A 57,671-nucleotide genomic window follows, 5' to 3' on the forward strand; every position below is an offset into this window, starting at 1 on the left:
GCAGTTAGTGTAGTTTTACCGTGGTCAACGTGGCCGATTGTACCAACGTTTACGTGCGGTTTTACGCGTTCAAACTTTTCTTTTGCCATCTTAAAAAATTCCTAATTAAGAAATTAAAGCCTGACTCACTATTGAGCCAGACGAGCTAAAATCATATAACAGCGCGAGCTGAAATTATTGTATCTGCAACCTGTTTAGAGGCTTCAGCATACTTCAAAAACTCCATAGAGTAAGAAGCACGGCCCTGTGTTGCAGATCGTAAAGCAGTTGCATAACCAAACATTTCAGAAAGAGGAACTTGGGCATTAACTTGCTTAAGTCCACCTATTGCATCTTCCATGCCTTCGATTATGCCGCGACGACGGTTAAGGTCGCCAACTACATCACCCATGTTTGAGTCAGGAGTGATTACTTCAACCTTCATCATTGGCTCTAAAAGTACAGGGTCAGCTTTAAGCGCCCCCGCTTTCATTGCCATTGAACCTGCAATCTTAAATGCCATTTCATTCGAGTCTACATCATGGAATGAACCATCATATAGAGTCGCTTTAACGCCAAGTAATGGGTAGCCAGCCAGTACACCCTGAGACATTTGCTCTTGGATACCTTTGTCTACCGCAGGGATAAATTCTTTAGGAACCGAACCACCTACTGTTTCGTTAACGAACTCATACGTCGGCGCTTCATCTTCCGAAATATCCATCGGTTCAAGTTTAACCCAGACGTGACCATACTGACCACGACCACCTGATTGACGTACAAACTTCCCTTCAACTTCAACAGTTGAACGGATAGCTTCTCGGTATGCAACCTGCGGCTTACCAACGTTACATTCAACACTGAATTCACGTTTCATACGGTCGACAATGATATCAAGGTGAAGTTCACCCATGCCAGAGATTATAGTCTGGCCTGATTCTTCGTCAGTTTGTACACGAAAAGACGGATCTTCTGCGGCTAGTTTACCTAGTGCTATACCCATCTTATCTTGGTCAGCGATTGTGCGAGGCTCAACCGCAACAGAGATAACTGGCTCTGGGAACTCCATACGCTCTAGCGTAATAATAGAGTTCGGATCACACAGTGTCTCACCTGTTGTTACGTCTTTGAGACCAATAGCTGCCGCAATATCGCCTGCGTGAACTTCTTTGATCTCTTCACGTGAGTTTGAATGCATCTGTACGATACGACCAAATCGCTCACGCTTACCTTTAACTGGGTTATAAACCGCGTCACCCTGTTTAACAGTACCAGAGTAAACACGGAAAAAGGTTAAAGTGCCAACAAACGGGTCTGTTGCAATTTTAAATGCAAGTGCAGCAAACGGCGCTTTATCATCAGCTGGACGTTCTTCCTCAGTTCCATTTTCTAGGATACCTTGGATTTGTTTCACTTGTGTTGGTGCAGGCATGTATTCAACAACGCCATCAAGCACAGCTTGAACGCCTTTGTTTTTAAATGCACTACCACACGTAATGGGAACAATTTCGTTCGCTAATGTGCGTTGACGTAAGGCAGATTTAATTTCTGCTTCACTTAACTCTTCACCTTCTAAGTACTTATCCATTAGTTCTTCAGAGGCTTCAGCTGCACTTTCAACTAAATGAGAGTGCCACTCTTGAGCGAGCTCTTGAAGTTCTGCCGGTATTGCCTCATAAGAGAAAGTCATACCCTGGTCCGCTTCGTTCCAGTTAATGGCTTTCATTTTTATAAGGTCAATAACACCTTTAAAGTCGTCTTCAGCGCCAATAGGCAACTGGATTGGAACAGGCGTTGCTCCAAGACGAGATTTCACCTGGTCAACAACCGTTAAGAAGTCAGCGCCAGTGCGATCCATTTTATTTACGAAGATCATTCTCGGAACTTCGTATTTGTTCGCTTGGCGCCAAACTGTCTCAGTTTGCGGCTGTACACCTGATGAAGCACAAAGAACAACTACCGCACCATCAAGTACACGTAAAGAACGCTCTACTTCGATAGTGAAATCTACGTGTCCTGGCGTATCAATAATATTGATTCGATGGTCGTCAAATTGCGCGTCCATCCCTTTCCAGAAACACGTTGTTGCAGCAGAAGTGATTGTGATACCACGCTCTTGTTCCTGCTCCATCCAATCCATAGTTGCGGCGCCATCATGTACTTCACCGATCTTATGAGAAAGACCCGTGTAGAACAGAACACGTTCTGTTGTGGTGGTTTTGCCTGCATCTACGTGAGCTACTATGCCGATATTACGGTAGCGCTCAAGTGGAGTTGTACGTGCCATATGATCCTCTTAAAGGTTAAGGACAGATTACCAACGGTAATGTGCGAATGCTTTATTCGCTTCAGCCATACGGTGAACGTCTTCACGTTTCTTAACCGCAGTACCTTTGTTGTCAGCAGCGTCAACGATTTCTTGAGCTAAACGTAAGCCCATAGATTTTTCGCCACGCTTACGTGCAGCGTCTACTAACCAACGCATACCTAATGCGTTGCGACGTACTGGACGTACTTCAACTGGAACTTGATAAGTTGAACCACCAACACGGCGAGATTTAACCTCAACCTGTGGACGGATGTTATCAAGTGCAGATTCAAAGATTTCTAGGTGCGACTTGCCTGATTTCTCAGCAGCCACGTCTAGCGCACCATAAACAATTTTTTCAGCAGTAGATTTCTTGCCGTCTAACATTACGATGTTAACGAATTTAGCAAGAAGTTCCGATCCGAACTTAGGATCTGGAAGAATTTTACGTTGACCTATTACGCGTCTTCTAGGCATTTTGTATCTCCGGTTTATTCAGGTTTGTCCTTTTGGAACAATCACCCAAAACAATAATTAATAATATTTAGTGCTTGGCCTTACTAACGGAAAACAATTAGCCTTTAGGGCGTTTTGCACCGTATTTAGAACGAGCTTGACGACGGTCGCTAACGCCTGCACAGTCAAGTGCACCACGTACAGTGTGAAAACGCACACCTGGTAAATCTTTAACACGACCACCACGGATTAGGATTACACTGTGCTCTTGAAGGTTATGACCTTCACCACCGATGTATGATGTTACTTCGAAACCGTTAGTTAAACGTACACGAGCTACTTTACGTAACGCTGAGTTTGGTTTCTTAGGTGTAGTTGTATATACGCGAGTACATACACCACGCTTTTGCGGACACGCTTTAAGCGCAGCTGAGTTACTTTTAGTAACCTTGCTACGACGTGGCTTACGCACTAGCTGGTTAATAGTTGCCATTTAAATAGCTCCTGAAATTAAAATTACTACTGAAAAAAATAAAAAAATCCGCCCTTTTTACAAGCTTGTAACATACATGCAAGTAAATGGGTGGCGGAATTTTAATGAGCAAAGTTTAACCTGTCAACCTAAACTCATCGTAAGACAGTAGATAACTGCCTTACGATTTATTAATCTGTTGATTAATAAGAGTTTATTGATTTCCAGATAAGTCTGCGTTCAGAGCATCTGTTAGTGCTTGAGTTGCCTCTTCTGCACTTACTGTTTGCTCTTCAACAACTTCACCCTGCTTGCGGCGAGCCATACGGTCTTGGTGATACGCAAAGCCAGTACCGGCTGGGATCAGACGACCCACAATTACGTTTTCTTTCAGACCACGAAGCTCATCGCTCTTACCATTCACGGCGGCATCTGTAAGAACACGTGTTGTTTCTTGGAAAGACGCTGCTGAGATGAAAGATTCTGTTGCAAGTGATGCTTTCGTAATACCCATTAGCTGTATTTCAAACTTCGCTGGGATCTTACCTTGTTTTTCAAGGTCACGATTAGCGATATTAACGCGAGCTACTTCAATTTGCTCACCCGCTAAGAACTCAGTATCACCGCCGTCAAGGATGGTACATTTACGTAGCATCTGACGAATAATTGTTTCAATGTGCTTATCATTGATCTTAACGCCCTGCAAACGGTAAACCTCTTGCACTTCGTTAACAATGTAGTTAGCAACATGAGTCACACCACGTAGGCGTAAGATGTCATGTGGTGATTCAGGACCATCGGCGATAACTTCACCTTTAGACACTTGCTCACCTTCAAACACGTTAAGTTGACGCCACTTAGGAATCATTTCTTCGTAATGATCGCCTTCAGCAGGTGTAATAACTAAACGTTTCTTACCTTTAGTCTCTTTACCGAAGCTAATTGTACCTGTGATTTCAGCTAAGATAGCTGGATCTTTTGGCTTACGTGCTTCAAATAAGTCGGCTACGCGTGGTAGACCACCCGTGATATCACGAGTTTTCGAACCTTCTTGCGGAATACGTGCAAGTACGTCACCTGGGTTTGCTGTAACGCCATCTGTCACTTCAATCGTAGTGAATGAAGGTAGACGTGTTTCCTGCAAGCCGCGCTCTTCACTTTCGATGATAAGCTTAGGCTCTTTCGCATTTACTTTAGCAAGGTCTTTAACAACTACACGGGTTAAGCCGGTTAGTTCATCAGTTTGTGCTTCCGTATTTGAGTCATCAACATCGCTGAACGAGATTTTTGACTTATGCTCAAGAACGATTGGGTGACTATGCGGGTCCCAAGTAGCAACGATGTCGTTACCTTGAACTTCTGCATTGTCTTGTACTGTTAGTACCGCACCGTAAGGTACTTTATAACGCTCTTTTTCACGACCGAAGCTATCAATGATAGTGATTTCAGTTGAACGTGAAGTAATTACAATCTTACCGTCGGTATTAAGTACATACTTAGCGTTATGTAGTTTTAACGTACCGTCAGTTTTAACTTGTACATTGTTTTCAGCTGATGCTCTTGATGCCGCACCACCGATGTGGAATGTACGCATCGTAAGCTGTGTACCCGGCTCACCGATTGATTGTGCCGCGATAACACCTACTGATTCACCTGCGTTGATGATATGACCACGTGCAAGGTCACGACCATAACACTTAGCACATACACCAAAGTCGTTATCACATGTGATAACAGAACGTACGCGAACTTCATCTACTGAGTGCTCTTCTAAAAGGTCACACAGTTTTTCATCAAGCATTACATTACGCTCTACTAATACAGTGTCTGTATTAGGAATAAGCACAGGCTCAGCAACAACACGACCTAGTACACGTTCACGAAGCGCTTCTACAACGTCACCACCTTCAATAAGCGGTTTCATTGTTAAGCCATCTTCTGTGCCACAGTCATCTTCGTTGATTACCAAATCTTGTGCAACGTCTACTAGACGACGCGTTAGGTAACCTGAGTTAGCTGTTTTAAGTGCTGTATCGGCAAGACCTTTACGCGCACCGTGCGTTGAGATGAAGTACTGTAGTACGTTTAGACCTTCACGGAAGTTAGCCGTGATTGGCGTCTCGATGATTGAACCATCTGGACGTGCCATTAGACCACGCATACCTGCTAGCTGACGGATCTGAGCGGCACTACCACGAGCACCTGAGTCGGCCATCATAAACACTGAGTTAAATGACGGTTGCTCTTCTTCTTCACCTTTAGCATTGATAACCGTGTCTTTTGACAAGTTGGCCATCATTTCACGTGATAAGTTTTCATTTACACGTGACCAGATATCGATAACTTTGTTGTACTTTTCACCAGCCGTTACAAGACCTGATTGGAATTGTTGGTTGATTTCAGTTACTTCAGCTTCAGCTGATTCAATGATTGATGCTTTAACTGGTGGGATAACTAAGTCATCGATACCAATTGAAACACCTGACTTCATTGCGTAGTGGAAACCGGTGTACATAACTTGGTCAGCAAACACAACAGTGTCTTTAAGACCTAGACGACGGTAACACTCGTTTAATAAGCCAGAAATCTGCTTTTTACCTAATGCTTGGTTGATTGACTCAAACGGCATACCTTTAGGTAAAATTAGAGACAGAATTGCACGACCAACAGTAGTGTCGATAAGCGTTACAGTGTCTTCAACAACACCTGCTTCGTTAGTGATTGACTGACTAATACGCACTTTAACGCGTGCGTGAAGTTCTGCGTTACCACTACGGTATGCTTTTTCTGCTTCTTTAGGATCTTTAAATACAATGCCTTCGCCTTTCGCATTAATGCGATCGCGCGTCATGTAGTAAAGACCTAATACAACATCCTGTGAAGGAACGATGATTGGCTCACCATTCGCTGGAGATAGAATGTTGTTAGTAGACATCATTAGTGCACGAGCTTCTAACTGAGCTTCAAGCGTTAACGGTACGTGTACCGCCATTTGGTCACCATCGAAGTCGGCGTTGTAAGCCGCACAAACTAATGGGTGTAAATGGATTGCTTTACCTTCAATTAGTACAGGTTCGAACGCTTGGATACCTAAACGGTGAAGTGTAGGTGCACGGTTAAGTAGTACTGGATGTTCACGAATTACTTCGTCTAGTACATCCCATACTTCCGCTACTTCGCGCTCTACCATTTTCTTAGCAGCTTTGATTGTCGTAGCCATGCCGCGACGCTCTAATTTGCCATAGATGAATGGTTTGAATAGCTCAAGTGCCATCTTCTTAGGAAGACCACATTGGTGAAGCTTAAGTGTAGGACCAACCGTGATTACAGAACGGCCAGAGTAATCTACACGCTTACCAAGTAAGTTCTGACGGAAACGACCTTGCTTACCCTTGATCATATCAGCAAGAGATTTAAGCGGACGCTTGTTAGAACCTGTAATTGCACGACCACGACGACCGTTATCAAGTAGCGCATCTACCGCTTCTTGTAACATACGTTTTTCGTTGCGTACGATAATATCTGGTGCAGCTAAATCTAATAGACGCTTAAGACGGTTATTACGGTTAATAACACGACGGTAAAGGTCATTTAGATCAGATGTCGCAAAACGACCACCGTCTAGTGGTACTAATGGACGTAAGTCAGGTGGCAATACTGGAAGTACTGTCATGATCATCCACTCAGGGTTATTACCTGATTGGTGGAACGATTCCATTAACTTAAGACGCTTAGTGATCTTTTTACGCTTAGTTTCAGAGTTAATTGTTGGTAACTCTTCACGCATTTCTGCAATTAGTTGGCCAAGATCAAGTTCACGAAGCAAGTCTAATACTGCTTCTGCACCCATCTTCGCTTCAAACTCATCACCGTGCTCTTCAAGCGCATCTAAGTATTCTTCTTCACCTAATAGTTGACCACGCTCAAGCGTTGTCATACCAGGCTCAGTTACTACGAATGATTCGAAGTAAAGAACACGTTCAATATCACGAAGTGTCATATCAAGCATTAAGCCAATACGAGACGGTAATGATTTTAAAAACCATATATGTGCTACTGGACTCGCAAGGTCGATATGACCCATACGATCACGACGCACTTTTGTAAGTGTAACTTCAACGCCACACTTCTCACAGATCACACCACGGTGTTTAAGGCGTTTATATTTACCACATAAACACTCATAATCTTTCACTGGGCCGAAAATACGGGCACAGAATAAGCCATCGCGCTCAGGCTTGAAAGTACGGTAGTTAATAGTCTCAGGTTTCTTTACTTCACCGTATGACCATGAACGAACCATGTCTGGTGAAGCAAGACCAATGCGAATTGCATCGAATTCTTCGGTCTTATTTTGTTGCTTCAGAAACTTAAGTAAGTCTTTCACCTTAGCTCTCCTGTCGGAGTTAATCTTGAGGGCGGATAACCTCGCCCCTACATTCTATTCAGCCGTAACAGATGCTGCAGGGTTAACTGCAGCATCTAATTGGCTTAATTTTCTTCCAACTCGATGTTGATACCCAGTGAGCGGATTTCTTTCAACAATACGTTGAACGATTCTGGCATACCTGGTTCCATCTTATGGTTACCATCAACGATGTTTTTATACATCTTAGTACGACCGTTCACGTCATCCGATTTCACTGTTAGCATTTCTTGTAGCGTGTAAGCAGCACCGTAAGCTTCAAGTGCCCATACTTCCATCTCACCAAAACGCTGGCCACCGAACTGTGCTTTACCACCCAGCGGCTGCTGAGTAACAAGGCTGTAAGAACCAGTTGAACGTGCGTGCATCTTATCGTCAACCAAGTGGTTAAGTTTAAGCATGTACATGTAACCTACAGTTACTTGACGTTCAAACTGATCGCCAGTACGGCCATCATAGAGTGTAACCTGACCACTTCTTGGGTATCCACCAAGCTCTAGCATGTCTTTGATTTCGTCTTCTTTAGCGCCATCAAATGCAGGAGTAGCGATTGGTAAACCACCTTTTAAGTTATCAGCTAAACGACGAATTTCATCATCAGAGAAGCTAGCAATATCTACTTCTTGACGAGATTCACCGATTTCGTAAGCTTGCTTGATGAATTCACGTAGCTCGTGTAACTCACGTTGTTCCTTCATCATTTCCTCTAAGCGCTCACCAATACCACGTGCAGCTAGACCCATATGTGTTTCAAGGATCTGACCGATGTTCATTCGTGATGGTACACCTAGTGGATTTAGTACGATATCTACCGTACGACCTTTATCATCGTATGGCATATCTTCTACTGGTACGATAGTCGAGATAACACCTTTGTTACCGTGACGACCCGCCATTTTATCACCCGGTTGGATACGACGTTTAACAGCTAGGTATACTTTAACAATCTTAAGTACGCCTGGTGCTAAGTCATCACCTTGAGTAATTTTACGACGTTTGTTTTCAAACTTCTTATCGTATTCAGCTTTAAGCTCATCGTACTGTGCAGCTAGTTGCTCAAGTTCAGCTTGCTTGTCTTCTTGTGCAAGACTTTGAGTAAGTAGCTTTTCAGCATTTAGTGACGCTAAGTTGTCTTCATCGAAGCCTGCTGAAGCTAGTAGCTTGCGAGCACGGTCTAAAACACCGGCTTCTAGAATACGGAACTCTTCGTTGAAGTCTTTCTTCGCTTCGCGAAGCTGCATGTCTTCAACTTCTAACGCACGCTTATCTTTTTCAACACCATCACGGGTGAAAACTTGTACGTCAATTACAGTACCAGTTACAGAGTTTGGTACACGTAAAGAGCTGTCTTTAACGTCAGACGCTTTTTCGCCGAAGATAGCACGTAGTAGCTTTTCTTCAGGTGTTAATTGCGTCTCGCCTTTCGGAGTCACTTTACCTACTAGGATATCGCCGCCTTTAACTTCAGCACCAATATAAACAACGCCTGATTCATCAAGCTTGCCTAGCGCAGACTCACCCACATTCGGGATATCTGCAGTGATCTCTTCAGGACCTAATTTAGTATCACGGGCAACACACTGTAATTCTTGAATATGGATAGTCGTTAGACGATCTTCTTCAACTACGCGCTCTGATAGTAAGATTGAATCCTCGAAGTTATAACCGTTCCATGGCATGAATGCCACGCGAAGGTTTTGACCAAGGGCTAAGTCACCTAAGTCAGTCGAAGGACCATCTGCTAACACGTCACCACGAGTAACCGGTTCACCAACCATGCACGTTGGTTTTTGGTTAATACATGTATTTTGGTTAGAACGTGTGTATTTAGTAAGGTTATAAATGTCGATGCCCGCTTCACCAGGAATACGCTCATCATCATTTACATTTACAACGATGCGGCTAGCATCGGCGTACATTACCTCACCACCACGTTTAGCAACAATCGTTACACCAGAGTCTTTCGCTAGTGTTAACTCAATACCAGTACCTACTAACGGCTTATCCGCTTTCAATGTTGGTACTGCTTGACGTTGCATGTTTGAACCCATCAATGCACGGTTAGCATCATCGTGTTCTAGGAACGGGATAAGTGCTGCCGCTACAGAGATCACCTGTTGTGGTGATACATCCATATATTGCTGATCCATGCGGCCCATAAAGGTTGATTCACCTTTGTGACGACACGGGATAAGTTCATCAACAAACTCATTGGTTTCGGTTAAGTTTGAGTTCGCCTGTGCGATAACAAACTGACCTTCTTCAATGGCTGATAAATAATCAACTTCATCAGTTACTACACCATCTACCACTTTACGGTAAGGTGTTTCTAAGAAACCGTAATCATTTGTACGTGCGTACGTAGATAACGAGTTAATTAGACCGATGTTTGGACCCTCAGGAGTCTCGATTGGACATACGCGACCGTAGTGAGTTACGTGAACGTCACGTACTTCAAAGCCAGCGCGCTCACGTGTTAGACCGCCCGGACCTAATGCAGAAATACGACGCTTGTGCGTTACTTCTGATAGCGGGTTATTTTGGTCCATAAACTGTGATAACTGAGACGAACCGAAGAACTCTTTAACCGCTGCCGAAATAGGCTTAGCGTTAATAAGGTCTTGTGGCATGATCGCGTCAAGGTCACCTAAGCTTAAACGCTCACGTACAGCACGTTCTACACGTACTAGACCAACACGGAATTGGTTCTCAGCCATTTCGCCAACACTACGGATACGACGGTTGCCTAAGTGGTCAATATCATCAACATCGCCTTGACCGTTACGAATAGCAATTAATACTTTCATAACAGCTACGATGTCTTCTTTGCTTAATGTGCCTGGACCTGTGTCTGTATCATAACCAACACGGCTATTGAACTTCATACGACCTACAGTAGATAAGTCATAACGTTCTTCTGAGAAGAATAGGTTCTCAAATAAGGCTTCAGCCGCGTCTTTCGTCGGTGGCTCGCCTGGGCGCATCATGCGGTAAATTTCTACTAATGCTTCTAAACGGTTGCTTGATGAGTCAATATTTAATGTATTTGACATGTAAGCGCCGCTGTCCACTTCATTGATGTATAACGTATCAATTTTAGTGTGACCTGCTTTAACCAATTCAGCCATCAACTCTAGTGATAGCTCGTCATTAGCGTTTGCAATAACTTCACCTGTTGATTCATCAACATAGTTTTTAGCTACAATACGGCCAATGATGTACTCATGTGGTACTTCTAATTGATTAATGCCTTTTTTCTCGATGCTCTTGATGTGGCGTGCCGTAATACGACGACCGCTTTCAACAAGTACTTCACCGTCTTCGCCTTTGATATCAAAAGCGGCAGTTTCACCACGTAAACGTGAAGGCACAAGTTCCATAAGAACTTTACCGTCAGTTACTTCAAACGCAGTGGTGTCGAAGAACATATCTAGGATTTCTTCGCTAGAGTACTCAAGTGCACGTAAAATAATAGACGCCGGTAATTTACGACGACGGTCTATACGTACATATAAGTTATCTTTTGCATCAAATTCGAAGTCTAACCATGAACCACGGTAAGGAATAACGCGTGCGTTATATAATACTTTACCCGATGAATGGGTTTTACCGCGGTCGTTATCAAAGAATACACCAGGGCTACGGTGTAGCTGAGAAACGATAACACGCTCTGTACCATTGATTACAAAAGTACCGGTATCAGTCATGAGCGGAATTTCGCCCATGTAAACTTCTTGCTCTTTAATGTCTTTAACTGTGCCTGGAGCTTCTTTGTCCATAACTACAAGACGCAGTTTCACGCGAAGTGGAGCAGAATAAGTCACACCGCGAATTTGACATTCTTTTACATCGAATACTGGCTCACCAATACGATAACTTACGTATTGAAGCTCAGAATTTCCCGAGTAGCTTTTAATAGGGAACACAGAACGGAAGGCTGCTTCCAAACCATGATCGCCATCAGCGTCTGGGACTAAGAATTTTTTAAACGATTCTAACTGTGTCGACAGTAAGAAAGGTATATCCAAAACTTGTGGACGTTTACCAAAATCCTTACGGATACGTTTCTTTTCAGAATAAGAGTAAGCCATGGGGTTCCTCAGCTTGCTGATCTTTGACCCGACCTGTTCTTGTAAGAACAGACTTAACTGGCATCTATGCCAAGATTTACAACATTTAATTGTTGTTCTAATTAACTCCGCCCCTGCAACACTAGCAAACTATAAAGCGTTGAAAGTAAAGAGAAAATCAGATTTTATTTGAGCTACAGGAATACATAACTCTATAGCGCAAAAAGGCCGGTGATTAAATAATCACCAGCCCTTGCCTGATTACTCAGGCAGCGAACCTAGCGTGAGCTAGATTACTTAACCTCAACTTCAGCACCAGCTTCAGTAAGGTCTTTTTGAAGTGCTTCAGCTTCTTCTTTAGATACACCTTCTTTGATAGGTGCAGGAGCAGCTTCAACAAGCGCTTTCGCTTCTTTAAGGCCTAGGCCAGTTGCGCTACGTACAGCTTTGATTGCCGCAACCTTGTTAGCGCCAGCGCCAGTAAGGATTACGTCAAATTCAGTTTTCTCTTCAGCAGCTTCAGCAGCAGGACCTGCTACCATAGCAGCTGCAGCAGTTACGCCGAATTTTTCTTCCATTGCTTCAACAAGAGCAACAACGTCCATTACTGACATTTCAGCAATCGCGTCAAGGATTTGGTCTTTAGTTACAGACATTACAAATTTCCTAATAATTAACGGACTCTAGGTCCAAATAAATTTTACACCGAAAGGGAGGTTAAACAGCTTAAAATTAAGCAGCTTGCTCTTCTTTCTGTACACGTACTGCTTCAATTGTTTTACACAATTTGCCAGCAGACGCTTCTTTCATAGCGCTCATTAAGCGTGCAACAGCTTCATCGTATGTAGGTAATGTAGCAAGCATTGCTGCATCTACAACATTTCCTTCAAAAGCGGCCGTTTTAACTTCGAATTTCTCATTCTTTTTCGCGAAATCTGAGAAGATACGCGCAGCAGCACCTGGATGCTCTGATGAGAAAGCGATTAAGCTTGGACCAACTAACGAATCAGATAGACATTCAAACTCAGTACCTTCAACAGCACGTTTTGCTAGAGTGTTACGAACAACTTTCATCCATACACCAGCTTCACGCGCTTCTTTACGAAGGGCTGTAATTGCGCCTACTGTTACACCACGAGAATCTGCAACAACTGCAGAAAGAGCACCATTGGCTGCTTCGTTGACTTCAGCAACAATTGCTTTTTTGCCTTGAAGATTTAAAGCCATGGGTGTTACTCCTGGTTTAATGGGTCGCCGACACTCGGCTTCCCTGTTTTACTCTTCCCTACCAAAAAACTGATAGAGATGCTTTTTACGGCGAGAGCCAGAAGAGATTAGGAAAATCTATCTGGGGATTCACACCGTCTACGTAGGTAATATTAAGGCCGAAGCCGCCTACGGTCTTGGACGGAAGCCCAATTTATCGCATCACTCAAGAGCTTAGCGAAATTATGGACTTCAACCCGAATTCTTTACTTGTTAAACAATAAATTATTCAACAAAATGGCGCAAAATTATAGTACAAATTTCACGCCATGTAAACACCTATTAAGCTACAGAAGTGCTTAACGTGTTTTGGTCAACAGCAACACCTGCGCCCATTGTTGTAGAGATGGTTACTTTCTTAACGTAAACACCTTTAGCTTGAGAAGGTTTAGCCTTCTTAAGCGCAACGATTAGAGCTTCAAGGTTTTGTTGGATTTGCTCAGCAGTGAAATCAACCTTACCGATAGTAGTATGGATGATACCATTTTTGTCATTACGGTAACGTACTTGACCTGCTTTCGCGTTTTTAACTGCTTCTGCAACGTTAGGCGTTACAGTACCAGTTTTAGGGTTAGGCATAAGACCACGTGGACCTAAGATTTGACCTAGTTGACCAACAACACGCATCGCGTCTGGTGATGCAACAACAACGTCAAAATCCATCTCGCCTTTCTTAACTAGCTCAGCAAGATCTTCCATGCCTACTAATTCAGCACCGGCTTCTTTTGCAGCTTCTGCATTAGCGCCTTGAGTGAATACAGCAACACGAACATCACGGCCAGTACCGTGAGGTAGTACAGTTGCACCACGAACGTTCTGGTCAGATTTACGAGCGTCAATACCAAGGTTAACAGCAACGTCAACACTTTCTACGAATTTAGCTGTTGCTAATTCTTTTAAAAGAGCAACTGCTTCATTGATTTCGTAATCTTTAGTTACTTCCACTTTTTCGCGGATAGTACGCATACGTTTAGTTAATTTAGCCATTTCTTAGTCCTCTACGTTCAAGCCCATCGCACGCGCAGAACCTGCGATAGTGCGAACCGCAGCGTCCATATCAGCCGCTGTAAGGTCAGCTCGTTTTGTCTCAACGATCTCTTCAAGTTGAGCACGAGTTACTGTGCCTACTTTTTCAGTGTTAGGACGGCCTGAGCCTGATTTGATACCAGCAGCTTTCTTAAGTAAGTAAGCAGCAGGTGGCGTTTTCATATCGAACGTAAATGAACGGTCACCGTAAACAGAGATCACTACAGGAACTGGAGCGCCTTTTTCGATAGACTCTGTACGCGCGTTAAACGCTTTACAGAATTCCATGATGTTTACACCGTGTTGACCTAGTGCAGGACCTACTGGAGGACTAGGATTAGCCATACCAGCGGCAACTTGTAGCTTGATTAAAGCTTCAACTTTTTTAGCCATTATAAATACCTCATTTGGTGGGTCTTAGCCTTGTGCGCGCGAGGACGCGTACTCTAACGGCTTCCCAGTTTAAAAATTGGTTTCGTACTTTTTGCGAGCAAAAATAAATTTTTGCCGTAATACAAAAAGGCCGCTGATTATAAGTTAATCAGCGGCCTTTTTCAAGCTTCGTGCCAAAATTTAAGTAAATAATGGCGAAGCTTTTTTAATCAATTACTTATCTTGTTCAACTTGACCAAATTCAAGTTCAACCGGTGTAGAACGACCAAAAATAAGTACCGACACTTTTACGCGGCTCTTTTCGTAGTCAACTTCTTCAACCACACCGCTAAAGTCAGCAAATGGACCATCAGTTACACGAACAACTTCACCTGGCTCAAATAATGTAGCTGGTTTAGGTGCTTCAGCGTTCTCTTGTAAGCGGTTAAGAATGCGTTCTGCTTCTTTAGAACTAATAGGCGCTGGACGGTCAGACGTACCACCAATAAAGCCCATTACACGTTCAGTGCTGTTCACTAAGTGCCAGCTTGCATCGTTCATATCCATTTGTACTAGTACGTAACCTGGGAAGAATTTACGCTCAGATTTACGCTTTTGACCGGCGCGCATCTCAACAACTTCTTCTGTTGGTACTAATATTTCACCAAAGCTCTCTTCAAGACCTTCAATTTTAATGTGCTCTGATAACGTTTGCGCTACACGCTTTTCGTAACCAGAGAATGCTTGTACAACGTACCAGCGTAATTTAATTTCTTTGTTCTCATCCGACATGGGATCAGATCTCCAATCCAGTTAAAAAGCCTACAGCGCGGAATAAAATGCCATCTAATCCCCAAAGGATAAGCGCCATAATCACTGTTGCAACCATTACGATTAATGTCGTGTGGGTAGTTTCTTGACGCGTTGGCCAAACAACTTTGCGTACTTCAATGCGTGCTTCTTTAGCAAATGCTAAAAAGTCACGGCCTTTAGCGGTTTGCGAGGCAATACCTAAACCTGCTGCTATAGCAACCACAACGCCAATTGCACGTAGTAATACAGACTGATCTGCAAACATGTGATTACCAACAACTGCGCCTGCAAGTAGCGCGATTGCTACTAACCACTTTACCGACTCCATCGCACTTGATGGTGTTTCTACATTCGTGCTCATAATATTATTACCTTAACTACAGACACAACAACCCTACACAACGGCAGGGTTAATCCATTAAAATCTAAACTTAAAAACAGACTTATTTAAACCGATTTTTAACCCCAGACTTACTCAACTTATGAGTAAAAATGGCAGGGGCGGAGAGATTCGAACTCCCAACCGTCGGTTTTGGAGACCGCTGTTCTACCAATTGGAACTACGCCCCTGCAAAGTGGATGCCTATTATACTTACGCAAATCATTAACACAAGCCTAAAAGATACCCACTTAGCAAAATCTCTTTAATGCACTAATAAATCCATCTTAACATTGATTAAAAAGCCGTTTATGATTGTACTAATTTTAGGGAAATACACCACGATAGGATATCCGTGAACACACTTCTAACAGTTATTAAATATCAAATTATTTGCACTCTTTTACTCTGCCATTGTGGTGTTTTTGCAAAACCTATCTATCTCGATACTTACACAAGCGAACAAGGGTTATCGCAAAACTCCATCACCTGCAGCACAACAGATAACGCGGGGTTTTATTGGTTTGCCACCCAAGGGGGATTAAACAAATTTGATGGCTACGAATTTAAGCATTATAAATTTGACCCATCCCAAAATAGTATTTCAGGCAACTGGATTACTGATTGTTTTAACTTTTCAAACAAGTACATATGGTTTTCTACAGCTGCAAATGGGTTAAATTTATTGGATACTGAAACAGGTAAATTCAAAGTATATAATCAGTTTTCTGCACCTCTCCTAAGCAACTCAGCTATTTTTTCAATCACCTCACAAGACAAAACAACACTTTGGATTGGTCATGATAAAGGCCAGCTTAGTCAATTAAACACAAAAACAAATAAAATAAAGCTATTTACCTATCCAAACTTACAGCAGGCAAATATCGAATTTAAAGACATAATGTTTGGTCAACAAAATACTCTTTGGTTGGCAAGTAATATAGGGCTTATTAAGTTCGATACTATAACTGAGAAGTTTACACTCATAGCCAACAGTCCTAAACAACTTTGGCGTTTGAAAAACGCCCCTGATAACCAAATATTATTAGGAAGTAAAATGGGCCTTGCCTCGTTTAACCCCACGACCGCTGAATTTCATCATATTGAACAATTAAAAGATCATTGGGTAACAGATATACTATTGGATGATGAATACACCTTATTAGTTAGCACTTATGGACAGGGCCTATTCAGCCAATCATTTACCTCTTTATCAAACAACAAATTTGAACAAGTATCCTACTCGCCATCAGAAAAACATGGTTTAGCCAATGACCATCTTTTATCACTTTATCAAGACCCAACAGGAATCATTTGGATAGGCACAGATGGTTATGGACTGCATCGGTATGACAAAAAACAATCCCAGTTTGGCCACCAAAAACATTTGCCCAATGACCCAACGTCTATATCACATGATTTCGTAAGGGCCATACTCAAAGACAGCCGCAATACTCTGTGGATAGGTACACGCGATGGGCTAAATAAACAGACACCAAAAGGCTTTAACCGTTATAAAGTTGATAACGCACAGGACAAAGGTTTTACTAATAGTAATATTTTCAGCCTTTATGAAGATAACAAGCAGCGTGTTTGGATAGGTACATATGGCGGGGGGTTGTTGCTGTATAATCCAATTGATGACAGTTTCTCTTCATTTACTGTGCAAAGCCATAAACTTAGCAGCAATCGCATATATGCCATTACTGAAGACGACAGTGGCAATTTATGGCTTGGCGGCAATAATGGTTTAACTCGATTTAACCCTGATACGCTTGAAGTAACGCATTTTAAGTACGATAAACAAACTAATAGCATTTCAAATAACACTATTTTTAGTATTACATATGACACTCACAATAATGTTGTATGGGTAGGAACGCGAGAAGGTTTAAATAAGCTCTCTATAAATGACGAAACATTTACACACTATAAAAGCCATTTAAATGAGCCTAATAGTATTACCCATAATATGGTTACTTCTTTATATTTAGAGGACAAAAACACTCTATGGGTAGGCACATTTAACGGGTTAAACAAATTAGACATAGCGACGAATAAGATAATAAAAATAACTCAATTTGACGGTTTAATTAATGAAAATATTTTTGCAATAAAACAAGATAATAGTGGCAACTTATGGCTAAGTAGCAATCAAGGCTTAACTCGCTACTCTGATGGGACGAAACAGATGCTGCATTTTTTACCCGCTAATGGGGTGCAGCATAATTCCTTTATTTTAGGAGCCGCTTTCAAAGCAGCCAATGGCGAACTTTTCTTTGGTGGCATTAATGGTTTTAATCAGTTTGATCCGTTATCACTTTCTCTCTCATCATCACCACCACAGCCTGTTATTACCGATTTACTTATTTATAACCAGCCAACATCATCCGCGCAATACAGTAAAAGTAAAGAGTTAACTCCTAAACTGATAAACTATACCAGTGAGCTTTTTCTAAAAGAAAAAGAAGATGTGGTTGGTTTTAAGTTTTCTGCACTGAAAAGTGCCGCAGCCCCCTCACAGTATCAGTATGCCTATAAATTAAAAGGGCTTAACAAACAATTCATATATGCAGACCAAAGCCAAAGGCAAGTGAATTACTCCTTACTTCCTGCAGGAAATTACAAATTAATTTTAAAAGCGAAAAGTCAATACGGTCACTGGAGCAACGATAAAACCGTGCTTAACATTACGGTGGTTCCGCCATGGTGGAAAAGCAAAGTAGCTTATGCAAGTTACATTTTAATTGTACTTGCATTAACTTGGTTAATTATCGCTTTAAAATATAGAGCAAAGGTAGCAGAACAAGAACGAAAAAAAGAGCAAGAGCTTAGCCATTTAAAAACACAATTATTAGATAACGTAAGTCACGAACTAAAAACCCCTTTAAGCTTAATAATGGCGCCTCTAGCAACTCTTAAAAAGCGTCATACTGATGACGATACCCAACAAAAACTGGCAATGATTCACCGCAACACTCAAAAGTTATTAAATCAAATAAATCAGCTTTTACAATTAAGTCAGCGCCCAAGCACAATGATCCAGCATGTTTCACCTTACCCATTAAAGCCACTTATTGTTCAAATAATTGAAGACTTTTCGCCTTTATTTGAGCAAAAGGCAATTGAATTTAAATATAAAGATTTAACCTCGCAAGAGTGCTATATAACCATGGAACATGAGCATGTAATTTCAATTATTACTAATCTTTTAAGTAATGCACAAAAGTACACGTTAAATAATGGGCACGTATCGTTAACACTTTCGCAAGAGAATAAGGAAGTTGTTATCTCTGTATCTGATACTGGCGTAGGTATAAAGCCACAAGATAAGGCGCGTATTTTTGAACGATTTACCCGTGTCAGTCCTATAAAACAACATGGCAATGGTATTGGCTTAGCGCTCGTAAAACAATTAACGCAGCAATATGGGGGTACAGTCGCTGTAACAAGCGAAATTGACCAAGGCAGTTGTTTTACGATTTCATTACCTACTGCGTGCCCTTCTGTAACGCGCTATATTCCTATGAAAGAGTCCATAAAGCCTTTAAATAAGCATAAGATCCTAATTATTGAAGATAATGAGGAAATGCGAAGTTTGCTTACCTCTATTTTCTTTGAGCGCTATAAGTGTATGAGCGCACATAATGGTGAAGACGGCCTAGTCTTATGCAAAAAAGAAATGCCTGATTTAATAATTAGTGATGTCATGATGCCTGTTATGGACGGCTATCAATTTATTTCAGCACTGCGCAACGATATAGCTATAAGCCATATTCCTACTCTATTACTTTCAGCAAAAGCCGATACAAACAGCAAGTTAAAAGGTTTAGATTTACTCGCAGATGACTATCTAAGCAAACCTTTTGAACCTGAACTTTTACTTAGTCGCGTTCAAGGGCTTTTAACAATCAGAGAAGTTCTTAACCAACACTTACAAAAGCAGCTACCGGCCTTATCAGCATCAGTTAAACTCGACCCACAAATGGTACAAAGTAAAGATTATGAGTTTACCGAACGAGTTAAAACAGTCGTAAAAGAAAATTACTATAACGAAGAGTTTAGTGTTGAAGACTTTGCCGATTCGCTATGTTTAAGCCCAAGGGCTTTACAATTAAAAATGAAAGCACTCTACAATTTAACCCCGAGTGATTACATTCGAAATACACGCCTAGAGCTCGCTCAATCACTATTGAGCGAAAGCGACCTTGCCATTGGATTGGTAGCACAAAAAGTGGGGTTTAGTTCACAAAGTTATTTTGCTAGGTGCTTTAAGGCAAAGTACCAAGTCTCACCTAAACAATTTCGCGATAAACATACAAAAGTTCGTGTGTGTGACTAAGATTTTCGTTTCAGTACTATTTTTAACTTATTGATTTAAATACATTAACATTAATATATAAACATTAAGGGAGTAACACATTCTCCCTTAAGCATATTAATTAAGGACAGTCATATGTTAAAAATGCCTAAAAAATTACTGCTAACTACGCTATTAACAGGCGCACTTTGCGCTTGTCAAAGTACATCAACAAATGTCACTTCAGGTCAAAATTCTCCCAACATAAACACAGTAGCTAAAGAGCAATATAATGGGCCCAAAGCACGAATAGCTGTTGCACGCTTTACCGATAAATCGAACGACTCAAGGTGGTGGAGAAAAGAAATTGGCGAAGGAATGGCTGATCAGCTTACAACGGCGCTTGTTACAACTAACCGTTTTATAGTATTGGAGCGCCAAGCTTTAGATGCCGTATTGTCTGAACAAGATCTAGCAACCTCAGGTAGAGTAAGCGCTACAACGGGTGCAGCATATGGTGAAATTGAAGGGGCTGAAATTGTTGTTGTTGCGGCCGTAACAGAGTTTGATGATGGTAGTTCCGGTGGCAGTGTTGGTTCAGGCGGCTTTATTGGTGATGTATTTAGCTCTGTATCAGCAGGGTTTTCAGGCACACATATGGCAATAGATTTACGCCTGATAGATACTCGCACATCACGTATTTTAGCAGCCACAAGTGTAGAGGGCGGCAGTACCGATTTCGATTTTACAGGCGCCGCAACAAACTTTGGTGGTTCATTGGTAGGTGGCAATATAAGCGGCTGGTCTGACACACCTAAAGAAAAAGCACTTCGTGAAGTTATCATCAAAGCAGTAGAGTTTCTGGAAACAAAAATTCCTGATACTTACTACCGTTACAACAGCAATAACACATTAGCATCGGGTTACACAGCCCCACCGCCACTAAAAGTAAGTAAAGTAAAAGCAGCAAGCAAACCTGTTGATGATATAAAGGTACCAAATCATAGAATGCCTCATTATGAAAAAATGGACTTAGCCATGTCACGCTTAAACTTAGTGTGTTTAGGCTATCTAAGAAACCAGCCCAACTACGAAGAATTTGAAACGCAAGACGTAGAATACGACCGTAAAACAGTCATTGCACTTCGAGAATATCAACAAGAGAATAAACTCGACGTAACAGGGCTTGCTGATGCCGCTACTAAAAAGTCTTTAGACGATTCTGAATGTATAGCTAAAAGCAATAAATCTGGTCTTGATAGCTTAGGTAGTATGTTTAAAGCCTTTTAGTAACAGCAACTTGGGTAGCTATAATTTAGCTACCCAAGTCCCTAGGCTTAATTAGCGCCTTTTACTAGCGGCACGCCATTGTTACCCACTGGAATATAAACGGTTGTATGGTTTGGCGACTCAGCCATTTTTACCTGAGCGTTTATAGCTTCATGTTGTAAATAATTTGCTGTGAGCGTTGCGTTAATAATTTTTTGGGCTTGGGCAATACCTTTTGCTTCTTCCACTCTTATTTCAGCATCTTTGCGGGCTATTTCTTTTTGTGTTTCTTTTTCTGCTAGTAGTTGCTGCGCAGCAAGTTTTTTCTCTACAGCGTTAGCCACAATAGCAGGGTAATTAATATCTCCCACTACTACATTTGCTAATTTAAAGGGCGTTGATGATAAATAAGTTTGTAAACGCAGGCTAACTTCTTGCGCTATTTTTTCGCGGTTGGTTTTCAGCTCATCACTGTCGTACTTTTGCACGATGTCACGCACATAGGTTCTAAATGTTTCACGCACAAAGCGTTTATACCAATTCTCTGCGCCGTACTCTTCTACAACCGTTTTAACTGAGCCACTTTGAATACCTATTACTGCATGAAAATCAAACTGAATATTTAAGTCATCATTGGCCAGTATTTGAAATGCCTCTGTATACGTATTTGGTCGCATATCAATATTTACAACCTCATTGCGAAGCAACGACACCCCATAATTTGCAGGGCCTTTCATGGTGCCTTGATAGCCCCCCTCACCGAATATACGCGGTTTTTCGTACACATACCCTTCTTCACCCGCTGGCGTGCTTGGGTTAGTACACGCCGTTAAGCCAAACCCAACAACCCCGGCCAAAATGGCACCTTTAGCAAGGTTATTAACCAGTGTTTGCATCCCTGAGTTTCTTGGTTTCATTCTATGTCCTTAGTTATTTTTCTAATACTTTATATACATTGCTTAATAAGCTTGAGGCACCAAACCTAAATGTAGCGGCTTGTAAATAATCCTCGCCCATTATTGAGCGTGTAAGTGCTAGGTATTCACTTGCATCACTTACAGTTTTAACACCGCCAGCGGCTTTAAAGCCCACTACTTTACCCGATTTTTTAATAGTATTAAGCATCACGTTTGTGGCTTCAAGCGTTGCATTTACAGCTACTTTACCTGTGCTGGTTTTTACAAAATCAGCCCCACCTTGAATCGCTAAGTTAGTTGCTTTAGCGATTAGCTCTTCAGTTTTTAGCTCGCCACTTTCTATAATTACTTTTAATTGCGCTTTTGTACCACAGACTTTTTTACTTTGAGTTACATACTCGAGCACTTTGCTGTGCTCACCCGCAATAAGCGCTTTGTAGGGGATCACTAAATCTATTTCATCGGCACCACGCTCAATAGCAATTAGCGTTTCGTTTATCACATCGCTCAGTGGCGCATCACCACTCGGAAAATTTGTAACCGTTGCTACTTTTACATGGTTAAGCTTGCGCGCAGCTAATGCTATTTTTGCATCATCTACAAAATCGCTGTAAATACATACCGCAGCCGGTGTGCCCAATTGTGGGTTTATACTATTTACAAGCTGCTGAATATCGTTTGAAGTATCAGCTGTATTAAGGCTGGTCAGGTCCATTAACGAAACCGCTAAGTGTGCGTCGTTGAGTTGCTCAGTCATCAGTAACCCCTTTAGGTAGGCGATAAATTAGGTTTAGTATCATAGTAACAAATTAACGTAATCTCGCTATAGCTCATAACCAAACACTATAAGCACAATATTGTGCGTGTAACTCGCCTTAATCCCCTATAGATTAAGCCTTAAACCTAAAACGACCACCCATTATAACTTTTGGTTATATAAACTTGGTTTTAATTATTTTTTACTTACTAATGCGCGCTATATTCTGCCATCTGCTCAATAGCGTTTTATTTTAGATTTAACTTAGAGGTGTTAACCACGTGCAGTATTTACCTATCTTTACCAAACTCGACAACAAACCCGTGCTGGTTGTTGGCGGTGGAGAGGTTGCATTACGCAAATGTCGCGCGTTTTTAAAAGCCCGCGCAAATGTAACCTTAGTGGCACCTTGGTTTTGTGATGAACTAAAAGAGCATGCACACAACAATGAAGTAACGCTTATTGATGCCTATTTTGATGAGTCGCACCTTGATGGCAAAATGCTGGTTATAGCAGCCACAGACTTAGACGAAGTAAACAATAATGTATTTGAGCTTGCAAATGCGCGCAACGTGTTTGTAAACGTGGTTGATGACCAGCCTAAATGTACGTTTATATTCCCATCAATAGTAGATCGCGACCCAATCACCATTGCTATATCAAGTGCAGGCACCGCACCAGTACTTGCACGGCGTTTACGTGAAAAGCTCGAAACGTTAATCCCACAACACATTGGCCCACTGGCTACTTTAGTTGGCAGCTTTAGAGATAAAGTAAAACAGCGCTTTAAACACTTTGCCGACCGCCGCCAGTTTTGGGAAGGCGTGTTTGATTCATCAGTCGTAAGCAAAGTACAAACCGGTAATACCGGTGCAGCACAAGCGCAGCTAGAGCAAATGCTTGATGCCAAAGCAGAGCCAGAGGGCGAAGTGTATGTAGTAGGTGCAGGCCCTGGCGACCCTGAGCTTTTAACCCTTAAAGCACTGCAATTAATGCAACAAGCTGACGTTGTTGTATACGACTACTTAGTGTCAGATGAAATTATGGAATTAGTACGCCGTGATGCCGATTTAGTCTGCGTAGGCAAACGTTTAGGCGATCACAGTGTAGCCCAAGAAGATACCAACCAAATGTTGGTTGATTTTGCCAAGCAAGGCAAAAAAGTGTGCCGCATTAAAGGCGGTGACCCCTTTATTTACGGCCGTGGCGGTGAAGAAGTACAAGTACTGGCTGCCAATAACGTGAATTATCAAATAGTGCCAGGTATTACAGCAGCTGCAGGTTGTAGTGCATATGCAGGTATTCCGCTTACGCATCGCGACCACGCACAAGCTATACAGTTTGTAACGGGGCACTGTAAAAAAGATGGCCAAGAGCTTAATTGGCAATCGCTTGCTAAAGCACATCAAACTTTAGCAATTTATATGGGCGTTATTAAATCGCCACATATACAAGCTCAGCTGTTAAAACATGGCCGCAGTGCAACTACACCCGTTGCCATAATAGAAAACGGCACGCGTAAAAACCAACGTGTTATTACAGGGCAATTGGGTGAGCTGGCAGATTTAATAGAGCGCAACAGTGTTGTATCGCCAGCCTTACTTATTATTGGCGAAGTAGCCGCTCTTCACTCGCAGCTTGCGTGGTTTAGCCAAAACGAGCAAACCAGTAGCTTTGCTCAGCCGCTAACTGGTGTATCAAATACATAATTATATTTACCTTAATCACTTTTAATCATTTTAGTAGGACGACTAACAATGGCTTTAACTCACCTTCAGCAACTTGAAGCTGAAAGTATCAAAATCATGCGCGAAGTCGCCGCTGAGTTTGAGAACCCAGTAATGCTTTACTCAATCGGTAAAGACTCGTCGGTACTTTTGCACTTAGCGCGTAAAGCATTTTACCCTGCAAAAATTCCGTTTCCGTTATTACACGTAGACACCAACTGGAAGTTTCGTGAAATGATTGAATTTCGCGATCGCCTTGCAAAAGAATACGGTTTTGACCTGCTGGTACACAAAAACCCAGAAGGCATGGCTATGAATATTAGCCCGTTTGAGCATGGCTCAGGTAAACATACCGACATAATGAAAACCCAAGGCTTAAAGCAAGCATTAGATAAATACGGCTTTGATGCTGCATTTGGTGGCGCACGCCGCGATGAAGAAAAATCTCGCGCTAAAGAGCGTGTTTACTCGTTCCGCGATAAACACCACCGTTGGGACCCTAAAAACCAGCGTCCTGAACTTTGGAATACCTACAACAGCCAAGTTAACCCAGGTGAGAGCATTCGTGTGTTCCCACTATCTAACTGGACTGAGCTTGATATTTGGCAATACATTTACCAAGAAAACATTGAAATGGTTCCGCTTTATTTAGCGAAAGAGCGCCCAGTAGTAGAGCGCGATGGCACCCTAATAATGGTTGACGATGAGCGCATGCCACTTAATGAGGGTGAAGTACCACAAATGAAGTCAGTACGTTTTCGTACTTTAGGCTGTTATCCACTTACCGGTGCAGTTGAATCTACAGCCAGCAACCTAACAGAAATTATTGAAGAAATGCTGCTATCTACGTCATCTGAACGTGAAGGCCGTGTAATCGATCACGACTCAGCAGGCTCAATGGAGAAGAAAAAACGTGAGGGGTATTTCTAATGTCTACCAATACTAACGACACCATTAACGAAGTAAAAGAAATTGGCATAGACGCCTACCTAGCACGCCAACAAGATAAAAGCTTATTACGCATGCTTACCTGTGGTAGCGTAGATGACGGTAAATCAACACTGATTGGCCGCCTTTTGCACGACAGCCACCAAATTTATGAAGATCAGCTAGCTGCCCTTCACAAAGATAACGAAAAAGTGGGTAACGCAGGCGAAGAGCTCGACTTAGCGCTACTTGTAGATGGCCTACAAGCTGAGCGTGAGCAAGGCATTACTATTGACGTAGCATATCGTTATTTTTCAACCGCTAAGCGTAAGTTTATTATTGCCGACACCCCAGGGCACGAGCAATACACACGCAACATGGTAACAGGCGCATCAACCAGCGATGTAGCCATTATTTTGGTTGATGCTCGCTACGGTGTGCAAGTACAAACTAAGCGTCATAGTTTTATTTGTGACTCGCTCGGTATTAAACAGTTTGTGGTAGCCATTAATAAAATGGATATCGTTGATTTTGACGAAACCGTTTATGAAAAAATTAAAGCCGACTACCTTAAATTTGCTGAGCAACTTAATGTAACAAACATTAAGTTTGTACCTATGTCGGCGCTTAAAGGCGACAACGTAGTAACACGCTCTACACATACGCCTTATTACACAGATAAGCCATTGCTTGAGCTTTTAGAAGACTCACCAGCGGCCGAAACCGATACCGGCTTTGAAGCACGCTTACCAGTGCAATATGTAGTGCGCCCTAACTTAAACTTCCGTGGTTTTCAGGGCACATTGGCATCAGGTAAGTTACACGTTGGCGATGCAATAAAAGTATTACCGTCGGGTAAAACATCAAGCATAAAAGAAATTGTGACCTTTAATGGCAACCTAGATCACGCAGAAGCCGGCCAAGCAATTACCGTTACCCTCAATAGCGAAATTGATATTAGCCGCGGCGATGTTATTGTGCCGCAAAGTTCAAGTGCAACGGTTACTAACCTTATACAAGCTAAACTTGTGTGGATGCACGAAGAGCCGCTGGTACTAGGTAAAAGCTACAACATTAAACTAGGTAGCAAAAATACATCAGCCGTGGTTAAAAAAATTGATCACACCATTGATGTAAACACCTTAGAGCACGGTACAGCCGATTCACTTCAGCTAAACGAAATTGCCATTGTTACGCTTGAACTAAGCGAAACAATATTAGCTGATGAGTATCACAACAACCACGAAACTGGCTCATTTATCCTTATCGACCGTTTATCTAACTTAACGGTTGCCGCAGGTATGATTGAGCAAGTACTAAAAAGCGAAAAACAAAACAGCGATTTCAGCGACTTTGAAATTGAGTTTAATAGCTTAGTACGCAAGCACTTCCCACATTGGCAAGCGCTTGATATTTCAAAACTGTAAGTATAAAAATGTCTGTTAGGAATATAAAAGCATGGTAGAGCAGCTCGTTTTAACAGGCATTATGCTTACCTTAGTTGGGTGCCTTTTTGGCACCCGCATTAATCCAGCATGGTTATTTGTAAGTGCTATTGGTACGGGTTATTTAACAGGCCTGATTGACCTTGAAAGCATGTTAGTAAACTACGCAAACCCATCACTCATTACCTTAGTGTTATTAGTACTTGTTTCAATTGCGATTGAAAAAACCACTTTAATTCAAAAACTATCGCAATCACTATCTAAAGGAAGCTTAGTAAAATCGGTTACCAAACTTGGCTTATCTACCGCCTTTTTGTCATCGTTTACTAATAACACCGCGGTGGTTGCATCGCTTATTACCGCCATAAAAGACAACCCAAATCATTCACCCTCAAAGCTACTCTTACCGCTGTCGTACACTGCTATATTAGGCGGCACCATTACACTTATTGGTACATCAACCAATTTAATAGTGAACGGCTTTGCTGTGGATGCCGGCATGGCACCACTTGGCTTTTTTGATTTTACCTTAATAGGCATTGGCGCATTAAGTGTGGGCCTTGTTACTATTTTAGTGATGCTCAAATACCTGCCCGACAACGGCAAAAACGCGCAAGAGGTTATTCCCTTTTATTTAGAGGGTAAAGTGCAGGCAGGCTCTAAGCTTATTGGCCGTACCGTAGAAGAAAACGGCCTACGCGAATTAAAAGATTTATTCCTCGCCGAAATTATTCGTGGCGATGAGCGTATATACGCAGTAACACCTCAGCAAATTATTAGACAAAACGACGTACTACTGTTTGTTGGCGACATTAAATCTGTTCCCTTATTAAGGCGCTTTGACGGATTAAAAGTAGTGCACGACAACCACGAAAAAGACATAGAACACCTAGTGGAAGTAGTGGTAAGTCAATCCTCTAAATTTATTGGCAAAACCGTAAAAGAAGCCCGTTTTAGAGAGCAGTTTCATGCCGCGGTTATTGCCATTCGCCGCGGGCACGACCGCTTACAAGGCGGCCTTGGGCAAGTGCAATTGCAAGCTGGCGACTCTTTAATACTCGCCCCAGGTAAAAATTTTTATTCTTTACCTAATTTAAACCGCGAATTTGTGTATATATCGGGGTTTGATTTACAAACACACTTAAAACCTAAGCAGTCTAATATTGTATTGGCAGGCTTTGCCGCGGTATTAGGGTTAAGCATTGTAGGTATAGTCCCCTTAGTAAAAGGCCTACTGGTGTTACTTATTGGCTTACTGCTTAGCGGCACAGTTAAACTTAGCGAAGTAAAACGTCGCTTTCCCATTGAACTACTTGCCGTCGTAGGCAGTGCTATAGGGCTTGCTAAATTAATGATAGAAACCGGACTTGCCGGGCAAATATCAAGCGCTCTATTTATGGTATTAGGCGATTTTGGCCCGTATGGCGCGTTTATCGCCATATTTTTAATGACCGTATTATTCACCGAGCTTATTACTAATAATGCCGCAGCTGCGCTTTCATTCCCTGTAGCTTACTCGCTAGCCGTGGGTTTTAATGTAGACCCTCTGCCCTTTATTATGGCGGTAGCGTTTGGCGCATCGGCCAGTTTTATATCACCATTTGGGTATCAAACAAACCTTATGGTTTATAGTGCGGGCAACTACCGCTTAAAAGACTACATAACAATGGGCTTGCCCCTTTCTATTATTTATTCAATCACGGTATTAACCCTGATCCCGCTCGTATTTCCTTTTTAATACGGGCGCTTAAAGTACAAGAGACTCACCACTATGGATGAAAATATTGTTTGGCATAACTACGCAATCACCAAGTCACAGCGTAGTGAGCAAAAAAAGCATAAACCGGCTATTTTATGGTTTACCGGTTTTTCTGGCTCTGGCAAAAGCACTGTAGCGAATGCACTAGAAGCAGCGCTTAACCAACAAGGCGCGCACACCTACCTGCTTGACGGCGACAACGTACGCCACGGCCTATGTAAAGACTTAGGCTTTAGCGACGAAGATCGTATTGAAAACATACGCCGCGTTGGCGAAACCGCAAAACTAATGACCGATGCAGGCTTATTAGTGCTTACCGCGTTTATATCGCCATTTAGAGCAGAGCGCGACATGGTGCGTAACTTAGTAGACAACGGCGAGTTTATTGAAGTATTTATAGATACTCCACTGGATGTATGTGAAAGCCGCGATCCTAAAGGCTTATACAAAAAAGCCCGCGCAGGAGAGATAAAACACTTCACCGGAATCGACTCAAGCTACGAAATCCCAAGCAACCCAGAAATAATTTTAGATACCAGTAAAAACACCCTAGACCAATCGGTTACACAACTGATAACGTATCTAAAACAAAAGCATATTATAGGTTAACCCCAATGAACCAAACCGAGCTACTAGAAGAAACCCTCATCCTTGCCCGCAAAGCAGGCCAAGCCATAATGGGGATTTACGAAAAGGACTTTAACGTTGAATACAAAGCCGATGAAAGCCCAGTAACCGACGCCGACTTAGCAGCTCATAAAGTGATTGTGGCAGGGTTAAAACAGCTCACCCCCGACACGCCTATACTTAGCGAAGAAAGCGCTGATATAAGCTGGGATATCCGTCAAACATGGAAAAGCTACTGGTTAGTAGACCCCATCGACGGCACTAAAGAGTTTATTAAAAAGAACGGCGAATTTACCGTAAACATAGCGCTTATCGAAAACGGTAAACCTGTACTGGCTGTAGTTGATGCGCCCGCACTTGGCGTATCGTACCTTGCTGCAGAAGCCATTGGTGCGTTTAAAGACAAAGGCGATGAGCGCATTGAGCTTAAAGTAACTACCAAGCCTAATAAAGGCCTAATACGTGTTGTAGGCAGCCGCTCGCACCCATCACCTGATTTAGCCGAGTTTGTAAAACGCTTTGAAGACGTTGAAATGGTGTCAAAAGGCAGCTCACTAAAATTATGTTTAGTGGCCGAAGGCAGCGCTGATATTTACCCGCGCTTAGGGCCAACGTGTGAATGGGATACTGGAGCCGGCCATGCAATTGCCGAAATAGCCGGTGCTAAAGTCACTAAGCTTGATGGCAGCCCGCTTTTATATAACACCAAAGATGAATATTTGAATCCGTATTTTATTGTTTCGGCGATAGAGGGATAAGAGCAGTTTTGAGTGGTTAGCTATCAGTTGTCAGCAAGACAAGTGATAGCTTTAACCCTTCATATTATGAAGAGGTGACAACTACACATTAGAGGGCTATTTCTCTGTTTAAAGCGCTTATTATATGCCTTTAGTTTGCAGGCTTATTTCTGTATCTTCGCAACTTTCTTAATAAGTGTTCAGGATCTTCCTCTGAGCCTTTAGCTCTCAAATATTCTTCGGCTACTTCATATTGCGAACGTTTTTTCTTTTTATAACTAATAGCTTCCACAGATAACGTCATCTCTAAAAATTTAACGTCTTGCTTTTTTGCTTCTCGCCCAGAAAAGTTTCCAATGCCTTTAATGGGCTTTCCATAAAATGATTCTTCAAGATCAACTTTACCACCTTGTAACATATACACTTCATAAATCTCTGATATTTTTAGAAGTAATTCAGGTGGTGGGTAAATTCCAAATTCCATAAAATATGCAAGTTTACCAAGTGGATTTTCCGACTCTAAAGGTCGGTCTTTTTCTAAATTTAACTCACTATAAAAGTGCTTATTAAGGTACTCCCACGCCTCCTCTAATTCATTAATGGTTTGCTCATTAATATCTAGGTATTTACTCTTCATAACAGCCCCTTAAAATATTACGGTAAAAATAAGCGCAGCAATTATGCTACCTAAAATATTTAAAGCTAATATACCACTTGGTTTCTTGTGCCACTTTATAGAATTATTGCTCATACTATTACCCCTTAATTAGTTAGGAAATAATTATTAACGAAGTCATTACAATAAGTAAGGACACTCAAGCTTTTAGATATCCGTTGCCACATCTACTCACTAAAATCTAAAACACTATAACTAAAATAAAGTAAGAATTTAGAGGAGCAATCACGTGTTGGGTTTCGCTTCGCTCTACCCAACCTACAACTGTGCTGGTTGAGGTATTTGTTTATTTTTACAGCGCTGTTTCGTATTCATGACACTTTTGCTGCAACGGCGTCTAATTAATTAGTCTACAAAATGCCTCAAAACATGAAACTTTTAGCTAAAAACTATATTCTTGCGCGCGATTATTATTTAAATAATGGATGAGCACACACATGACACCATCACAAGATGCAACGCTTTCAAATGCATCACAAACAGGTGAACACACACCTACTTCTAAATGGAACCTGCACGATACGCAGTGGACGTTAAGCCTTTTTGGTACCGCCGTTGGCGCGGGCATTTTATTTTTACCTATTAATATTGGTATTGGGGGTTTTTGGCCACTAATTATTTTAGCCTGTTTAGCCTTTCCAATGACCTTTTTAGCACACCGTGGCTTAGCCCGCTTTGTGTTGTCGTCTAAAAACAAAGATTCAGATTTTACTGATGTTGTTGAGGAGCACTTTGGTGTAACGGCAGGTAGGTTAATCTCTTTATTATACTTTTTATCTATATTTCCCATTTTGCTTATTTACGGCGTAGGCTTAACCAATACCGTTGACAGCTTTATGGTTAACCAAATGGGCCTTGAGTCACCTTCTCGCGTGTTGCTTTCGGGTGTATTAGTTGCCGGTATGATTAGCCTAATGATGGGCGGCGAGCGCTTAATGCTTCGCGCGTTCGCTATTTTGGTGTATCCGCTTGTGGGTATTTTATTTTGCTTATCGCTTTATTTAATACCCAGCTGGCAAATGCCAGATATGAGCCTCCCAGAGGCAGGCAGCTTTACTAAAACGCTGTGGTTATCTATTCCTATCATTGTGTTTTCGTTTAGCCATGCGGCGGCTATTTCAAGCTTTGTGAACGTGCAACGTGGGCATTATGGCGATCAGGCCACTAATAAGGCTGAGGCTATTTTAAAGCGCACTAGTTTACTACTTATTGTATTTGTACTGCTATTTGTGTTTTCGTGCGTGCTTTCGCTTACTAGCGAGCAAATGGCTACTGCTAAAGCGGCGAACGTATCGATTTTATCTTACCTTGCTAATATTACTAGTAATTCGTATATCGCGACTCTTGGCCCGCTGGTTGCCTTTATTGCGATTACGTCATCGTTTTTAGGGCACTTTTTAGGTGCACGCGAAAGCTTTACCGGTTTGGTAACTAAGCAAACAAGCTTAAGTGCAAAAGCAGCCGACAAAATTGGCGTACTTATTATGTTTTTTGCTATTTGGTTTTGCGCGGTTAAAAACCCAAGCATTTTAGACATGATGGATCAGCTCTCTGGCCCTATCATTGCGATGATTTTATTTATTATGCCTATGATTGCCGTGTACAAAGTGCCTGCGCTGAGTAAATACCGCAACCGTTTAAGTACCTTGTTTGTACTTGCTGTGGGCTCACTGGCCGTATGTGCGCTTATTTACAGCATGCTTAATTAAGCGATTTGCTATAAATACCCCATTAAAAATGGCGCTCATTGAGCGCCATTTTTTATACAATTTAATTGCTTTTAAACTAATTTATTCTGCGTCTGGTAAATTACGACCGTAGAATATTTCCTGCATTTCGCGGGTTAGCTTAGAGCGAATTTCTTCTTCTTCTTCATCCGATAACTCATCAGTCGATAGGCCGAACAGGTAAGTGTTTAAGTCGGTTTCTTTTAACATCATTTTAGTGTGGAACAGGTTTTCTTGATACACGTTCACGTCCATCATTTGGTACGCTTCTTTGGTATCTTCTGTCATGAAGTTTTGAATCGAGTTAATAGCGTGATCAATGTAGTGCTTAACGCCGTTTACATCGCGAGTAAAACCACGTACACGGTAGTCAATAGTTACTACGTCTGACTCTAGGCTATGAATTAAGAAGTTTAACGCTTTAAGTGGCGAAATAATGCCACAGGTAGATACTTCAATATCAGCACGGAATGTACAAATACCATCATCAGGGTGCGCTTCTGGGTAGGTATGTACACAAATGTGGCTTTTATCTAGGTGCGCAACAACAGAATCGGGTAATGGGCCTGGCGCTTCGTCAGCATCGTAATTTTGCTGCTCTTCTACCGGCTCTTCAGACACCAAAATAGTCACACTTGCGCCTTGTGGTTCATAATCTTGGCGCGCCACATTTAAAATGTTAGCACCAATAATATCAACAACATCGCCTAGTATGTCGGTTAGTCTATCTGCACTGTACTGCTCGTCGATATATTCAATATATTCTTTACGCTGTTGCTCGGTCTTTGCGTAGCAAATGTCGTAAATACTAAAGCTTAAACTTTTGGTTAAATTATTAAAGCCATGAAGTTTAAGTTTATCGAAGGGTTTGTTCATGATAAACCAACCTATAAATTAGTGAAATCTGCACCTGCAGAATGAAAAGTTCGCGGATTTTATACGAATTTTCCTCACGGAAAAAGCGTTATTTTACCTGTTCTTGCACAACTTCGTGGCTGTGGGTAATTTCTACTGTTTTATCAAGCATTAAAGCAACAGAACAATACTTTTCAGCAGAGAGAGAAACCGCCCTCGCGAGGTGTTTTTCCGACACATTATTGCCTGTAACAACAAAGTGTAAGTTAATTTTAGTAAATACACGCGGCGCTGTTTCTGCGCGCTCAGAGCTTAGTTGTACTTGCACATCAGAAAAATCTTGTTTGGCTTTTTTTAAAATACTTACAACATCTACCGACGAGCAACAGCCAACCGACATAAGTACCATTTCCATAGGGCTTGGTGCAGCGCTATCGCTACCAGCATCAAAAACGACATTGTGATTAGAATTAGAACGGCCAATAAAGGTGTCGCCTTCAACCCATTTTACATTTGCTTGCATGTGATTATCTCTAAAAAAAGTTTTATTGATTGTATAACAATCTGCAACGATACGTGAACGCTGAGATTAAATTTAGTGGTGTTATTAATAAGGCGAGAAGTAATAGGAGCGCAGCAATTAGGTCGCACTGCGCTGTGTTAACGGGTAACGTTAAGCGGTTTGTGTGACCGCGTTATCAAATAGATTTTTAATAAGCCCAGCAAACTCGTCTATAAATGCGTGCTGTTCAACCGTAACGGGCTGAGAGGTTATGCTGCTTAGTACTTCTTGTAAGTCGTAAACAATACCGTCTACCTCGCGCACTATTTGGCTGCGTTGCTCGGTATTAAGATTGGTATGCTGTTCACAAATTAGCATCACGTTTTGCGCTATAACGTCTTCTATGAGCTCCATAACGGTTGGCGCACCGGGTTTGATTTCGCCTGGCTTCTCAAATAACGCTAAATTTTGAGTTAGATACATGATCAAGTCATCGTACCCTTGCCTGTCTAAAACCATTGTGATTTTCACCTTTGAATAACTAATTGCATAGATTTAAGCAGAAAGCGCCACTAATTACTAGCTTTGCACGATACCAATACAAAAAAAGCAGCCTAAGCTGCTTTTCTCATTCTTTATAACTACAAATAGACTAGTAATTAATCTATTTTTAAGCCTGGGCTTAGTGTTGCTGGCATCGTTACTTTTTCAAGTTCTACCGAGGCAACAGGGTATGCACAGTAGTCAGCTGCATAATATGCGCTGGCTCTGTGGTTACCCGATGCGCCAATACCACCAAATGGGGCTGCACTTGATGCACCTGTAATTGGGCGGTTCCAGTTAACAATACCGGCACGAATACGACGTAAAAAGTGATTGTAGTCGGCTTCGCTGTCGCTTAATAAACCTGCTGATAAACCAAAGCTGGTATCGTTTGCTTTATCAATTGCGTGGTCAAAGTCATCAAAGCGGAACACTTTTAATAATGGGCCAAAGTGCTCTTCATCGGGGAAGTCACTAATTGCTGAACACTCAATAATACCCGGTGTTACAAAGCCCGTATTGGCTGTGTGCTCAAGCTCTACTAGTACTTCACCGCCAAGCTCAACAAGCTCGTTTTGTGCTTTTACCATGCCTGCTGCAGCCGCAGATGAGATCATAGAGCCCATAAATGGCTGATCTTCATCATCGTAGTTGCCTACTTTAATGGCTTTAGTAGCCGTAATAAGGCTTGCTAAAATGTCATCGCCTTGTTGGCCTTTAGGTAAAAATACTTTACGTGCACAGGTACAACGTTGGCCGCTTGAAATAAACGCCGATTGAATAATATCGTGTACCGCGGCTTTAGTATCTGCCACATCTTTAATAATTAGTGGGTTATTGCCACCCATTTCAAGCGCTAAAATTTTACCTGGCTGGCCTGCAAACTGCTCATGTAAAATATGACCCGTGCGCGAAGAACCGGTAAAGAATAAACCATCTATGCCTTTATGCGCAGCAAGGGCTTTACCTGTTTCTACTTCACCTTGAACAAGGTTAATTACACCGGCAGGTAAACCCGCTTTTTCCCAAAGTTTAAGGGTAAGCTCTGCTACCATTGGCGTAAGCTCAGATGGCTTAAATACGACTGTGTTACCGGCTAAAAGCGCTGGCACAATGTGGCCATTTGGTAAGTGCCCAGGGAAGTTATATGGGCCAAATACAGCCACTACACCGTGTGGTTTATGGCGGATCATCGCACGCCCTACTGGCATAGCGTTTTCAACGTCGCCGGTGCGCTCTAAAAATGCTTTTTCAGAAATGGCAATTTTACCTACCATAGCGCCCGCTTCTGTACGCGTTTCCCAAAGCGGCTTACCCGTTTCTTGCGCAATCGCCACAGCAAGCTCTTCGCTGTGCTCTTTAAGGGTTGCCGCAAAGGTTTTTACTACCTCTAGGCGCTCGTTAAAGCTTTTATCAGCCCAGCTGTAAAATGCTTCGCGCGCTGCATTAACCGCGCTATCTACTTGCTCTGCAGTCGCTGAAGATGCCTGCCAAATAACGTCGTTATTTGCAGGATTTACTGAATTAAATGCATTGCCTTGGCCTGGTGACCACTGACCATTAATAAATTGTGCAGGATGAGTCATTATACTTTCTCCTTAATTAAACTGGGGTTGCGCTTACGGTGTCGCCCGATTGAAGCTGTAGGGCATCAGCTATTGCTTGCGATAAAATAAGGCTGCTTGCACGCTCATCAAAGCTAAGCGCTGCAACCGTTGCACGGTAGTTTTCTAACTCGCCGTTAGCGAGCAGTACCATGGTATCGCCTGACGCTTCGCCTATTTCTACTTTAAAGTCTTTCGCATTACGAATTGTGGCAATGTTATCTACTTTTGCTTCTACTGTTGGGCCCGCATCAAAAATATCCACGTAACCGTTGAAGGTAAACCCTTCATTTTTTAATAGCTCGATAGCTGGGCGCGTGTTGTCGTGTACTTTACCAATCACCGCTTGCGCATCTTTGCTTAGCAAGTTTACGTAAATTGGGTATTTTGGCATTAGCTCAGCAATAAACACTTTTTGGCCTATACCTGTTAGGTAATCGGCGGTTGGAAAGTCCATTGAAAAAAAGTGCTCTTCTAGCCACTGCCAAAACGGGCTGCTGCCATTTTCGTCAGACACGCCACGCATTTCTGCTATTACTGTTTGTGCAAAACGCTGCTCATGTTGTTTTATAAACATAAAGCGCGCTTTTGAAAGAAGTTTACCGTTACAGTTTTTACGGTATCCATCTTTCAAAAATAAGGTACATAGTTCTGTTGCGCCGGTGTAGTCGTTACATAGGGTTAAAATATCAACCGCTTTGTATACATCGAGCGTGCGTGATGAATGAATCACTTTACTTAAGTGGTAATGATAAAACGCATCATCAAGCCCTACTGCAGCTTCAATAGCTGAAGTACCCACTACTTCACCGGTTTCGGTATCTTCAAGAACAAACAGGTAGCCTTCGTCACCAGGTTGTGACGTTTGTTTAGCAAATGAACTTACAGAATGGTCAATTTTCTTTTGCAGTAACTCTTCGTTTAACGGCAAAGATGTAAAACCATGGCCCGATTCGTGGGCAATTTTTAATAACGCTGCGTAATCATTTTGCTGGATTGGGCGAAGGATCATCATGAGTCCGCTTGCTCCCTTATCAATAACGGTAAATAGAATATGCAGGGCAAGCAGGCTTGCCCTTAATAAGGTGGTTTAACGCGTTTAAGCGTTTACTACGCTTGCGACTGCTTTTTCAAAACGCACCATACCTTCGCGAATATCCGCTTCGGTGATTACTAACGATGGCGTAAAGCGTACTACATCAGCACCCGCTACAAGCGACATAAGTCCTTGCTCGGTAGCTGCTACTAAAAACTCTTTTGCACGGCCTTTGTATTGCTCGTTAACGGCTGCACCAATTAATAAACCTTGGCCACGAATTTCGCTAAATACATTGTATTTTTCGTTTACCGCGTTAAGAAGCTCGTTAAATAATGCCGCTTTTTCTTTTACGCCCGCTAGTACTTCAGGGGTATTTACAGTGTCAAATGCGGCTTCGGCTACGGCACATGCCAAAGGGTTACCACCGTAAGTAGAACCATGAGTACCTACTTTTAAGTGCTGTGCAATCTCGGTAGTAGTTAGCATAGCGCCAATTGGGAAACCGCCGCCAAGTGCTTTAGCTGATGTTAAGATATCAGGCACTACGTTTAAACCTTGGTATGCGTATAGCTCACCAGTACGGCCAACACCTGTTTGTACTTCATCAAAAATAAGCAGTGCATTGTGTTTAGTACATAGTTCACGAACGCCTTGTGCAAATTCGTCAGTTGGCGAAATAATACCGCCTTCACCTTGCAGTGGCTCCATCATTACTGCACATGTTTTGTCGCTAATTAGCGCTTCAAATGCAGCTAGGTCGTTGTAATCACAATGTACGATATCGCCAGGCTTAGGACCAAAACCATCTGAGTATGCAGCTTGGCCGCCTACGGTTACGGTAAAGAAAGTACGACCGTGAAAGCCTTTGTTAAATGAGATAATTTGTGATTTTTCAGCACCAAATTTATCCAGTGCAAAACGACGTGCTAATTTAAGTGCCGCTTCGTTTGCTTCTGCGCCTGAGTTTGCAAAGTAAACTTTTTCTGCAAAGGTCGCATCGACCATTTTTTTAGCTAAACGTAGCGCAGGCTCGTTAGTCATTACATTTGATAGGTGCCAAATTTTTTCGCCTTGCTCTTTTAACGCACCTACTAATGCAGGGTGGCAATGGCCCAGACAGTTAACAGCAATACCACCGGCAAAGTCGATAAATTCTTTACCTTGTTGATCCCATACGCGAGAGCCTTCGCCTCGAACAGGAATAACGCTTGAAGGCGCGTAGTTAGGAACCATTACGTGATCAAATAATTCGCGATTGACTGTCATTTTTTTTCCTCTTAATTGTGAGCAACACAAAACATCAAAATAGGTGTTTGGTTATAAATGTAACCAAGATATTTACGCACTAAATAGCAAAAGGTTGAGCGTAAAACTGCCTTGTGGTTCAATTTTCAGGCGCTCATTATTTCAGATATTTGTGGTGCTGTCTCGTTAAAAACTTTCATGCAGGCCTTTAAAATAAAGGCCTTGGGATATTATTTCATAGATAGTGAATAACTATTTGCATAGAAAATAAATGTCACTTTTTAAGAGTTATGCCCCTGTGCAGTGAGTCGCGCCTGACATTAAGTGCTTAAAGTAAGGTGTACTTATGAAGATGTTAATGAATGAATAGTCGCAAAAAAATTAACAAAAAATTCAATAGTTAATGAAAATTTGCCGCCACCAGTCGCAAATTACCGATATAAGGACCAGCCAATAAGCTGCTTTTTAGTCAATTTGAATAGCTAGGTTGGTAAAATTGCTTGTTTCAAGGACTTTTAGCTCATTTTTAGTGAAGCCGTGATACGAAAACCACGCATGTATTTCATCTTGCTCAATAAGTTGATGTTGTTTTAGGTTTAAGTATTGCGAATAGCATCGCGCTTTTAGCATGACCTCACTCATGGGGAAAACATCACTACTTTGCTCAACACCATGAGCAAGTTGCGCCATCACGTGATTAAACGGTAAAGCCTTAAAAGCCATTTTGCGGATTACTTTAGCACTTAACGCAAGCGACTTAGTGCTTAACAACGTAGTTAAAAATAACGGATCGGGCTTTAATTCCATCAAGGCCGTGTGTAAGTCTTTTTGTTGTGCCTCGCGTGCTATTTGCACCTTGCGTTGCCATACCTGTTCAAACGTTTTTAAGTACAAGCGCACTAAAGCTATGCGCCCTACATCTATTAGCATGCCCAGTGTAAAAGCATGTATAGGGTTTACATCATTCAGCTCTGCAATTTTTTGTGCCGCTATTGCATTAGCCATGGCAGCATCGCGTAGGCGGCGCTTTAATAATGGAAATGGCTCGGTACTGTGTGGCATCCAGTGGCGCACAGCAAAAGTGGGGATCACTAATTGCAGGTTATCAAGCCCAATATAACGCAGTGCAAGTGCGGGGCTGTCTACTTTTACTGAGGTACTTTTACTTCGTTGTTTTCGATAGTAAGGCAGGTTTACTAATGACACTAATTCACGGCCAAGCCAGCTAGAATCATTTACCAATGGCTCTAAACGCCCCACACTTGCCGACTTAGCCGCTAGTATATCTAGCATGGTGGCCACGTTATCTTCTATACCTATGGTGTTTTGAATAACAGCATCCATATCTTCTAATTGCTTAAATATGGCTGATTCAATTACTTTATGAAGTTGTTTACTCGCTTGTGCTCGGTACTTGTGATGCGCAGTACTACTTTGCTGGCGTTTATGCTGTGCGGCAACTTCTACTTCTAATAAAGTGCGCTGCTTTATGGGTTCACCATAATCAATTTCTAGCGTATGAATAAAGCCAATTTGTTGATGTGCAAAGCTATGGCCAAGCAGCAAATCGTGAGCACGCTGGTCAAGCATGGAGGCTATTCGCTTTTGCGACGCAAGTTCAGTCATAAAGTCCATTCAGTAAAGTGTTACCATTCGGTGGTTACTGTAAGGTTAGAAGCGAGATAAAAAGTTAGCAAGCAATTCGAGCCCTTGAGTAGTTAAAATAGCCTCAGGATGAAATTGTACGCCTTCAAGAGCAAGCTCTGTGTGAAGTAGCCCCATAATTTCGTCAAACTCACCTTGCTCGGTTTGGCTCCACGCAGTAATGGCTAATTCACTTGGTAAACTGTGTTTTTCGACCACCAGCGAGTGATAACGACACACAGTAAGCGGGTTTTCTAAACCGGTAAATACCCCTTTATTATTATGAACAATAGGTGAGGTTTTACCATGCATAACTTGCTTAGCACGTATAACCTTGCCTCCTAGCGCTTGCGCTATGGTTTGATGCCCTAAGCAGATCCCCAAAATAGGGTAAATGCCTTTTAGTTGCTCAACGACATTGAGTGACACACCCGCTTCGTTTGGCGTACAAGGCCCCGGAGAAATAACAATATGCTTGGGGTTAAGTTGCTTAATTTGCGCAACCGATATTTCGTCATTACGCTTTACCAGCACCTCTTGGTTTAAGCGCTGAAAATATTGTACTAGGTTATAAGTAAACGAATCGTAGTTGTCGATCATCAACAGCATTACACAACGACCTTATTTAAAATGGAGTGCCCTTTGCTCACATGTGTGGCTTGTATAATGAGCAGTATAAGCATTTATAATGCCTATTCTATCACTAATAATTCCCCAACATACATTAGCAAAACACCTTAAAAACTTACGCCTTTAGCTAAAAACACTTCAAATTCGTTTGCAGGTATTGGCCGGCTTAACAAGTACCCTTGAATTAGGTCGCAGTTATACTCTTTTAGTTTTTCAAGTTGGGCATGCTCTTCTACGCCTTCGGCGATAATATCGAGCCCTAAGTTTTTAGCTAATTGGCAAATACTCAACACTAAAGCCTGATCGCGTGTGTCAGTGGCCATATTGCGCACAAACGACTGATCTATTTTTAATTTATTAACTGGAAAACGCTGTAAGTAACCCAGCGACGAATAGCCCGTTCCAAAGTCATCAATTGATAAGCTAATACCCAGTGTACTCAGCGCCTGCAGTACTGAAATACCAAACTCTTCATCGTCCATAATGGCGGTTTCGGTAATTTCTAGCTCAATTAAATGCGCGGGCACGTTAAAATGCGCTAACCGCTGTTTTATGCTTTGCACAAAGCCTTGCTGTGTAAATTGCCTTGCAGATATATTAATAGCCAAGCGGATATTTAAGTTTTGCTGATGCCATTTTTTAGCTTGGGCAAAGGCACTATCAAGTATCCATTCGCCTAATGGCAATATAAACCCGCTGTGTTCGGCAATAGGAATAAACTGCGCCGGAGAGACAAACTTCCCATCATCAAACCACCTAATTAAACATTCGCAGCTGTTTATGGTTTGCGATTTAAGGTGCATTTTAGGCTGAAAATAAAGCTCAAACTGCTGCTTTTCAATGGCGGTATCAAGACGCCGAGCAATATGCAGCTGCTGGGCATGCTTAACTCCGCTTTCGGTATCAAAATAAGCGTAGGGAATATTACGTTTTACCGCTTCTTCTAAGGCAATATTGGCGTGCAATAGAAGCGTTTCATAGTCATTACTGGTTGGGTAGCGTGTTACACCACAGTTAAAGCTCATACGCATTTCACCGTACGGTGTGCTAATAGCTTGGCTTAAACGGCTTTGTACGCCTTTGAGTAAGTCATCTAGGGTTGTTGAGCAATCTTGCTCGGTATAAATAACCACAAAGTTAGCATCGGCAATGTGGTAGAAGGTCAGTTTGTTTTTGCTTTTTAACTGCTGAGAAAATTTATTAGCGCTGCGCGATAAGTGCATAGCAAAGGCATTTATACACTCGTTAGCCCCCGATAAACCATATTGCTCAAGCAATAGCTTAAAGTGGCTTACATCAATCAGCATTAAACTAAAAGGTTGCTCAAGCGAAATTAGCTCATTGGTGTATGTTTCTAAACTGGCTTGGTTAGGCAACTTTGAATACGGATGGTGAAAGGCTAAATACTCTAATGAGCGCTCTGCCTCAAATTGCTCTGTTACATCGCGTATGTGTATATCAAAGGCATCTATTTCTTGCAGCCAATGTATTTGGTAAGTGAGGTAATGGTTATCTAGCTGTGTATAAAAGCGCTCAACATGACTAGCCGACTGCTTAGTGTCTATTAGTTGCTGCTTTATATTAGGGCTTAGTAATGCAATGGGCGTGCTGTGTTTATCGCTTACATACGCTTTATGCATAGCAATAGCGGCAGGGTTACAGTAGTTAAGCTCAAGGTTGGCGCTTAAACTCACAATTGGGTTAGGGTTGCGCGTTGGAAATAGCGCTAAACGTTCGTTACGGGTACTAAGTTTTATAAATTTAGATGCGTAACGCCCTGTATAAATGCTTACCAGCACTATGGCAAACGTAAACAAAAACACAATATTGACTGTGGTGTGCAGGTTGCTTTCGGTGTCTGTGTAGCCGCTATCAACTGCATTTGAAATAATCGTTTCTGCATTTGTTAAGTGCCCCATCACTTGGGCTTGCAGTTCAGTGAGTTGCTCTAGTTGTTCTCTGGCTAAATCCCAACTAGTGCTGCTGCTTGATAGGTTTTCGTGTAATTTAAGTGCTAAGTCTAAACCACTTTTAAACTCATCACTTAAGCTGCTTTCTAGCGCTAATGTGCTGTGGTTGTGATCTAGGTTTTTTATTAGCGCAAGTATACTTACATGGTTTTCTAAAAAGTCGATTAAATAAAGTTCACGCTTACTCGTTGCGTAATACTCATATAATAAGCGCTCTTGCTTTACTAGGTAGGTTTCGATTAATCGAATATCGCGCAGCGCCGGAATTTGTTGTTCCATTAAGGTCGATGAGGTGCGCTTAATGGTTTCTGCCTGATAATAAACCATCGCAGACAGTACACAGCCTACCAGCACAATACCGATATAAAATTGCTTAGCCTTACTGGCAAATTTATTAGTGAATATTTTCATATAAACGCTTGCTTTGACCCCAAAATATTAACAACTAATTTTAAAACGTAATTATATACGATTAATAAAAGCACTATTGTTTATATTTAGTTATAAAAAAGGGTGTACGAACGTTAATCAGGCGGCGCAAAAGAAAAAGCCGGCGAGTATGCCGGCCTTAATGATACCAATCCGCAATAATACTTAGTCATTTTTAGGGGCTAAACGTGTCGCTATCTGCGTTAAAAAATTCTCATTTAGAACAACTAAATAGCGAATTTCTTGCCTTGCTATCAACACGCTTTTCCATCCTCAAAATAGATCACTTAATTATGCGGATTGGTATAATTTATTGTACAGAAATAACAACTTTACCCATGGCTTGGCCACTTGCTAAGCGGTCATGCGCTTTAGCTGCGTCTTCTAAACTAAAGTCTTGTTCGTCAAGTACAGGGCGCATACCGCCTGCTTCAACAATTTGTGCAAGTTTAGTAAGTTTGTCGCCGTGGTCTTGACGGTTAAAGTCGTGGATCATTGGAATAAGCATAAAGATTACGTTTAACGATAACCCTTTAAAGTGTACAGGGCTTAAATCCACCTCTAATAAGGAGAGCGTTGTAGATACCTGAGCATTTAGCTTTGCTGCAGCAAATGAGTTAGTCAGGTTACCGCCACCTACGGTGTCAAACACCATGTCAAAGCCCGCATTATTAGTGTGCTTTTCAACATACTGCTCTACGGTTTCGTCTTTAAAGTTTATGCCTGTAGCGCCAAAGCTTTCTATTAGTGCTAGTTGCTCTGCATTACCGCCCGTTGAGTAAACATCAGCGCCAAAATGCTTAGCTAGTTGTACTGCTAAATGGCCTACGCCACCTGCGCCGCCGTGCACTAATACTTTTTGCCCTGCATTTACACTTGCACGTGTTAAGCCTTCAAGTGCTGTAATACCTACAAGTGGAATAGCGGCTGCTTCTTTCATGCTTAGGTTTTTAGGTTTGTGAGCGATTAAGCGCTTATCAGCAAGAATAAACTCAGCAAGTGTACCGGGTAAATCGCCTAGGCCACCAGCACAACCATATACTTCATCACCTACTGCAAAGTCTGTTACGCCTTCGCCAACAGCTTCAACGGTGCCTGCAAAGTCCATCCCTAAAATGCCCGGTAATTCTGGAGCAAAGGGCAAGTCAGCACCCATTTGACGAATCATCATATCAATTGTATTTACGCTTGTTGCCGCTATACGAACTAACACATTACCTGCTGTTACTTGTGGTTTTGCAACCTCTGTTGCTACAAATTCTTCAGTGCCACCAAAATTATTAATTATCATTGCTTTCATGGGTATTGCCTCTGTTATCTGTTGATAAGTCATTATGTAGTGAAGTTTCATTGTAGACACCCGCTTTACAAATGATAATAAGGCTAAATAAACAATCAGTTTCAAAATAATATTGATAATAGTGTTTAGGTATCTCCCATCCTTTTTAAAAATAGGGATTAAGGCAAACCCTACCCAGTCGTTGCGCTATACCCATTTAGGTTTGCTGTGGTTGATTTATGGTTGTGTAAACCCCAGAGTAATAAATGAAAAGGTAGTAATTCACTTAAATAACTCATTTATCCTACTAAGGAGCGACTATGTTAGGCGAAGACCACTCACTGACCAATGACTTTCCACAGTACCTAAATACCATTGCAGAGCTAAATAAAAACGATACAGAATTTGCCAAAAAGGCAGATAAATACGACAAGCTAGATAAAGAAATACGCACTTTAGAGCTTAAAGATGCGCCCATTAGCGACGAGCAAATGAATCAGCTAAAGCATGAGCGTTCAGAATTAAAAGACTGGTTATACGAGCGTTTACAGCAAGAGTAATATTGCACAAAAAAAAGAGTTCACCGTTAGGTGAACTCTTTGACGATCAACAAAGGGTAAAACATTTAAAGCACATATCGGCTTTATAAAAAACGACTAGGTCTTATTAGGCATGAGTAAAATTTTTCGCATTAATAGCCCACTAGCTATCAACATTTAGCTGAGTAAGCAGGCTATCTAACGTATCAACTAACTGTTGATTTTTATCCGGGTTGAGCGCATCTGGATGCGGCGGTGCAAAGCGCTCTGCATCGTTATCGAAATAAAGGCCAGTGGCATCTTTAAATTCGTCACTTAATGCAGCGCGGCAAAAAATATCGGCGCCTAGTTTTAAGTCGCCACCAGCAAGCCCGTAGGCATCTTTTACCATTTTACTACCTAGTAACGACTTAGGATTTACTGCAACGACTAATGGCCCGTTACCTTTAAGTGCTAAACCTAAGTGACGCGACCACATAGTGATAGCCAATTTGCTTTGCGCGTAAGCTGCGCTATCTGACAGTGGCTTTTTGCCCACTAACGAGTCAAAGTTAACGCTGGTTTGTGCAGCCGATGACACGTTAACCACACGTGATTGCGTGTTCATTACAGGCAGTAACGCTTTAGTAAGTAAATAAGACGCTAACGTATTAACTGCAAAACGTGCATCTAGCCCATCTACAGTGGTGATATTAGGCAATTTATATACACCGGCGTTATTAATAAGTACATCGAGTGTTTTATTCGCGTTTTGTAAGTCGGCTAACACTGACTGAGCTAATGTGTTTACTTGCGCCATATCGCTTAAATCAGCAATGTAGGTCGCTGTGCTTGCTTGCGGGTAATCAGCGTTTAGGCTTGCTTGTACGGCCTTTAACTTGTCTTGGTTGCGCCCGTGCAATAATACAGTATGCCCTTGCGCTAACAACATTTTAGCGGTCTCTAGGCCAATACCGTCGGTGGCACCGGTTAATAAAATTGTTTTTTTCATGTTGATCAATCCTTCTCTATTAAGACTAGCCCATTGCATTAATGCCAAATTACACAGGCATTAACTCACTGCTATTTGTTTATATTAGCACCCCTTTTAACGACTAATAATTAGTGACTCAGTAGAATCAGTTTATAGAATTAATTGATAAACCTAGGCACCTTTATTAAGTAGGCATAGCACTGTGCCTTTGCTAGGGCGAATTTTAAGCGTTTATTTGAAATAACGAGCAATCATAACTATTGTTTTTAAATTACCTTAATAGTAGTATTTATCATATAAATACACTTTTCGAGAAAACACATGAAAGTTTTAGTTACAGGCGGTATGGGTTATATAGGTAGCCACACATGTATTGCCCTTCATGAGGCAGGCATTACCCCGGTTATTTACGACAACTTATCTAACGCAAGCCCCCGTGTGCTTGATCAACTCGAAAAAATTACCGGTACTCGTTTTGAGTTTATTTTAGGTGACATTCAAGACGAGCAGCAGTTTAAACTTGCCCTTAAACACAGCAAGGCAGAGGCTGTATTTCACTTTGCAGCGCTTAAAGCGGTAGGTGAATCAACCGAGCAACCACTGCGTTATTACCAAAACAATGTGTCAGGCACATTAAGCATGCTACAAAACATGCAAGAGGTAGGCGTAAACCATATTATATTTAGCTCATCAGCCACTGTGTATGGCGAGCCAGATTACCTCCCTATTGATGAAAAGCACCCTATACGCGCTACTAACCCTTACGGTTGGACCAAAGTTATGGTTGAACAAGCCATGCAAGACGTATGTAAGGCTAACAGCAAATTTATGGGTATAGCGCTTCGTTACTTTAACCCAGTAGGTGCTCACCCAAGCGGTTTATTAGGCGAAAGCCCAAATGGTATTCCAAATAATTTAATGCCTTTTATTGCCCAAACTGCGGTAGGCAAACGTGAAGTGGTTAATATTTTTGGTGACGACTACGACACTAAAGATGGCACTGGCGTGCGCGACTATATTCACGTTTTAGATTTAGCTAAAGGCCATGTAGCAGCCTTTATGCAGCACAAAACAGATACTGCCTTTCATGCCTATAACCTAGGCACAGGGCAAGGTTATTCAGTACTTGATATGATCAACGCTTTTAGCGCATCAGCCAATAAAGATATTCCTTATAAAATTGCACCGCGCCGTGCAGGCGATATTGCCTGTAATTACGCCGATGCCACAAAAGCGCAAACCACACTTAACTGGCACGCAGAACTAACACTAAGCGACATGACAAACGATACATGGCGCTGGCAAACTAATTACCCAAGTGGGTTGGAGAGTTAACATGGCTTTATTAGAAAGTACTCACAGACGTAAAAACCCGCTAACGGGGCGTTGGGTATTAGTATCACCGCATCGTAATAATCGCCCGTGGTTAGGCGCAACAGAAGCAGTAAACGAAAGCGTACTGCCAAAACACGATGAAAGCTGCCCACTTTGCCCAGGTAACACCCGTGCAAATGGCGATAGCAATCCAGATTACAAATACACCCATGTATTTAAAAATGACTTTGGCGCTCTGACACCTAATGAAAGCGAGCAAACGCAAAGCTTAGCGTCAGACAGCGATTTATTTATTGCTGATGAAGCAAGTGGCGAATGCCGTGTTATTTGTTTTTCGCCAGAACATAATAAAACGCTGCCAGAGCTTGAGCACGGTGCCTTACACGAAGTCGTAAAAACCTGGAAAGACAACTACACAGAACTTGCACAGCACTATGAATGTGTTCAGGTATTTGAAAATAAAGGCGAGATAATGGGTTGCTCGCAACCTCACCCCCATGGCCAAGTATGGGCTCACTCGCACTTATCAACCGAAATAGAAGCCGAAGATACCCAGCAGCTTGCTTATTATAAAAAGCATGGCAGCGCAATGCTTGCCGATTACGTGCAAAAAGAGCAAGCAGATAAAACTCGCGTCGTATTTGAAAACGAGCACTGGCTTGTTGTAGTGCCATTTTGGGCAGCATGGCCGTTTGAAACACTGCTTGTAACTAAAGATAACATTCAAAACTTTAGCCAGCTAAACGATGCGCAAACAGACGCCCTAGCACAGGCACTAAAAGTATTAACGACTAAATACGACAACGTATTTAATTGTAGCTTCCCGTATTCTATGGGGTGGCACAATGCCCCCGCTAATCGAGGCTCAGATGAGCAACATTGGCGCTTACATGCTCATTTTTACCCGCCGCTACTTCGCTCTGCTACCGTGAAAAAACACATGGTTGGCTACGAAATGCTAGGCGAAAGCCAGCGCGATTTAAGCGCAGAAACAGCTGCCTCTATTTTACAAGCAGCCAGTACCACACACTACAAAAAAACAGCAGGACACACAGATGACGCTTAACGATTTTAAACAACACTTTTTATCACTGTACGGTGCGCCTGCTCAAGGTATTGCTGCTGCACCTGGGCGTGTAAACCTCATTGGCGAATTTACCGATTACAATGACGGCTTTGTATTTCCGTGCTCGTTAGAGTTTCGTACTCAAGTTATGTTTAAAGAGCGCGACGACAACATAATTACCGTGCATTCGTTAAATTACCCAGGCGAAAAAGACAGCTTTAGTGTTGATGAAGACATCAGTGAAGGACAATCGCAATGGGGCAACTATATTCGTGCCGTGGCATTTGTATTAAAGCGTGCAGGCCACACTTTACGTGGCGCCGATTTACTTATTGACAGTAACTTACCACAAGGCAGTGGTTTATCGTCATCGGCCGCATTAGAAGTAGCCATTGGTGGTATGTTTAACCATATTGCACAACTAGGTTTAAGCGAAGAAAAAATTGCATTACTAGGCCAAGAGGCCGAAAACGACTTTATGCATTGCCAATCGGGCATTATGGATCAGCTTATTTCGGCAAAAGGCGAAAACGGTCATGCTCTTTTAATTGACTGTGAAAACCTAGCCACTGAGTCTGTAAAAGTACCGGATGATTTAAACATTGTTATTGTTAACTCTAACTACCCACGTAAGTTAGTAGATAGCGAATACAACCAACGTCGTGTTGACTGTGAGCAAGCAGCTGCAAAAATGAACGTAGCTACACTTCGTAAAGCCACTATGGCTACGCTTGAAGCAACAAAAGATGCATTAAGCGAAAACGAGTACAAACGTGCACACCACGTAATTAGCGAAAATGAGCGTGTAATTGCAGCAACTAAAGCGCTGCAAAATAACGACATTGATACGCTGCGCGAGCTAATGGCGGCATCGCACCAATCGCTTAAACATTACTTTGAAGTAACCGTGCCAGCGACCGACGGCCTAGTCGAAATTTGTAAAGAAGCCATGGGCGAACGCGGTGCAGTACGTATGACCGGCGGCGGCTTTGGCGGTGCGATTGTATGTTTATGCCGTGATGCAGAAGTCCCCCTTATTAAAGCAGCGGTTGAACAGCACTACTTTGAACGCTTTAACTTAAATGCCGACATTTACGTATGTTCAGCAGGTTCAGGATTACAAATTACGTCTTTTTAAACATCATTAAGGAATAAGCATGGCAAAGGTTAATTGGGGTATTATTGGGTGTGGCAATATTGCTCACACCTTTGCTAAAAGCATTACGCATTGCGCCAATGCTCAGCTTATTGGCGCAGCATCTACAAGCGAGCAGCGCGCAAATGAATTTGCCACACACTATTGTATTAAAGGCTATGAGAGCTATCAAACTCTTATGCAATGCCCACACATTGACGCCATTTATATTGCCAATACCCACGAGCAACACTTTAAAACCATTGCGCAATGCTTAATGCACAATAAGCATGTACTCAGCGAAAAACCCATTACGGTTAATGCACAGCAACTCACTACCCTTAGCCAGTTAGCCGAGCACCAAAACTGCTTTTTAATGGAAGGTGTATGGATGCGCTTTTTACCTGCCATAGTAAAACTGCAGCAGCTATTAAGCGAGGGCGTAATAGGCAAAGTACACAGTGTGAATGCCAACTTTAGCTTAGCGGGCAACTTTGCTGACTCGCACCGCTTAATGAACCCAGCGACCGCAGGTGGCGCATTGCTTGATTTAGGTATTTACCCTATATCAATTGCCGATGTGGTATTTAATAAAGCCCCTGAGCAAATTAAATCATTAGTACATAAAAGCACAACTGGCGTAGATGAGCGCAGTGTAACCCTTATAAATTACGGCCAAGGGCAATTTGCACAGCTTAGTAGCGCATTACAACAAAGTGGCCCTACCGAAGCCTGTGTTTTAGGGGAGCACGGATATATTCGCATTGCTGACTTTGTCGGTGCGCAGTCGTTAGAGCTTCATTTAAACGCACAACAAGTGCAGCATTTTGATTTTAGCTTTAATGACGATGAAAACTTTAAATTTGAAATTGCTCACGTTAGCGAATGTATTTTACAACAACAAACACAAAGCAATGTATTACCACTGAGTACCAGCCTGCGGGTAATGCACATAATGGATACGCTTCGTGCGCAGTGGCAGCTTAAATACAGTGATAGCGTTGAAACCCATGAGCTAGGTTAATAATAAAAAATACACTCAACAAGGATACACAATGACAAGCACACACACTTTAAAGGCGCTTTCAAAAGCCTTGCTGCTAGCGACTGGCTGCTTAACAGCAAGTACTGTTTTTGCAGCTCAAAAAACGCCTGAGCAACTCTACCCACCTTTAACCAGCGAAGTACTTCCTGAGCTTGCTGCTAAAGGGAGCTACAGCGTTGGCGTACAAACGCTTGATTTAGTAAATCCCGCACAGTTTGACCCTGCAACCCAAACTCAAAAAGATCGCCCCTTAAAGGTAGAAGTGTGGTACCCGGCAGCAAACAGTGCAAACGCTCCCTTAACCAGCTACAGCGACATAACCCGTACAGGTAAAGGGTTTACCTTACAAGCTGATGCCATGCGCGATGTAGCTATAAATAACAAAGAGCACTATCCCGTTATTGTGCTCTCGCACGGGTATACCGGCTATCGTACAATTATGTATTACTTGGGCGAACATTTAGCATCGCACGGATACATTGTGGCAGCCATAGATCATACCGACTCAACCAATGCCGATGTTGATTTTAAAAATGCGCCGTTTTCGGGCTTTTTTAGTACCCTTATTAACCGCTCACGCGATCAGCAATTTGTACTTAACTACTTTAATGAACAAAACAACTTTGCCAGCAAGCAAGTAGATAACAAAAACACAGGCGTAATTGGTTACTCTATGGGTGGTTTTGGCGCAGTTAATACGATTGGTGGCTGCTATGATTTTAACGAGCAAACTACCGCCATGTTTACCGGTATAAAAGACCCTGCACAAATTAAGCAAGTGCAGCAATTACTCAATAGCTGTGCTGGTGGGCAATATAAAAACCCACAAGTAGATACACGCATAAAAGCTATGGTGGCCTTTGCGCCTTGGGGCGGGCAACATAACTTATTTAATGCCAGTGCTATGCAAAACATAAAAGTGCCTTCGCTTTATGTAGCGGGCAGCTTAGACGATATATCCGGCTATGAAGGTATTAAACACCTTTATGACCAAACGGGCAGCAAAGATAAGTACATGCTTACCTACAAAAACGCCCGCCATAATATTGCGCCGCACCCTGCACCTGCTATTGCCAAACGTAGCAGCGAGTTAGATATAGGCCATTACTACGAGCCATCGTGGTCAATGCGCACCCTAAACGAGACCAACAAACACTTTGTACTTGCTATGATGGATTGCCATGTAAAAGGCATTGCAAGCCAATGTGAATACCTAGACTTACCACAAAACGGCGACCAAGCTATTGTTGATGGTAAGCCACTGCCACAATGGCACGGGTTTGATAATCGTTTTTCTACAGGTATGGATTGGCAACAAGCTAAACCACACACCAAGTAATATTAAGCTTTAAGCGGCTATTTTTATAAATAGCCGCACTCGGACTTAAAATAATGCTGCTATAAACACCTGTTATTTAAAAGAGTTAGCAAATAAAAACAGTATGTTTGTTTTTTAAACGGCTATTTTAAGAAAAAATCGTTGCCATTAATCTTAGTTAAAGGCAATCTAGTCATATATAAGATAAGATAAATAACACAAATATCATGTCCAAATACATACTCTCAATTGATCAAGGAACCACAAGCTCTCGGGCCATCTTGTTTACAAAAGATGCAGACGTTTTTGGTACAGCACAGCAAGAATTTTCGCAGCATTTTCCGCAAAATGGCTGGGTAGAACACGACCCTAACGATATTTGGCAAACCGTGCTAAGTACCAGCCGCAAAGTGCTAGCCGATAAAAACGTAAAGCCTGAAGAAATTATTGCCATTGGTATCACCAACCAACGTGAGACCACCTTAGTGTGGAACAAAAAAACCGGCAAACCAATTTATAACGCCATTGTGTGGCAAGACCGCCGCACCAGCGATTACTGCGAAAGCCTAAGCACTGACGAGCTTTGCCAAACCATAAGCGATAAAACCGGCTTACTACTAGACCCGTATTTTTCGGCTACTAAAGTACGCTGGATTTTAGACAACGTAGAAGGCGCACGCGAACAAGCCCTTGCAGGCGAACTGGCTTTTGGCACCGTTGATACCTATTTACTTTGGCACCTAACGGGTGGCAAAGAGCACCGTACCGATGCAACTAACGCATCACGCACTATGTTATTTAATATCCATACTCAGCAATGGGATCAAGAGTTACTCGATTTATTCGAAATTCCTGAATCTATGCTGCCGCAAGTAATGGACTCAGCCGACGAATTTGGCTCAACCAGCGACGATATTTTTGGCGCGCCAATACGTGTATGTGGTATTGCCGGCGACCAACAAGCAGCCCTTGTGGGCCACGCATGTTTTGAACAAGGCATGGCGAAAAGCACCTATGGTACGGGCTGTTTTTTAATGCTTAATACCGGCGAAAAAGCGCTTACTTCTGAAAACCGCTTACTGACTACGGTTGCTTATAGATTAAATGGCAAGCCAACTTACGCCATTGAAGGCAGTATTTTTATGGCAGGCGCCACTATGCAGTGGATTGTTGAAGGCTTAAAACTATTAAGTCATGCCGGCGAGAGCGAATCGTTAGTAAAAGATGTACCGCTCGACCATGGGGTATTTTTAGTGCCTTCGTTTACAGGTTTAGGTGCGCCGTATTGGGACCCAAATGCACGGGGCGCTATTTTAGGTTTAACGCGCGACTCAGGCATTAGCACCATTGTTGCTGCGGCGTTGCAATCGGTTGGATATCAAACCAAAGACTTACAAAAAGCAATGGAGCGTGATGGCCTACGCCCAAGCGTGTTAAGGGTTGATGGCGGTATGGTTAAAAATAACTGGGTACTTGCCTTTTTATCAAACATTTTAGGCGCAACCGTAGAGCGCCCAACAGTGACCGAAACCACCTCTTTAGGCGTAGCATACTTAGCAGGCCTACAAACCGGTGTGTATGAGTCAACGGAGCAATTAGCAAAAATGTGGACCTGTGACCGTCGCTTTGAGCCAGTTATGAGCGCTGACGAGCGTAATGATTTATACGCAAAATGGCAGCACTGTGTAGCGCAAGTTCGTTTATCTAGTGACGATTGCCAACAGCAATAAAAACTAGCCGCTAATTAAGTTGGCGGCTTATCAAACATAAACAAAGTCAGCTAAATAGCGCGTTGTACGCTGTATGTTTTAAAAAGATCAGGATTAAAAATTAACACACAAAAAGCGCGGTTATCTATTGTCAAATAAGAACCGCCGCTTTATGATGTTATATGTCTTATTTATATTACAAATAAAAAGGTTAGCTCGGTGGAATTAGCAGATAACGAATACGACTTACTTGTCGTCGGTGGCGGTGTAAACGGCACTGGAATAGCAGCTGATGCAGCAGGCAGAGGATTAAAGGTGCTTTTGTGCGAACAATCAGACCTTGCCAGTGCAACGTCTTCAAATAGTTCTAAGCTGATCCACGGCGGTTTACGCTACCTTGAGCATTACGAATTTAGATTAGTAAAAGAAGCACTTGCAGAGCGTGAAGTGCTGCTTAAAAATGCCCCGCACATTATGTGGCCGCTCACCTTTAGGCTACCGCACCAATCGCACCTACGCCCAGCATGGATGATCCGCATTGGCTTATTTATGTACGACAACCTAGCTAAGCGCGAAACACTTGCTGGTTCGCGTGGCATTAAGTTTGGTGAAAACAGCGTATTAGAACCTTCAATTACAAAAGGGTTTGAATACTCAGATGGCTGGGTTGATGACTCTCGTTTAGTTATTTTAAACGCCCTAGCCGCTCAAGATAAAGGCGCGACCATTGCTACGCAAACCAAGTGTGTCAGTGCAAAACGCATTGATAACCAATGGCAGGTAACGCTTGAGCAACCGCAAACTAAGTCGCAACAGACGATTAAAGCCAAAGGCATTGTAAATGCCGCAGGTCCGTGGGTTGCTAAACTATTTGACGAAGCCCTGATAGAAAAGTCACCTCAAAATATTCGCCTTGTAAAAGGCAGCCACATTGTAGTGCCGCGAATTCACGATGAAAAACAAGCATATATTTTACAAAATAAAGATCAGCGTATTGTGTTTGTTATACCGTTTGAAGATGATTACTCACTGGTAGGCACCACCGATGTTGAACACAAAGGCGCAGCGCAAGATGTGAAAATCAGCGATGAAGAAATCGACTACTTAATTAATATTACTAACAGCTACTTTAAAAACCACATTAAGCGCGAAGACATAGTACATACCTTTTCGGGTGTGCGCCCACTGCTTGATGACGAGTCAGTTAATGCACAAAAAGTAACGCGAGATTACAAGTTAGAGCTATCAAGCGAAGGCAAACACACACCCCTATTAAGTGTGTTTGGTGGTAAAATTACTACCTACCGTAAACTTGCCGAAGCTGCGGTGAATAAACTTGAAGAGTTTTACCCGCAAATGAGTGCAGCATGGACTAAACACAGCGCACTGCCTGGTGGCGATTTTAGCTCGGTAGAAGCACTCACTAATGAGCTTAAAACGGCTTATAGTTGGTTACCAGAGATCACTCTTAAACGTTTTGTACGTACCTACGGGACTCGTGCAAAATTAATTTTAGGCAATGCAACCCAGCTAAGTGATTTAGGCCAAGACTTTGGCCATGGCTTATTTGCAGCAGAAGTCGATTACTTACTAAACGAAGAATGGGCGGGCAACGCTTACAATATTTTATGGCGCAGAAGTAAATTAGGCCTGCGTTTTAATGACGCGCAAGTGGCCACGCTTAATCATTATATTGCGCAAAACCAAGGGGCTAAAACAGCCTGACAGCAGGCTACAGCCAATTTCCCCCTTACTTAATTTAAGAACTAGCCCCCAATAATTGCACAATCAATATTAGGGGCTTTTTATATCTACTTGATTTTATTACTATTAAATAAGTAGTTAAAACCACTTAACGTAGCCTCTTTCACGTCAAACTCTAAACATTGCACACCAATGCAATTTAACGCATGGGTAAAACAGGTATTTAGTTGCTCTGTGCCAATAACCACCACTTTAGAGTTATTCACTAATTGCCATTCGCTGGCATGGCGTGCTGCGCGTACATCACTACCTATTAACACGCCCGACAAATACGCCTTGGCTTGCACGGGGGTTAGCTCTTTAGAAAGCTGGCGCGTACGGACACTAAAAATACCATGCGCCAAATTACCGCTGTCACTGCCTAGGGTAAGTTCACAACCTTGCTCAAAGGCATGCCAATCAAACTCCCCTGCCTCACAATCGTTAGGAATAAGTACACTTTGATGGCATAGCAAGTCGTATAATTCGCCCGTCATTGCGGTTTTAAAACAGATAATATGGCCATCTTTTAACAGCACCCATTTAGTATGGGTACCGGGTAAACAAATGAGTACCTCACCGTGCTGATAGGTCGGATTTTGTTTTAAAAACCCTAAAATTTGCAGTTCTTCGCCGCGCATTACATCAAATAAATTGTTTTTTAATGTACACTTTGTGCCAGGCAAGGCACTGACTTTATTACCTGCGCAATCAAAGTTAATTGCGCCACTGAGTAGGCTTTCGGGGTTTATAGGGCACGCCAAATAAGGGGTCTCTTTCCAGCCAATACTTGAGGTGATTTGCCCAGCCATATAAATAGGTAAAACGCCGTATTCACTGGTCCATGGTGCAACGACACCAATTAAAGTGTGTTCAAAATTTTGTTTATCTCTAATCACACCTGGGCCGTCGCGCTGAGCAATTAGCGTTAATTGCCCTGTGGTATTTACGCTGCATAAATAAGCGCGTAAATGACTCGTGCCCCAATCTACGGCTATAAAAAGGTTTAAGTGCTGCAACTTAGAGCCTCCCACCGTCAATTTTAATGCCTTGACCTGTGATCATACTGCTTTCGTCGGCAGCTAAAAAAAGTGCCAAGTTAGCCACATCTTCAGGGGTTACTAACTTTTTAAGTGCCATGGCTTCCATCCACTTCACTTGCTCTTCTTTAGTAAACCAACTGGCTAATTGGCGGTCGGTGGCAACCCAACCCGGCAAGATAGCATTTACTCTTATGCCAAACTCACCATAATCGCGAGCAAGTGCCTTAGTCATGCCGATTAAGCCAGCCTTTGCTGTAACATAACCCGCCATTTGCGGCTGCCCCATAATGGCATTGATAGAGCTAAAATTAATAATACTCCCCGCGCCTTCGCTTTTCATAAAAGACATAGCAACTTGCGAGGCAAAAAACGCCGGATTTAAGTTAATTTGTAGGCATTGGTCCCAATCTTGGACAGTAACATCTTCACTGGCTTGGCGGCGGTCGTTGGCTACATTGTTTACCAGAACATTGATAGCCCCTAGTTCAGCACATGCATCTACCAAAGATTGCTGCAAAGCATTTGAGTCGGTAACATCAACCTGTCTAAACCATAATTTAGCGTTAGGCAATGAGGCAATAAGAGATTGAGCAGCGTCGTTATTAATATCTATAAAGGCTATTTTGGCAGACTGAGCGGCAAATGCTTTTACCATTGCTCGGCCAATGCCTGAAGCCCCCCCAGTAATAAAAACAACTTTGCCAGAAATACTGGGGTACTGAGCGTGATTATTCAAATGCGTTTCTCCATAATACAAACTGCTTCTCTTAGTACTTATAATTATTTGCTAAAGAGATTACTATTACAGCTGTGTTAAAATACTTGCCTTTAGCAAAGTTTATAACATATCCTTTCGTACATTAATATGATATATGATATATAATAAAGCAATAACTCACTCGGATACCGCTCAATGAAAAGCCAACCTCGTCAAAACTTAACACAACAATTAACCCATGATTTAGGCTTTGCAATTGTGCGTGGCGTATACCCAGTTAACGAAGGCCTGCCCTCAGAAGCTGACCTATGCGTAAAATACGATGTGAGTCGCAGTGCCACGCGCGAAGCCGTCAAAATGCTCTCTGCTAAGGGTTTAATATCTTCTCGCCCTAAGCAAGGTATTCGCGTACTGCCAGAAAGCAGCTGGAATATGTTTGACACCGACGTATTACGCTGGATTTTAAGCAGTAAACCGTCACTTTCTTTATTAAAAGAGTTTACACAAGTACGTGTAGCACTTGAGCCACAAGCTGCCGCCTTAGCTGCTGAAAATGCCAGCGCCGAACAACTTGCTGAAATAGACAACGCACTTGCCCGTATGGCCGATGCAGATCAAGGCTTAGATGACCCATTAGAGGCAGATATTGCTTTTCATACTAGTATTTTAGTGGCCAGTAATAACCGTTTTTTTGTGCAGTTAACAGAATTTATTAGCACCGCGCTACGTGTAAGTATTCGCTATACCAATCATATTAAAGGTGTGCCAGGGGCGGACGTTGCAAAGCACGCTGACATTTTAGATACGATTAAATCGCGTAACCCAGAGCGCGCTAAACAAGCAGTAGAAACCATTTTAGAAGAAGCGCTTGA

At 42.2% G+C, this 57,671-nt stretch carries 46 protein-coding genes and 1 tRNA gene (1 of these 47 running past the window's edge); 18 read left to right on the forward strand and 29 right to left on the reverse strand.

Translation table 11 applies throughout. The annotated features are described in order from the left end of the window. The 13 genes from AN389_RS07290 to AN389_RS07350 all read right to left on the reverse strand — a co-directional run. On the reverse strand, positions 1–89 hold an 89-nt coding region (locus AN389_RS07290), incomplete at its 3' end, for a GTP-binding protein (protein WP_233997923.1). Between the two features lie 62 nt (positions 90–151). Next, complete coding sequence (fusA, locus tag AN389_RS07295; protein ID WP_055015583.1) at positions 152–2,266, reverse strand: elongation factor G; 2,115 nt, start codon at positions 2,264–2,266, stop codon at positions 152–154. A gap of 27 nt (positions 2,267–2,293) precedes the next feature. Further along, entirely contained in the window at positions 2,294–2,764 is a 471-nt protein-coding gene (gene rpsG, locus AN389_RS07300) for a 30S ribosomal protein S7 (protein ID WP_004588211.1), read from the reverse strand. Positions 2,765–2,861: 97 nt separating this feature from the next. Then, positions 2,862–3,236, reverse strand: a complete 375-nt coding sequence (gene rpsL / locus AN389_RS07305; RefSeq protein ID WP_002958885.1) for a 30S ribosomal protein S12 — start codon at positions 3,234–3,236, stop codon at positions 2,862–2,864. Between the two features lie 193 nt (positions 3,237–3,429). Then, positions 3,430–7,602 carry a DNA-directed RNA polymerase subunit beta' gene (gene rpoC / locus AN389_RS07310; protein WP_055015584.1) on the reverse strand — a complete coding sequence of 1,391 codons (4,173 nt, stop codon included), beginning with the start codon at positions 7,600–7,602 and terminating at the stop codon, positions 3,430–3,432. 104 nt (positions 7,603–7,706) lie between these two features. Beyond that, positions 7,707–11,732: a DNA-directed RNA polymerase subunit beta gene (rpoB, locus tag AN389_RS07315; RefSeq protein ID WP_055015585.1), complete on the reverse strand. Its 4,026-nt coding sequence runs from the start codon at positions 11,730–11,732 to the stop codon at positions 7,707–7,709. 272 nt (positions 11,733–12,004) lie between these two features. Next, on the reverse strand, positions 12,005–12,367 hold the full coding sequence (gene rplL, locus AN389_RS07320; protein WP_004588208.1) for a 50S ribosomal protein L7/L12: 363 nt from the start codon (positions 12,365–12,367) through the stop codon (positions 12,005–12,007). Between the two features lie 76 nt (positions 12,368–12,443). Next, positions 12,444–12,938 carry a 50S ribosomal protein L10 gene (rplJ, locus tag AN389_RS07325; RefSeq protein ID WP_055015586.1) on the reverse strand — a complete coding sequence of 165 codons (495 nt, stop codon included), beginning with the start codon at positions 12,936–12,938 and terminating at the stop codon, positions 12,444–12,446. A 321-nt stretch (positions 12,939–13,259) separates the two neighbouring features. Continuing rightward, a complete protein-coding gene (rplA, locus tag AN389_RS07330; RefSeq protein WP_055015587.1) occupies positions 13,260–13,964 on the reverse strand; it encodes a 50S ribosomal protein L1 in 705 nt (234 codons plus the stop codon). A gap of 3 nt (positions 13,965–13,967) precedes the next feature. Then, positions 13,968–14,396 carry a 50S ribosomal protein L11 gene (rplK, locus tag AN389_RS07335; RefSeq protein ID WP_004588205.1) on the reverse strand — a complete coding sequence of 143 codons (429 nt, stop codon included), beginning with the start codon at positions 14,394–14,396 and terminating at the stop codon, positions 13,968–13,970. 213 nt (positions 14,397–14,609) lie between these two features. Then, complete coding sequence (nusG, locus tag AN389_RS07340; protein ID WP_024032045.1) at positions 14,610–15,167, reverse strand: transcription termination/antitermination protein NusG; 558 nt, start codon at positions 15,165–15,167, stop codon at positions 14,610–14,612. 4 nt (positions 15,168–15,171) lie between these two features. Next, positions 15,172–15,549 carry a preprotein translocase subunit SecE gene (gene secE / locus AN389_RS07345; protein WP_004588203.1) on the reverse strand — a complete coding sequence of 126 codons (378 nt, stop codon included), beginning with the start codon at positions 15,547–15,549 and terminating at the stop codon, positions 15,172–15,174. 132 nt (positions 15,550–15,681) lie between these two features. Continuing rightward, a tRNA-Trp gene (locus AN389_RS07350) sits at positions 15,682–15,758 on the reverse strand. Positions 15,759–15,922: 164 nt separating this feature from the next. Here AN389_RS07350 and AN389_RS07355 point away from each other — a divergent pair. Together AN389_RS07355 and AN389_RS07360 are read left to right on the forward strand one after the other, a co-directional pair. After that, positions 15,923–19,909: a hybrid sensor histidine kinase/response regulator transcription factor gene (locus AN389_RS07355; protein WP_055015588.1), complete on the forward strand. Its 3,987-nt coding sequence runs from the start codon at positions 15,923–15,925 to the stop codon at positions 19,907–19,909. 114 nt (positions 19,910–20,023) lie between these two features. Continuing rightward, positions 20,024–21,157 carry a CsgG/HfaB family protein gene (locus AN389_RS07360; RefSeq protein ID WP_055015589.1) on the forward strand — a complete coding sequence of 378 codons (1,134 nt, stop codon included), beginning with the start codon at positions 20,024–20,026 and terminating at the stop codon, positions 21,155–21,157. 47 nt (positions 21,158–21,204) lie between these two features. Here the strand turns inward: AN389_RS07360 and AN389_RS07365 are convergent, their stop codons facing one another. Continuing rightward, entirely contained in the window at positions 21,205–22,053 is an 849-nt protein-coding gene (locus tag AN389_RS07365) for an SPFH domain-containing protein (protein WP_162838344.1), read from the reverse strand. Positions 22,054–22,066: 13 nt separating this feature from the next. After that, positions 22,067–22,810: a deoxyribose-phosphate aldolase gene (gene deoC / locus AN389_RS07370; RefSeq protein ID WP_055015591.1), complete on the reverse strand. Its 744-nt coding sequence runs from the start codon at positions 22,808–22,810 to the stop codon at positions 22,067–22,069. 281 nt (positions 22,811–23,091) lie between these two features. On the opposite strand from deoC, the gene cysG reads away from it, so the two are divergent. From cysG to cysQ, 6 genes are read left to right on the forward strand one after another with little or no spacing between them, the layout of a single operon-like run. Further along, complete coding sequence (gene cysG / locus AN389_RS07375; protein WP_055019516.1) at positions 23,092–24,519, forward strand: siroheme synthase CysG; 1,428 nt, start codon at positions 23,092–23,094, stop codon at positions 24,517–24,519. 48 nt (positions 24,520–24,567) lie between these two features. After that, positions 24,568–25,467 carry a sulfate adenylyltransferase subunit CysD gene (gene cysD, locus AN389_RS07380; RefSeq protein WP_055015593.1) on the forward strand — a complete coding sequence of 300 codons (900 nt, stop codon included), beginning with the start codon at positions 24,568–24,570 and terminating at the stop codon, positions 25,465–25,467. Then, positions 25,467–26,891, forward strand: a complete 1,425-nt coding sequence (cysN, locus tag AN389_RS07385; RefSeq protein WP_055019517.1) for a sulfate adenylyltransferase subunit CysN — start codon at positions 25,467–25,469, stop codon at positions 26,889–26,891. Before cysD ends, cysN begins: the two co-directional genes overlap by 1 nt. 31 nt (positions 26,892–26,922) lie before the next feature. Then, positions 26,923–28,647, forward strand: a complete 1,725-nt coding sequence (locus tag AN389_RS07390; protein WP_055015594.1) for an SLC13 family permease — start codon at positions 26,923–26,925, stop codon at positions 28,645–28,647. Positions 28,648–28,680: 33 nt separating this feature from the next. Continuing rightward, on the forward strand, positions 28,681–29,277 hold the full coding sequence (cysC, locus tag AN389_RS07395) for an adenylyl-sulfate kinase (RefSeq protein ID WP_055019518.1): 597 nt from the start codon (positions 28,681–28,683) through the stop codon (positions 29,275–29,277). A gap of 5 nt (positions 29,278–29,282) precedes the next feature. Continuing rightward, the gene (cysQ, locus tag AN389_RS07400; RefSeq protein WP_055017747.1) at positions 29,283–30,053 is read left to right on the forward strand and encodes a 3'(2'),5'-bisphosphate nucleotidase CysQ; all 771 of its coding nucleotides are present in this window, start codon (positions 29,283–29,285) and stop codon (positions 30,051–30,053) included. 130 nt (positions 30,054–30,183) lie between these two features. Here cysQ and AN389_RS07405 read toward each other — a convergent pair whose 3' ends face one another. Beyond that, positions 30,184–30,669 (reverse strand): hypothetical protein, encoded by a 486-nt coding sequence (locus tag AN389_RS07405; protein WP_055019519.1) that lies wholly within the window; start codon positions 30,667–30,669, stop codon positions 30,184–30,186. Between the two features lie 476 nt (positions 30,670–31,145). On the opposite strand from AN389_RS07405, the gene AN389_RS07410 reads away from it, so the two are divergent. Next, positions 31,146–32,417, forward strand: a complete 1,272-nt coding sequence (locus tag AN389_RS07410) for an aromatic amino acid transport family protein (RefSeq protein WP_055019520.1) — start codon at positions 31,146–31,148, stop codon at positions 32,415–32,417. Positions 32,418–32,498: 81 nt separating this feature from the next. Here the strand turns inward: AN389_RS07410 and speD are convergent, their stop codons facing one another. The 10 genes from speD to AN389_RS07460 all read right to left on the reverse strand — a co-directional run bounded on the left by speD (position 32,499) and on the right by AN389_RS07460 (position 44,196). Beyond that, complete coding sequence (gene speD / locus AN389_RS07415; RefSeq protein ID WP_004588193.1) at positions 32,499–33,311, reverse strand: adenosylmethionine decarboxylase; 813 nt, start codon at positions 33,309–33,311, stop codon at positions 32,499–32,501. A gap of 88 nt (positions 33,312–33,399) precedes the next feature. After that, complete coding sequence (locus AN389_RS07420) at positions 33,400–33,813, reverse strand: OsmC family protein (protein ID WP_004588192.1); 414 nt, start codon at positions 33,811–33,813, stop codon at positions 33,400–33,402. Between the two features lie 150 nt (positions 33,814–33,963). Further along, complete coding sequence (locus AN389_RS07425) at positions 33,964–34,311, reverse strand: DUF3802 family protein (RefSeq protein WP_055015599.1); 348 nt, start codon at positions 34,309–34,311, stop codon at positions 33,964–33,966. 140 nt (positions 34,312–34,451) lie between these two features. Then, positions 34,452–35,921 carry a succinylglutamate-semialdehyde dehydrogenase gene (gene astD / locus AN389_RS07430; RefSeq protein WP_055019521.1) on the reverse strand — a complete coding sequence of 490 codons (1,470 nt, stop codon included), beginning with the start codon at positions 35,919–35,921 and terminating at the stop codon, positions 34,452–34,454. A 16-nt stretch (positions 35,922–35,937) separates the two neighbouring features. Then, complete coding sequence (gene astA, locus AN389_RS07435) at positions 35,938–36,954, reverse strand: arginine N-succinyltransferase (protein ID WP_055015601.1); 1,017 nt, start codon at positions 36,952–36,954, stop codon at positions 35,938–35,940. Positions 36,955–37,038: 84 nt separating this feature from the next. Beyond that, complete coding sequence (locus AN389_RS07440) at positions 37,039–38,244, reverse strand: aspartate aminotransferase family protein (protein ID WP_055015602.1); 1,206 nt, start codon at positions 38,242–38,244, stop codon at positions 37,039–37,041. Positions 38,245–38,688: 444 nt separating this feature from the next. Beyond that, positions 38,689–39,849, reverse strand: coding sequence for an HDOD domain-containing protein (locus AN389_RS07445; RefSeq protein ID WP_055019522.1), 1,161 nt, complete (start codon positions 39,847–39,849; stop codon positions 38,689–38,691). 45 nt (positions 39,850–39,894) lie between these two features. Further along, the gene (locus AN389_RS07450) at positions 39,895–40,476 is read right to left on the reverse strand and encodes an aminodeoxychorismate/anthranilate synthase component II (RefSeq protein WP_004588186.1); all 582 of its coding nucleotides are present in this window, start codon (positions 40,474–40,476) and stop codon (positions 39,895–39,897) included. Between the two features lie 128 nt (positions 40,477–40,604). After that, positions 40,605–42,878 carry a bifunctional diguanylate cyclase/phosphodiesterase gene (locus AN389_RS07455; RefSeq protein ID WP_055019523.1) on the reverse strand — a complete coding sequence of 758 codons (2,274 nt, stop codon included), beginning with the start codon at positions 42,876–42,878 and terminating at the stop codon, positions 40,605–40,607. Positions 42,879–43,206: 328 nt separating this feature from the next. Then, the gene (locus tag AN389_RS07460; RefSeq protein ID WP_055015606.1) at positions 43,207–44,196 is read right to left on the reverse strand and encodes a zinc-dependent alcohol dehydrogenase family protein; all 990 of its coding nucleotides are present in this window, start codon (positions 44,194–44,196) and stop codon (positions 43,207–43,209) included. A gap of 299 nt (positions 44,197–44,495) precedes the next feature. Here AN389_RS07460 and AN389_RS07465 point away from each other — a divergent pair, with 299 nt between their 5' ends. Further along, positions 44,496–44,735 carry a YdcH family protein gene (locus AN389_RS07465; protein ID WP_055015607.1) on the forward strand — a complete coding sequence of 80 codons (240 nt, stop codon included), beginning with the start codon at positions 44,496–44,498 and terminating at the stop codon, positions 44,733–44,735. 142 nt (positions 44,736–44,877) lie between these two features. On the opposite strand, the gene AN389_RS07470 is transcribed toward AN389_RS07465, so the two are convergent. Next, complete coding sequence (locus tag AN389_RS07470) at positions 44,878–45,705, reverse strand: SDR family NAD(P)-dependent oxidoreductase (RefSeq protein ID WP_055019524.1); 828 nt, start codon at positions 45,703–45,705, stop codon at positions 44,878–44,880. Positions 45,706–46,008: 303 nt separating this feature from the next. Between AN389_RS07470 and galE the strand changes: the two genes are divergently transcribed. The 7 genes from galE to glpD all read left to right on the forward strand — a co-directional run bounded on the left by galE (position 46,009) and on the right by glpD (position 55,020). Then, positions 46,009–47,022 (forward strand): UDP-glucose 4-epimerase GalE, encoded by a 1,014-nt coding sequence (gene galE, locus AN389_RS07475; RefSeq protein ID WP_055015609.1) that lies wholly within the window; start codon positions 46,009–46,011, stop codon positions 47,020–47,022. Between the two features lies 1 nt (position 47,023). Then, complete coding sequence (locus tag AN389_RS07480; RefSeq protein ID WP_055019525.1) at positions 47,024–48,088, forward strand: UDP-glucose--hexose-1-phosphate uridylyltransferase; 1,065 nt, start codon at positions 47,024–47,026, stop codon at positions 48,086–48,088. Then, positions 48,078–49,226 carry a galactokinase gene (gene galK / locus AN389_RS07485; protein ID WP_055015611.1) on the forward strand — a complete coding sequence of 383 codons (1,149 nt, stop codon included), beginning with the start codon at positions 48,078–48,080 and terminating at the stop codon, positions 49,224–49,226. Before AN389_RS07480 ends, galK begins: the two co-directional genes overlap by 11 nt. A 19-nt stretch (positions 49,227–49,245) precedes the next feature. Further along, positions 49,246–50,247, forward strand: a complete 1,002-nt coding sequence (locus tag AN389_RS07490) for a Gfo/Idh/MocA family protein (protein ID WP_055019526.1) — start codon at positions 49,246–49,248, stop codon at positions 50,245–50,247. A 31-nt stretch (positions 50,248–50,278) separates the two neighbouring features. Continuing rightward, a complete protein-coding gene (locus tag AN389_RS07495; protein WP_055019527.1) occupies positions 50,279–51,607 on the forward strand; it encodes a dienelactone hydrolase family protein in 1,329 nt (442 codons plus the stop codon). 206 nt (positions 51,608–51,813) lie between these two features. After that, positions 51,814–53,316, forward strand: coding sequence for a glycerol kinase GlpK (glpK, locus tag AN389_RS07500; protein ID WP_055015614.1), 1,503 nt, complete (start codon positions 51,814–51,816; stop codon positions 53,314–53,316). Positions 53,317–53,514: 198 nt separating this feature from the next. Next, positions 53,515–55,020 (forward strand): glycerol-3-phosphate dehydrogenase, encoded by a 1,506-nt coding sequence (gene glpD, locus AN389_RS07505; RefSeq protein ID WP_055019528.1) that lies wholly within the window; start codon positions 53,515–53,517, stop codon positions 55,018–55,020. Between the two features lie 86 nt (positions 55,021–55,106). On the opposite strand, the gene AN389_RS07510 is transcribed toward glpD, so the two are convergent. Then, on the reverse strand, positions 55,107–56,057 hold the full coding sequence (locus AN389_RS07510) for a 2-dehydro-3-deoxygalactonokinase (RefSeq protein WP_055019546.1): 951 nt from the start codon (positions 56,055–56,057) through the stop codon (positions 55,107–55,109). A 1-nt stretch (position 56,058) separates the two neighbouring features. Beyond that, a complete protein-coding gene (locus AN389_RS07515) occupies positions 56,059–56,817 on the reverse strand; it encodes an SDR family NAD(P)-dependent oxidoreductase (RefSeq protein ID WP_055015617.1) in 759 nt (252 codons plus the stop codon). A gap of 177 nt (positions 56,818–56,994) precedes the next feature. Between AN389_RS07515 and AN389_RS07520 the strand changes: the two genes are divergently transcribed. Continuing rightward, on the forward strand, positions 56,995–57,671 hold the 5' portion of the coding sequence (locus AN389_RS07520) for a FadR/GntR family transcriptional regulator (protein WP_055019529.1). It continues 25 nt past the right edge of the window; 677 of the gene's 702 nt are visible here — the first part of the coding sequence; the start codon lies at positions 56,995–56,997; its stop codon lies beyond the right edge, outside the window.

The sequence above is a fragment of the Pseudoalteromonas sp. P1-7a genome (genome assembly GCF_001401855.1).
Lineage (GTDB): Bacteria > Pseudomonadota > Gammaproteobacteria > Enterobacterales > Alteromonadaceae > Pseudoalteromonas.

What these genes read in the sequence shown, in the direction of transcription:
- fusA (WP_055015583.1), bottom strand. Translation starts at nt 2,266, where the DNA reads ATGGCACGTACAACTCCACTTGAGCGCTACCGTAATATCGGCATAGTA.
- rpsG (WP_004588211.1), bottom strand. Translation starts at nt 2,764, where the DNA reads ATGCCTAGAAGACGCGTAATAGGTCAACGTAAAATTCTTCCAGATCCT.
- rpsL (WP_002958885.1), bottom strand. Translation starts at nt 3,236, where the DNA reads ATGGCAACTATTAACCAGCTAGTGCGTAAGCCACGTCGTAGCAAGGTT.
- rpoB (WP_055015585.1), bottom strand. Translation starts at nt 11,732, where the DNA reads ATGGCTTACTCTTATTCTGAAAAGAAACGTATCCGTAAGGATTTTGGT.
- rplL (WP_004588208.1), bottom strand. Translation starts at nt 12,367, where the DNA reads ATGTCTGTAACTAAAGACCAAATCCTTGACGCGATTGCTGAAATGTCA.
- rplJ (WP_055015586.1), bottom strand. Translation starts at nt 12,938, where the DNA reads ATGGCTTTAAATCTTCAAGGCAAAAAAGCAATTGTTGCTGAAGTCAAC.
- rplA (WP_055015587.1), bottom strand. Translation starts at nt 13,964, where the DNA reads ATGGCTAAATTAACTAAACGTATGCGTACTATCCGCGAAAAAGTGGAA.
- rplK (WP_004588205.1), bottom strand. Translation starts at nt 14,396, where the DNA reads ATGGCTAAAAAAGTTGAAGCTTTAATCAAGCTACAAGTTGCCGCTGGT.
- nusG (WP_024032045.1), bottom strand. Translation starts at nt 15,167, where the DNA reads ATGTCGGATGAGAACAAAGAAATTAAATTACGCTGGTACGTTGTACAA.
- secE (WP_004588203.1), bottom strand. Translation starts at nt 15,549, where the DNA reads ATGAGCACGAATGTAGAAACACCATCAAGTGCGATGGAGTCGGTAAAG.
- AN389_RS07360 (WP_055015589.1), top strand. Translation starts at nt 20,024, where the DNA reads ATGTTAAAAATGCCTAAAAAATTACTGCTAACTACGCTATTAACAGGC.
- AN389_RS07365 (WP_162838344.1), bottom strand. Translation starts at nt 22,053, where the DNA reads ATGAAACCAAGAAACTCAGGGATGCAAACACTGGTTAATAACCTTGCT.
- deoC (WP_055015591.1), bottom strand. Translation starts at nt 22,810, where the DNA reads ATGACTGAGCAACTCAACGACGCACACTTAGCGGTTTCGTTAATGGAC.
- cysD (WP_055015593.1), top strand. Translation starts at nt 24,568, where the DNA reads ATGGCTTTAACTCACCTTCAGCAACTTGAAGCTGAAAGTATCAAAATC.
- cysN (WP_055019517.1), top strand. Translation starts at nt 25,467, where the DNA reads ATGTCTACCAATACTAACGACACCATTAACGAAGTAAAAGAAATTGGC.
- AN389_RS07390 (WP_055015594.1), top strand. Translation starts at nt 26,923, where the DNA reads ATGGTAGAGCAGCTCGTTTTAACAGGCATTATGCTTACCTTAGTTGGG.
- cysC (WP_055019518.1), top strand. Translation starts at nt 28,681, where the DNA reads ATGGATGAAAATATTGTTTGGCATAACTACGCAATCACCAAGTCACAG.
- cysQ (WP_055017747.1), top strand. Translation starts at nt 29,283, where the DNA reads ATGAACCAAACCGAGCTACTAGAAGAAACCCTCATCCTTGCCCGCAAA.
- AN389_RS07405 (WP_055019519.1), bottom strand. Translation starts at nt 30,669, where the DNA reads ATGAAGAGTAAATACCTAGATATTAATGAGCAAACCATTAATGAATTA.
- AN389_RS07410 (WP_055019520.1), top strand. Translation starts at nt 31,146, where the DNA reads ATGACACCATCACAAGATGCAACGCTTTCAAATGCATCACAAACAGGT.
- speD (WP_004588193.1), bottom strand. Translation starts at nt 33,311, where the DNA reads ATGAACAAACCCTTCGATAAACTTAAACTTCATGGCTTTAATAATTTA.
- AN389_RS07420 (WP_004588192.1), bottom strand. Translation starts at nt 33,813, where the DNA reads ATGCAAGCAAATGTAAAATGGGTTGAAGGCGACACCTTTATTGGCCGT.
- AN389_RS07425 (WP_055015599.1), bottom strand. Translation starts at nt 34,311, where the DNA reads ATGGTTTTAGACAGGCAAGGGTACGATGACTTGATCATGTATCTAACT.
- astD (WP_055019521.1), bottom strand. Translation starts at nt 35,921, where the DNA reads ATGACTCATCCTGCACAATTTATTAATGGTCAGTGGTCACCAGGCCAA.
- astA (WP_055015601.1), bottom strand. Translation starts at nt 36,954, where the DNA reads ATGATGATCCTTCGCCCAATCCAGCAAAATGATTACGCAGCGTTATTA.
- AN389_RS07440 (WP_055015602.1), bottom strand. Translation starts at nt 38,244, where the DNA reads ATGACAGTCAATCGCGAATTATTTGATCACGTAATGGTTCCTAACTAC.
- AN389_RS07445 (WP_055019522.1), bottom strand. Translation starts at nt 39,849, where the DNA reads ATGACTGAACTTGCGTCGCAAAAGCGAATAGCCTCCATGCTTGACCAG.
- AN389_RS07450 (WP_004588186.1), bottom strand. Translation starts at nt 40,476, where the DNA reads ATGCTGTTGATGATCGACAACTACGATTCGTTTACTTATAACCTAGTA.
- AN389_RS07455 (WP_055019523.1), bottom strand. Translation starts at nt 42,878, where the DNA reads ATGAAAATATTCACTAATAAATTTGCCAGTAAGGCTAAGCAATTTTAT.
- AN389_RS07460 (WP_055015606.1), bottom strand. Translation starts at nt 44,196, where the DNA reads ATGAAAGCAATGATAATTAATAATTTTGGTGGCACTGAAGAATTTGTA.
- AN389_RS07465 (WP_055015607.1), top strand. Translation starts at nt 44,496, where the DNA reads ATGTTAGGCGAAGACCACTCACTGACCAATGACTTTCCACAGTACCTA.
- AN389_RS07470 (WP_055019524.1), bottom strand. Translation starts at nt 45,705, where the DNA reads ATGAAAAAAACAATTTTATTAACCGGTGCCACCGACGGTATTGGCCTA.
- galE (WP_055015609.1), top strand. Translation starts at nt 46,009, where the DNA reads ATGAAAGTTTTAGTTACAGGCGGTATGGGTTATATAGGTAGCCACACA.
- AN389_RS07480 (WP_055019525.1), top strand. Translation starts at nt 47,024, where the DNA reads ATGGCTTTATTAGAAAGTACTCACAGACGTAAAAACCCGCTAACGGGG.
- galK (WP_055015611.1), top strand. Translation starts at nt 48,078, where the DNA reads ATGACGCTTAACGATTTTAAACAACACTTTTTATCACTGTACGGTGCG.
- AN389_RS07490 (WP_055019526.1), top strand. Translation starts at nt 49,246, where the DNA reads ATGGCAAAGGTTAATTGGGGTATTATTGGGTGTGGCAATATTGCTCAC.
- AN389_RS07495 (WP_055019527.1), top strand. Translation starts at nt 50,279, where the DNA reads ATGACAAGCACACACACTTTAAAGGCGCTTTCAAAAGCCTTGCTGCTA.
- glpK (WP_055015614.1), top strand. Translation starts at nt 51,814, where the DNA reads ATGTCCAAATACATACTCTCAATTGATCAAGGAACCACAAGCTCTCGG.